The following is a 56,361-nucleotide window of genomic DNA, read 5'->3' as shown; positions in this document are numbered from 1 at the left end:
GCCAGCAACCTGTTTCACCGACGCGCCGCTCGCCAACCACTGCACCGAGAGGATAATGCTCAACTGCTGTCGCCAACGACCGAAGCTCATGCCCGTCTCGGCGGCGATTACGCGCTCGAGCGAGCGAACACTGAGTCCAGAACATTTTGCCCACGATTCGAGAGTTCCGCGGTCAGCTGGATCCGTTATCATGTCCTGGAAGATCGAACGAAGCCGAGGATCGGTTGGCATTGGCAGGTGAAGGTTGCCGAGCGGCGCTGTCGAAACCTCATGCAGCAGCAAGGCCGCAACTCCCGATTCTACTCCGTCCGCCTCATGATCTGCTGGGAACTGCGCGCTTCGGACAATCAACTCGCGCAACAGCGGACTGACGGTAATCGTGCAGCACGTCATGGGCAGCTTCGCGCCTGCCGCCGGCTGGACGAAGGCCGCATAGCTGTCGATGTTCCCGGAGGCTGCGATCCGATGCACCATCCCGCCCGGAACCCAAAGCGCGCTCTGCGGGGGCACGATCCAGATGCCGCCCTCGACTTCACAACGAAAGACGCCAGAGAGTCCCAACAGCAGCTCCGACTTCCGGTGGGAGTGATGGTCCAGCTCTAAGCCCTCGGTGACCATCTCGACGCCGACCGTGACGACGTCTCGGCGCGCCGCTTCGACCGTGGGCATGAGCTCAGCCAAGTCATTCCATTGACGCAGGATCGGCAAAGGGTCGCGCTCCAGGAAATTGGCACAATATCAATATATATTGGCCAAGTTTCGCGTTTCCGTCAACCTTACCCTCAGATAATGTCCGACGCGGTGGCGATGGATGCTGAAGGGGACGCTGAGATGAACGAAATGCCGTGAGCCCCTAGGCTCATCGACACACCTCTAGCCTGTTTGAAAGCAGGCTCGTCCCAGGCTCGCTCATCGTCGCGGACAACACGACTTACTGCCCGGATTGCGAAGCTTACGTTCGTGAACCAGCCAATGGCTACCTCTCGGTTCCGTTCGCCGACGACATCGAACTCTGATGCGGACCGGATAGAAAGCATCGCAGTCGCAAACGGCTGCTTTTGATCGTGCCTACACTAAACAAATAAAGCTTAGCTGAAAGATAACACATGACTTCAACTTCCGAAGAGACCACTGTTATCATTGTTGGAGCCGGTGTGTCCGGTCTGACGTTGGCGTCCTTCCTGCGGACCTCCGGCGTGGCCTGCGTTGTCCTGGAGCGGATCGATCGGGCCCGCGTCGAAGTCCGGCAGCGTGCCGGCGTCGTTGATGCACGCGCCGTGCGCATGTTCGAGCAATGGGGATTAGCGGACAAGCTCCTCGCCGGCCCGCTTGCCCAGACCATTGATTATCGCGTCAACGGCGTTGGTCGCATTTTCGAGACCATCGAAGACGACGGCAGCCCGGGTCGATTCTGCACCCAGCAAATGCTCGTCAATAACCTGTTGCGCGAACTGATCGATGTGATGGCGGGTGACATCCGCTTCAGCGTCACCGACGTGTCGATCCAAAATGACGAGGACCGGCGTCCACGGGTCAGCTATTCAGATGCCGCGGGCGCTCACGAGTTCGTCTGCGATTACATCATTGGGTGCGACGCCGAGCACGGTGTCAGCCGGGCATCGATCCCAGATGGTGTCTTGACGAAGTACAGCCATGACTTCGGTTATGCGTGGTTGGCGGCGCTCGTTGAGGCGCCTGTTACCGGCCATCCGATCATGGGCGTCAGCGACCACGGCTTTGTCGCGCAGCTTCCTCGCGGCCCCCACCGGAGCCGGTATTACCTGCAATGCGCGTTTAGCGATGGTCCGGCAGACTGGCCGGATACGCGGATCTGGGATGAAATCCGGCTGCGTCTCTGCGACAACACGATCGAAAATGCCGTGGTCCATGACAAGGACTTCGTACCTATGCGATCGGTGGTCTATGCGCCGATGCAATATCGGAATCTTTTCCTCGTCGGCGATGCCGCCCACCTCTTGCCGCCCACGGGCGCCAAGGGAATGAATCTGGCTCTATACGATGTGGATGTGCTCGCCCAGGCGCTGGTGCGCGCGGCGCGCGATCACGACAGAGCGGCGCTGGACGCCTACTCAAGCACGGTCCTGCCGCACATCTGGAAGTACCAGGAGTTCAGTGCCTGGATGACCGATACGATGCATGACGCTGGTGATCCAACGCAAAACGGTACGTTTCGCCAGATGGCCGCACGCGCTCGTCTCGATAACTTGTTCGACTCCCCGACCGCAGCTCGTTTGCACAGCGAATACCAGCGGGGGCTGAACTAATGCCAGCTATGACGAAGAAAGTGGCTCTGGTGATGGGCGGCGCGAGTGGCATCGGCCTGGCCATCGCCGAACGGTTGGCGAAGGAGGGCGCCTTGGTCTTCCTGACCGGCCGTCGCGTTGTTGATGTCGAAGCCGCAGTCGCCCAAATTGGCCCCGCCGTGCGCAGCGTGGTGGCCGACGCGAGCAACCCCGCGGATATTGAACGGGTCATCGCGACAGTCGGCGCGCAGGGCGGTCAAATCGATGCGCTGGTCTACAACGCCGGCATCATGGAACCGGCGGACCTGGAAGAGAGCATACCGGAGCATTTCGACCGCCACTTCGCGGTGAACGTGCGCGGCGCCCTTCTCACCATGCGGGCAGCGGCGCCGCGCATGGCTGCCGGGGGCCCGGCGCTGTTCTTGGGGTCGGTCGCCGACGTGAAAGGGGCGACGCCCTATGGAACATATGCCGCAACCAAGGCGGCTCTGCGCTCCTATGTGCGCAGCTGGACTGGCGAACTCGCGCCGCGCGGCGTACGCGTGAACATCCTGAGCCCCGGCCCAACGGACACCGCCATGATGGCATCGATCCCAGACGAAATGCGCGACGGGATCGTCAGCCAGATACCGCTGGCCCGCATGGGCCGCGTGGAAGAAGCCGCGGCGGCGGCGTGGTTCCTACTCAGCGACGAAGCAAGCTTCATAACCGGCGCCGAGCTATACGTCGACGGCGGCATGGCTCAAGTGTGACGGGTGCGGGGCGAAGCAGCCGGCAACCGACGAGCGCCTGATGATCCGCCTTTGCCCCCGGATGAGTTGGCTGGCTTAGTTCTGCCCATGTAGGAAGAACTCGATCGGCACCACCAGTTCGAGACGGTCGCCAGGCACCTCTGCAGGCGTTTGGGCAGGGGCTGGGCGCGCTGGATCAACGCCAAAGTCTCTTCGTCGAGGAGGTCATGGCCGGAGGTCTTCTCGATCCTCGCCACGAGCACCTACCGCTGCGATCCATCGTGAAGCGAACATAGGATACGCCTTGCTGGCGGCGGTACTGTGCAAGTGCCGGATAACGCTTGAACTCCTCCAATCGGTCGAGAACGAGCCCCTGCCACGTCGGCATCGCGTTCGACAGCGAGGCAGAAGACGCCTGTGGCGCGGGAGCGGTCGGTACCGAGGACGACAGGGCGGGAACAGCCGGCGGGGCGGTTGTGGCGGTCGCGGGCGGACGATCGACCGGCAGAGCCTCCTGCCGCTGCGCAACCTGACGACGTGGCACGATGCGGATCCTCGGGACAAGCCCGAGGATGACGGCGTTGCGTTGGTCGTCGCGATAAGCCCATACGCGATTGCCCCTGTGTAGTGACCGGAAGAAGGACCTAGCCGTTGACGCTTCATTTCTGATACGGTATTGAACAGGATTATACAGGTTCATTGAACAGGTATCGATATGGCCCGTCGCGCGATGCAGCTCTCTCCCGGCACGGGCAAGCCCGAGCAGATCGCGACGGTTCTGGAGCATGAGATACGCTCCGGCGTGCTCGGCTTCGGCGACCGCCTGCAGAGCGAGAACGAGCTCGTCCAGCGCTTCTCCGTCAGCCGCAACACGGTCCGCAAGGGGCTTGAGGAACTGTCGAGCCGCGGGCTGATCACCACCAAAGTGGGCATCGGCTCCTTCGTCACCTTCGACGGCATGCCGGTCGACGACGCGATCGGCTGGTCGCGCGCGCTGGCCAATGCCGGCGCCAATGCCGAGACCCGCACCTTGCGGCTCGAGATCATCGAGGACGCGGAACTGGCGGCCAGGCTCGGCGTCGAGAGCCCATCCTTCATCGCCGTCGACCGCGCACGCACCAATGCCGATGACGGCCATGCCATCTCGATCGAGCGCAGCCGGCTGCCGCTGTCGCCCGAGTTGGAAGACATACCCCTGCGGGGCTTGCGCGAAGGCACGCTGCACCAGACGCTGCGTGGCGCAGGGCTCGTGCCCGACCATGGCGAGGAATGGGTCGACATCGAGATGCTGAGCGCTGCCGACGCCGCCATTCTCGCCTGCGCGCCCGGCACGCCGTTCCTGCGCACGCGCCGGCTGACGCGCGCCGCCGACGGGCGCGCCATCGAATTCGTCACCAGCCTGCTCAACCCCGCGCATTTCGCGCTGCATCTGGAGTTCTGAGCATGGCAGGGGAGGCGATCGATCGGGCGCTGGGCGCGCTGATCGGCGGGGCGCTGGGCGACGCGCTGGGCATGCCGACGCAGCTTCTGTCGCCGGGCCGCATCGCCGAGCTTTACGGCCATGTCGAGGATTTCGTCGCGCCCGCCGCCGATCACCCGGTGTCGAAAGGGCTGCCGGCCGGCGCGATCACCGACGACACCGAGCAGGCACTGCTGCTTGGCCACATTCTGGTCGAGTCCGGCGAGCGTTTCGACCATGCGCGCTGGGTGAACGCGCTGCTCGGCTGGGAACGCGACGTCAAGGCGCGCGGCAGCTACGACCTGCTCGGACCATCGACCAAGCGCGCCATCGACGCCATCAACAGCGGCGTGCCGGCCGAAGAGGCCGGGCGCGCCGGCGACACCAATGGCGCGGCGATGCGCATCGCGCCGGTCGGCATCATGATGCCGTCGGAGCCGCTTGGCGCGCTGGTCGCCAAGGTGGCCGAAACCTGCCGGGCCACGCACAACACATCCATCGCAATAGCTTCCGCCAGTGCCGTTGCCGCTGCAGTCAGCCTTGGCATTTCGGGCGGCGATTGGCGCGCCGCTTCCGGCCATGCGGTCGCGGCAGCAAGGCTTGGTGCTACGCTTGGCCATTGGGTCACCGGCGGCGACATCGCCGTGCGCATTGTCTGGGCGCAGGAGCTTGTCCGCGGCAAGGCGGAGAAGGAAGCCATCAAGCAGATCGTCGACCTGATCGGTACCGGCGTTGCCTGCCAGGAATCGGTGCCGGCCGCCTTCGCGGTGCTGGAGGTCGCCCAAGGCGACGCCTGGCGGGCTGCCGTGATCGCCGCCAATCTCGGCGGCGACACCGACACGATCGGGGCGATTGCCGCCGGCATGGCCGGCGCCTGCGCCGGTCTGTCGAAGCTGCCGCAGGACCGCATCGCCGAACTGCATGGCATCGACATCGCGGAGGTCCGCGCGCTGGCTGCGGATCTGGTCGCGGCCCGGACGGCCAAGACCGGTCCAGGCAAGGAGGACGCGGCGTGAGCGGTCGGCTCGTCCATGTCGGCAGCGCGGTGGTGGACTACGTCTACCGCATCGACGCGTTGCCGGCGGCCGGCACGGAAAAGACCGCGTCAGCTTACGCCCGCGTCGCCGGCGGCGGTTTCAACATGATGGTCGCCGCAAGCCGCACCGGCATGAAGGTGGTGTTCGGCGGCCAGCTCGGCACCGGGCCGGACGGAGACTTCCTGCGCGCCGCCTTCGCCGCCGAAGGCATCGAGACGCTGACGCCGCCGTCGACCTCGATGGACAGCGGCAATTGCGTGGCCATGATCAGCGGCGATGCGGAGCGCACTTTCGTCTCCTGGCCGGGCGCCGAGAGCCGGCTGACGTTCGACATGATGAAGCCGGTCCAAGTCCTTTCGGGCGACTGGGTTTTCACCTCGGGCTACACACTGAGCTATCCCGGCAGCCGCGATGCGCTTGTCGACTGGATCGAGGCGCTGCCGGCCGGCGTTCCTTTCGTCTTCGATCCGACGCCGGTGATCGCCGATATTCCGCGCCCGATCCTGGACAGGGTGCTGGCGCGCGCGACCTGGCTGAGCTGCAACACCAATGAGGCCGCCGAGATTGCCGGCGCCGGCGATGCGCAGACCGTCGCCATCCGGTTGCTCGCCGAGCATTGCCCCAGCGCCGAGGGTGTCGTCATCCGCGCCGGCGCGCATGGCTGCCTGGTGCGCATGGCCGATGGCGGCACCCGCGCGGTGCCGGGTTTCGAGGTGGAAGCCGTCGACACGAACGGGGCCGGCGACACGCATATCGGCGCCTTCGTCAGTGGCCTTTCGCGCGGCATGTCGCCTTGCGAGGCGGCTCGCTACGCGAATGCCGCCGCCGCGCTTTCGGTCACCCGCCATGGCGGGTCCTCGGCGCCGACCGACATGGAGATCCAGGAGTTCCTGACCGAGCGCGGCGAAGCGATGACCGCGCCTGGCCGGGCGGAAGCGACTGCAACTTAACAAACCGTCAACCGGGCAAACAATGAGAGGAAAAGAACATGCGCATGCCCAGACTGACCGCTTTTCTGACGGCCACCGCCGTCTTCGTCTCCGCTTTCACGCTGGCAGCACAGGCCGCTGAGGAAGTGCATGTGCTCAACTGGAAAGGTTACGGCGCCGACGAGCCGTGGGCGGTCGCCAATTTCGAGAAGGCGACCGGCTTCAAGGTGGTCAATGACTTCTTCAACTCCGAACAGGAGATGCTGACCAAGATCCGCACCAATCCCGGCCTCTATGACGTCGTCATGATCAACGCCGCCTTCAACGACCAGGCGATGGCCGGCAAGCTGATCCAGCCGATCGACGTCTCGAAACTCTCCAACTATGCCGACATCGCCAAGGACAAGGCCGGCTCGCCGATGCTCAACCATGACGGCAAGGTCTATGGCGTGCCGTGGGTGTGGGGCCTGACGGCTCTGGCCATCAACGAAAAGTCCTTCGAAAAGCCGCCGACAAGCATCGCCGAAATGTGGGACCCGGCGCATAAGGGCCGCGTCATCATCCGCGACGACGCCGTCGAGGCGGTGCAGTTCGGCGCGATCGCGTCGGGTCAGAACATCAACGACATCAAGGATATGGACGCGGTCAAGGCGAAGCTCACCTCGCTGATGCCCCAAATCAAGACGTTCTGGAGCTCGGAGAACGACTGGAACCAGATGGTCGCCTCCAACCAGATCGACATCGGCACCTATTGGAGCGGCTCGGCCGACCGTGCCAAGACGCATTTCAAGCTGCCGGTCTCCCTTGTCATCCCGCAAGAGGGCGCCGTCGCCTGGCTCGACGCCTTCTCGATTCCCGTCGGCTCGAAAAACGTCGCCGGCGCCGAGGCCTTCATCAACTACATGATCGATCCGAAGTTCTACGTCGAATGGGTCACCAAGGTCGGCGCGCCGGTTTCGGCCAACACCAAGGCGGTCGACGCGCTGCCGGAGGATGCGTTCAACCGCAAGGTCATGGGCAGCCCGGATGTCGCCAAGCGCATCCAGTTCCAGGCGCCGGTCACCGACGAGCAGCGCGAGAAGTATCTGGCGCTGTGGCAGGAGCTGAAGGTCAACGTGAAGTAAGGCGTCATTCGGGGAGGAGAGGCAATGGCTGACCAGCTTGCGATCGGTTCGCGCCGCGGACTGAAGCCGGCGCTGCCGCTTCTCCTACCCGCCTATCTGTGGCTGACGGTGGCGATCTTCCTGCCGCTGTCGGCCATGGTCTTCTTCTCCTTCATGACCGACCTGCCGCTGGCCGGAAAGGAATGGTCGTTCACGCTCGGCAATTACGCCGCCTTCTTCTCGCAGAGCCTCTACTCGACGCTTCTGTTCGCCTCGCTGCGGCTCGGGCTCGAAGTCACGCTGTGGTGCGTGGTCATCGGCTATCCGGCGGCCTATGTGCTGGCCAAGGTGCTCAAAGGGCGCAGCCGCGAAGCGATCTTCCTGCTCGTCATCCTGCCCTTCTGGTCGAACGGGCTGGTGCGCATCTTCTCCTGGGCCATGGTGCTGCGCGAAGGCGGCATTCTCGACACGGCGCTCAACGCGGTGCTGCCGTTCAAGATCAACATCGATCTCATGTATTCCTATCCGGCCGTCATCATCGGCCTGGTGCACTCTTATGTGCCCTACATGGTGCTGACCTGCTATCTCACGCTGCAGGCGATCGACGACTCGCTGATCGAGGCCGGCCGCTCGCTCGGCGCGTCGCGGCGGCAGGTGCTGTGGCGGGTGATCATCCCGCTGTCGATGCCTGGGCTGATCGCGGGAGCGGCGCTGATCTTCGTGCCGGTGGTCGGCTCCTTCATGGAGCCGCGCATCCTCGGTGGGCGCACCGGCACCTTCTACGGCACGGTCATCGAGGATCAGTTCGTCGCCGTGTTCAACTGGCCGCTGGGCGCCGCGCTCTCCTTCATCCTGCTCGCGGTCGTGCTGATCATCCTGGCGCTGGCCGCGCCCGTCCTGCGGAGGGCCGGCTGATGGCGACGACGCGCATCCTCGAATGGCTCGGGCGTTTCTACATCGTGCTTTTGCTCGGCTTCCTCTATCTGCCGATCATCATCATGGCGGCGATGTCCTTCAACGCCTCGCCCTTCTACCAATTGCCGTTCGAGTGGACGACGGACTGGTACGCCTCGCTCTGGCAGAACGACCAGCTGATCGCGGCGACCTGGAACAGCATCGAGATCGCAATCATCACCACTTTGATCTCGACGGTGCTCGGCTCGATGGCTTCGCTCGCGCTCTATCGCTACGACTTCCGTGGCAAGAAAGTCCTGCAGGCGCTGCTCTTCCCGCCGATCGCCATTCCATGGCTGATCACCGGCACGGCGATGCTGATCTTCTTCTTCGGCGTGGGAATCGGCCGCGGGCTCATCGCCATCCTGCTCGGCCATGTCGCGCTGGCGCTGCCCTATGTGATCGTCGTTGTGTCGGCCCGGCTGCAGACCTTCGCGCCGGAACTGGAGGAGGCGGCGCGCTCGCTCGGCGCCAATCAATGGCAGGTGACCATGCGCGTGACCTTGCCCTGGATCATGCCGGGCGTGATCGCCGGCGGGCTGTTCGCTTTCGCCGTGTCGTTCGACCAGTTCGTCGTCTCCTACTTCCTGTCGACGCCCGGCCAAACGACGCTGCCGGTCGAGATCTACGCCGCAATCCGCAAGGGTTTCACGCCCGAGATCAATGCGGTCTCGACGATCATCATCGTCGTGTCGATGGCGCTGATGCTGCTTACGGCGCGCTTCTTCAAATTCGGCGGAGAGAAATAATGGCTGGCGTCCAGGTCGCGAACGTCTCCCGCAGTTTCGGCGCGCACAAGGCGTTGGATAACGTCTCGATCGATTTCGCTGATGGCGGCTTCTATGCGCTGCTCGGACCGTCCGGCAGCGGCAAGACCACGCTGCTGCGCCAGATCGCCGGCTTCGATTTTCCCGATAGCGGCCGCATCGCCATCGGCGGCGAAAGCGTCGAGCGCGTGCCGGTCGAGAAACGCCGCATCGGCATGGTGTTCCAAAACTATGCGCTGTTCCCGAATATGAGCGTCGCCGACAATGTCGCCTTCGGCCTCTCGGTGCGCGGCGAGCCGAAGGCGACGATCGCTAAGGAAGTGCAGCGCGCGCTCGATCTCGTGCAGCTCGGCAAGCTCGGCGGGCGCAAGCCGCACCAGCTTTCCGGCGGCCAGCGCCAACGCGTGGCGCTGGCGCGCGCCATCGTCACCAAGCCGCGCGTGCTCCTGCTCGACGAGCCGCTCGGCGCGTTGGACAAGGCGCTGCGCGTCGACATGCAGATCGAGCTGAAGCGCATTCAGCGCGAGATCGGCATCACCACCATCTTCGTCACCCACGACCAGGAAGAGGCGCTGACGATGAGCGACCGCATCGGCATATTGCGTGACGGCCGGCTGGTGCAGGAAGGACCGCCGGAAGAGATCTACGACAGGCCGCAAAGCGAGTTCGCCGCGACCTTCCTCGGCGACGCCAACATCTTTCGCGGCAATGCCACCGGCTCCGGGATCAAGCTGCCCGACGGCACGACGATCGCGGCTTCGACAGGCGCCTCGGTGCCGGCCGGCGCCAAGGCGAGCTGCGCGGTCCGGCCGGAACGCATCCGGATTTCGACCGGTGCGGCAAAGCCCGATCCAGTCGGTGCCAACATGCTCACTGGGCAGGTCTCGAAGCGCATCTTCGCCGGCAACAACAGCACCTATTTCGTCGACCGCGATGGCCAGACGCTGAAGGTGATCGTCCAGAACACCGGCGCCGAAAGGTTGGCTGAAGGTCAGCCGGTCGTGCTTAGCTGGTCGCCGGACAGCACGGTGCTGATCGCGGCCGCTTGATAGCGCTGATGGGAAATGATGGCGCTGGCCTTGGCTGACGCCCGGACCATCGCGTTATATCCAGTCCTCGATGGGAGGAATGGATGGCGAGCACGGGTTTCGAGCCGGACGTAAAGGTCCGGGTCAAGGACTACCGGATCGGCTGCATCGGCGCCGGCATGATCATGGCCGAATGCCATCTCGCCGCCTATGCGCAGGCCGGCTTTCCGGTGGTGGCGATCGCTTCCCGGACCAAGGCGAATGCCGCGAAGGTGGCGGATCGCTGGCATATCCCGACCGTCCACGACACGCCGGAGCAATTGATCGAGGACAGCCAAGTCGAGATCGTCGACCTCGCTTTTCCTCCCGACCAGCAGCCGGCGCTGATCCGCCATGCGCTCAAGCAGCCGCATATCAAGGCGATCCTGGCGCAGAAGCCGCTGGCGCTTTCGGTCGAGGAAGCGGTGAGGCTGCACGACGAGGCGGTTGCCTCCGGCAAGATCCTCTCGGTCAACCAGAACATGCGCTACGACCAGTCGATGCGCGTTCTGAAGCAGATCATCGACAGCGGCGCGCTTGGCGAGATCGTCTTTGCCGAGATCGACATGCACGCGATCCCGCATTGGCAGACCTTCCTGGCCGGTTACGACCGGCTGACGCTCGCCAATATGAGCGTGCATCATCTCGACGTGCTGCGTTTCCTGTTTGGCGATCCGGACGAGATCACCACGCTGACGCGCAAGGACCCGCGCACGAAATTCGACCATTCCGACGGGATCACGGTGTCGACGTTGCGCTTTCCTTCCGGCGTGCTCGCTGTATCGCTGGAGGATGTCTGGTCCGGTCCGCGCCAGGAAGGCTACGACGACGACCAGCACATCGCCTGGCGCGTCGACGGCACCAAGGGCGTTGCCAAGGGCACGATCGGCTGGCCGAAGGGCGTCGCCTCGACGCTGACCTATGCCTCGACCGAGACGACGGGCGGGAAATGGGTCAGCCCAAGCTGGGAGACGATGTGGTTCCCGCACGCCTTCATTGGCGTCATGGAGCAACTGGAATATGCCTTGAAGACCGGCACGTCGCCGGCGCTGTCGGTTGCCGACAACGTCAGAACCATGGCGCTGGTCGAGGCCGGCTACCGGTCCATGGCCGAGGGCCGTACCGTCAAGCTGTCCGAAATCCGCGTCGACTGAGGCAGCCGAAAGACGCGGCAACTGAATCGCTTACCCGGAGGACTTCACCACATGATGCAGGCAGGTATCTTCACAGGCTATTTTCCCTACGAGTTGGAGGAATCGGCAAGGCGCATCCGGGCGCTCGGTTTCAACACCGTGCAGCTCGACCTGCATTTCAAGGATATCGACCTGTCGGCCGGGCAGATCACCAAGGACAAGGCGAGGACGGTGCGCGACACGTTTCGCGACCATAACCTGCCGGTCTGCTGCGTGTCCGGCTACACCAACATCATCCATCCGGAGAAGGGAGAACGGGAAAGGCGGCTTGCCTATCTCAAGGAGATCATCCGCAACGCGCGCGACTTCGGTTCTCCCTATGTGATTTCGGAGACCGGCACCTACAACACCGAGTCCGACTGGGTGCATCACCCCAGGAACAAGACCGAAGAAGGCTTCGAGGAATGCCGCAAGGTGATCTCCGACCTCGCCCGGACGGCTTACGACCACGGCGCGGTGTTCCTGCTCGAGACCTATGTCAACAATGTCGTCGGCTCGGTCGAGGAGACGGTGAAAATGTTCGCGCAGGTCGATCATCCCGGACTTGGCCTGCTGATGGATCCGACCAACTATTTCGAGGCGCACAACATCGACCGCATGGACCAGGTGCTGAACCAGGTGTTCAACACGCTGACCGACAAGATCAAAATCGCGCATGCCAAGGACGTGAAGCGTTCGGGCGGCGACAAGAGCGAAAAGCATGCCGATATCGGCGACGCGGACGCGCATGAGGGACTGACCTTCCGCGGCGTCGGCGAGATCGAGCTACCGGCGCCGGGGCTGGGCGCGCTGAACTACGATCTCTATCTCAAGCGGCTCAGCGAGAAGCATCCGAACATCCCGGTGATCATCGAGCATCTGACCGAGGATGACGTGCCGCGCGCAAAGACATTCCTCGACGGCAAATTCCGTGCGAACGGGCTTTGATTGCGGGGAGGGATGATGACGACGGCGTCCAGCACCAAGCGCGACTACAGCCTTGTCGGCGAAAGCACGCGCCGGGCGATCGAGACCGGGCTCGCCTCGGCCGAGTGGTACCACACGGATGTACCGCGCAAGACCATGAAGGAATTGATGCAGCGCTCGGACGGGCCGGCGATCCGCGATACCATCATCTGGATCGCCGCGATCCTGGGCTCGGCAGTCGGCATCGTCTGGTTCTGGGGCACGTGGTGGGTCGTGCCGTTCCTGTTCGTCTATGGCGTGCTCTACGGCTCGTCGAGCGACTCGCGCTGGCACGAATGCGGCCACGGCACCGCCTTCCGCACGCGCTGGATGAACGATGTCGTCTACCACATCGCTTCCTTCATGCTGATGCGCAATCCGGTGCAGTGGCGCTGGAGCCATGCGCGCCATCACACCGACACCATCATCGTCGGCCGCGATGCCGAGATCGCGGTGATGCGGCCGCCGGACCTCATCAAGGCGGCTTTGGCCTTCACCGGCATCCTCGACTTCCGCTATTCGCTGCCGACGCTGGTGCGCCAAGCCTTCGCCATATTGTCGGGGGACGAGAAGAGCTACATCCCGCAGATGGAGCAGCACAAGGCGGTGACCGCGGCGCGATGGCACATATTGGTTTACGCAGCGACGATCGCTGTCGCCATCGCGCTTGGTTCATGGATACCGCTGGTGCTGATCGGGCTGTCGCGCCTCTACGGCACCTGGCACATGGTGCTGACGGGGCTGCTGCAGCATATTGGGCTAGCCGACAACGTCACCGACCATCGGCTCAACACGCGCACCGTCTACATGAACCCGATCAGCCGGTTCATCTACTGGAACATGAACTACCATGTGGAGCATCATATGTTCCCGATGGTGCCCTACCACGCGCTGCCGAGGCTGCATGAGCTGATCAAGCACGATCTGCCGGTAACGAACCCTTCGATGTGGCACGCCTATCGCGAGGTCTGGCCGGTGCTACTCCGCCAGCTGAAATACGAGGACTTTTACCTCAGGCGCGAATTGCCGCCGACGGCCAAGTCCTATCGCGGCGAGTTCCATGATCTCGACATAACGGCCGCGGCCGCCGAATAGGCGCTGCGGCAACTCGGAGATAGACGATGGCGGACTGGGTCGAAGCATGCGCTGTGGACGACGTGGACGAGGAGGATGTGATCCGCTTCGACCATGGCGGCCGCAGCTTCGCGATCTACCGCTCGCCGGAGGACACTTTCTTCGCAACCGACGGGTTCTGCACTCATGAGAAAGCGCATCTCGCCGACGGGCTGGTGATGGACGACATCATCGAATGCCCCAAGCACAATGGCCGCTTCAACTACAAGACCGGCCAGGCCAAGGGCGCGCCGGTCTGCGTCAACCTCAGAACCTATCCGGTCAAGGTCGAGGCCGGTAAGGTGATGATCGATATCGGCTGACAGCAACGCGCCGCAACACATAGAGGGAACCGAAGTCCGATGAGCCGAAAGAGACCGACTGTCGCCGATCTGCGCGCCATGAAGGGCAAGCGGCAATTGACCATGCTGCGCGTTCTGACGCTGGACGAGGCCGAGGCTGCCGAGCGGGCAGGGGTGGACATCGTCTCGGTGACGCCAGAACTGGTGCTCAATCCGCAATATCGCGACGCGGCGCCCAGCCTCTTCACCATGCCCGGCGAGAATTTCTTCGAGATCGGCACGGCGGACGATTTCCTGCGTTGGGCTTTCAGGCTCTACAAGGCCGGCGCCGACGCGGTCTATTGCAGCGCCGGCTATGCCACGATCAAGCGTATGGCCGACGACGCCATCCCCGTTATCGGCCATGTCGGCCTCATTCCCTCCCGCGCGACCTGGACCGGCGGCTTCAAGGCTGTCGGCAAGACCGCCGATACGGCCATGCAGGTGTTCGAGGCGGTGAAGCAGCTGGAAGCCGCCGGGGCGATCGGCGCCGAAATCGAGGTCGTGCCGGTGGAAGTGGCGAAGGCGATCTCCGAGCGCACCGCGCTGATCATGCTGTCGATGGGCGCGGGCACGGGCTGCGATGCCCAATACGTGTTCGCCGAGGATATCCTTGGCGCCAATCGCGGTCACATGCCGCGCCACTCGAAAGTCTACCGGAACTTCGCAGCCGAATATGACCGGCTGCAGCAGGAGCGCATCGCGGCGTTTTCCGAATATGTCGCCGACGTCAACAGCGGCGCCTATCCGGAAGACAGGCACATCGTGCACATGGATCCGGACGAGCTCACCCTCTTCATGAAGAAGGTTGAGGCAAAACCCTGAACGGGCGGCGATAGGTGCTGCTTTAAGTTTCCAATTTTAAGCATATCTTTATCCCGAAACCGGGCCCACTTGTCGGGAGACATGCTTTAGGCTCGCCATGTTCCGTCGGCGAGCGCAGCGTAGAGTGTGTTGGCACTGGTCCCCAGCGACTGGTCTTCCTTGAGCGTCGCGACATGAGAGCGGACCGCTGCGTGGACCACCCCGGTTGCCGGCGCCAGCACCAACCCTTCGCGCAGATCCACGGCCTGGGCCGCCGCCATCAGCTCCAACGCGATCAGACGCCGCCACAGCACGATCATCTCGGCACATTTGGCGATGGTGAGCGGTGTCTGGGTGGCGTGATCCTCGACGCCCTCTGACACCGGCAGGAAGTCGAGCATTGCTGGATTGGCCTTCTGGCGGATGCCGGCGAGGATTGCCGTGACCGTTTTCTGCAACGGCACGAAGCCGGCTGATGCGCCGCCGATCGGCGACAGATATTTTGGCAGGCCGTGGCGGCTGGAGCCGGTGAGCTGGATGAAACGGGCGGCGCAGGCTGCCGCGCATTGCGCAATCGCAAGGCCAAGCGTCTCGAAAGCGAGCGCCAGCGACGAGGTATGGAAATTGCCGGTCGACAGCACGAGCGCGTCCTCCGCAAGCACCAGCGGGTTGTCGGCGGCCGCGTTCAACTCGATCTCGACCGCCAGCCTGGCGTGATCGATCGCCTGGATCAGCGCGCCGTGAATCGAGGGCATGCAGCGGATCGAGAGCGGATCCTGAATGGTGGTCGGCGCCGGTTCATGGTCGCGCGCGAGCAGCTCGCGCAGCGTCTTTGCGGCCAGCGCCTGGCATGCCGCAGGGCGGGCCACATGCAGGCGCGGGTCCAGAATGGTGCGGTTCGCGCCGAGCGCCTCCATGGTCAGCGCGCCGGCCTGTTGCTGCTGTTCCATCGCCGACAGGACGTCGACAAGCGCCAGCGCGCCGGCGCCAGCCGAGACCGCCGAGGCATTGATCAGCGACAGACCGTCCTTCGGCGCCAGACTGACCGGCGCCAGACGCGCCATCATCAGCGCCTTGGCAGAGGGCATGCGACGGCTCTGGTAGTCGGCGTCGCCTTCACCGATCAGCGTGTGCGCGATCGCCGTCATCATCACCAGGTCGCCGGCGCCGATCGAGCCCAGCGACGGCATGACCGGATGGACGCCGGCATTGAGGGCTTCGACGAGTGCCGTGAACACGTGCGGCGAGAGACCGGAGCCGCCTGCGGAAAGCATAGCGATGCGGGCAAACATCACCGCTCGCACGGTCTGAATCGGCAAGGCTTCCCCGACTGCGGCGCCACGCCCATCGAGAAGCTGACGCTGGAAGGCGCTGGCATCACCTTCCACCGCTGTGCCGAGATTGGCGCCGAGCCCAGTGTTCAGACCATAGATCTGCTGCCCGCTGGCGGCGGCCTCGTCGAGGACTTTCCGCGCCTTGCCGAGCTTCTCGATGACCGGCGGCGTGACCTCGACCTTGCAGGCATTGCGCGCGGCGGCAACCACATCCTCAATGCTGACGCCGGCGCCGGTGAGAACGAGCGGGCTCATGCGAAGCGCAGCCTCTGGCCGATGCCGTTTTCGCCGGCCTTGGCGAGCATCGCTTTGCCGAGCGCGATGTCGGAGAGCGAGAGGCCGCGATGCCAGAACAGTATCGTCTCGCCATCGCTTTGCCGGCCCGGCTTCAGGCCGGCCGCGATCTGGCCGAGTTCGGCGTGCAAAGTCGCCTCGCTCAGCCGTCCCGTCTCGACATGGGCGCGCAACGAGCCGAACTTGCCGCCCTTGCACTGGCCCCAGTCGTCGACGACGATCTTCTGCATGATGTCGGTGAGCGACAGCTCGACCGCGCTCATCGTGCCATAAGGCACGACCAGCGCGCCGCGCTTGATCCATTCGGTCTTGAGCAGCGGCTGCGGCTCCGGCAGCCGCGAGGCCTCGACGACGATGTCGGCGCCTTCGACGCAGCTTTTCCAGTTGGCCACGGCCAGGACCGGCTTGCCGAGGTCGGCGGCGAGCTTCGCGGCGAAGGCGTCACGGCTTTCGGGCCGGCGCGAATGGACGCGGATCTCGTCGAAGTCGAAAAGGTGGTCGAGCAGCCGTACGTTCCAATAGGCGGTGCCGCGCGCGCCGATATGGGCGAGCACTTTTGCCGACTTCTTCGCCAGATGCTTGGCGCCGATGGCGGTGACCGCGCCCGTGCGCATGTCGGTGATGACGGTGGCGTCGAGAATGGCGCGCGGCGTGCCGGTGCGCGGATCGAAAAGATTGAGGATGCCGAATTCCGACGGCAGGCCGTGCATGTAATTGTCGACATAGTCGCCGACGATCTTCACGCCGGCGGTGTCGAGCGGCGCCACATAGCCGCGCAGCACGTTGAAGTGGCCGTGGAAGGAGGGATCCGGCTCGAGATGGACGCGCGGCTCGATAACGATCTGGCCCTTGCCCTGCGCGACGAGCCCGGCTTCGACGGCGCCGATGATCTCGGCGTCGGTCATGGCAAGCGCTTCGATGTCGAGAGCATTGAGGTAGTCGATGTAGATAGGCTTCATGCGTTTCCCTCGGCCGGCCCGCGCTCTTCCATAACAGGCAGAGACGCGACACGAAAGTTTGTTGGATAAGCTCTGGACTGGACCGGGCTTATGCTGTTCAACCAGCGCGTCATGACCAGCATCCCCGACAACGCAGCCGTGTCCCCGTCCGGAGATTCCGCGGGCCAGGCGCGTCGTGTCGCGCTGATCGTGGCGGTCGCCTTCTTCATGCAGCTGCTCGATTCGACGATCATCTCGACGTCGCTGCCGCAGATGGGCCATTCCTTCGGCGTGCCGGCGGTGGCGATGAGCATCGGCATCACCGCCTATATGCTGACCATGGCGGTGTTCGTGCCGCTGTCGGCCTGGCTTGCCGACCGTTTTGGCGCGCGCAATATTTTCCTCCTGGCGATCGCGCTGTTCACGCTGGCTTCGGTTGCCTGTGGCTTTTCGCAGAGCTTGACGGAGTTCGTCGCCGCTCGCATCGTGCAGGGCCTGGGCAGCGCGCTGATGACGCCGGTCGGCCGCATCCTGGTGCTGCGCAACGCCGAGAAATCCGAGCTGATCGCCGCGACGGCGTTGATCACCTGGCCGGCTTTGTTCGCGCCGGTGGTCGGGCCGGTGCTTGGCGGCTTCATCACCACCTATCTCTCCTGGCACTGGAATTTCTTCATCAACGCGCCGCTGGGGCTGGCCGGACTTGCCCTGGTTGCCCGCTTCGTGCCGGGCGACCGCGATTCCGAGGCGAAGCCATTCGATTGGCCTGGCTTTTTCCTCACCTCGCTCGGCCTTGCGGTGATGCTTTACGGGCTCGAACGCCTGGCGCATCCCGAGGACGGCCTGCTGCCGATGATAGGCTCCATCGGCATTGGCATCGTGGTCGGCTGGTTCGCCGTTCGCCATCTCTTGCAGGCCCGGCATCCGCTGCTCGACCTTTCGGCCTTCAAGGTGCTGACCTTCGCCATCTCGACACTTGCCGCGGGCACGGTCTTCCGTGTCGCCATCAACGCCACGCCCTTCCTTTTGCCGCTGCTCTTCCAGGTCGGCTTCGGCCTGCGTCCGGTCGATGCCGGCCTGCTGGTGCTGGCCTATTTCCTCGGCAATCTCGGCATGAAGACGGTCACGACGCCGACGCTCAGGCGCTTCGGCTTTCGCACCGTCATGGTGGTGAACGGGGCGATCGCATCGCTGGCGATCATGGCCTGCGGCGCGATCTCGCCACAGACGCCGCAGGTGCTGGTGGTGTCGCTGATGCTGGTCGCCGGTCTGACGCGCTCGATGCAGTTCACGGCGCTGAACACGCTCGCCTTCGCCGATATCGGCGCGCCGCAGCGAAGCTCGGCGGCCGCGCTCTCGAGCATGCTGCAGCAGATCTCGATGCTGTTCGGCGTGGCGATCGCGGCGGCGATCCTCAACCTGTCGCAGATCGTCAGGGGCGAAGCCTTGCCCGACCTCGTCGACTTCAGAATCACCTTCGTCGCGATCGGTCTGCTTGGTCTTGCCGCGGCGATGCGCTTCCTGGTTCTGCCGCCCAATGCCGGCGCCGAGGTTTCGGGGCATTCGACGAACAATTGAGGTCGCGCCGGGGGGATTTCGCGGACTCAAATTCCGCCGGCCGCGTCGCCCTCGAACGGGTTCTTCCGCGAGCCGCGTGATCGGGGCAACGAGCCGCCAAAAAGCCCAAGAGTTTCCGCCTATTGCGCCAGTTACGGCAATCGATGCGTCCACTCGGAAAATAGTCGGAGGGGCCCGGTTCTTGGACGCGGATTCATTTGACGAGCCGCTGTTGAGCCGATTAGCTTTCGTGCGGGATGGCGGCTTGCAGGACTTGCCATCGGGGCGAAAGACAAAAGCGATGAACGCGATCGGCTGGCCGAACTGGAGGCGCCTTAATCAGGAAGGCATTGTCTTTGCCATCGCCATCCTTCTGTTCGCTGCTGCAGCGCTCAGCCTGCCCGGGTTCCTGACCGCCGACAATCTGGTGGCAATCGTCCGGTCGGTGTCCGTGCTCGGCATCCTTGCGCTCGGCATGGCGGTCGTCATCATCGGCCGCGGCATCGATTTGTCGGCGGTGGCGATCATGGCGATGTCGGTCGCCTGGTACCTGCAACTGCTCAACACCGGCGCCTCCGACGGGCTGGCTTTCGCCTATGTGCTGGCGGGCGTTTTAGCCATCGGCCTGCTCAACGGCTTTCTCGTCGCCTATGCCGACGTGCCGGCGATCTTCGTCACTTTGGCCACCGGCTCCTTCGTCTTCGGCTATGTGCGCTCGCAACTGATCACGCAGGATGCCGTTCCGGTGCCGCAGGGCCATTGGGTGGAGCTGCTCGGCGGCGTGCGCTTCCTCGACATCCCGGTCGAGGTCTTCGTCTTTGCCGGACTGGCGTTCCTGGTCTTCCTGTTCCTGCGCTACACCAAATGGGGCCGCTTCATCTATTTCGCCGGCGACAACCCGGTCGCGGCGCGCAACATCGGCATTCCGGTGCGCCCCATGCTGGTGCTGCGCTACGCGCTTTCGGCGGTGGTGGCGCTGATCGCCGGCCTGCTCACAGCGGCCAGCCTGCATTCGATCAACACGCGCGTCGTCAATTCGACCCTGCTCTACGACATCGTGCTGGTGGCGGTGATCGGCGGCATCGGCCTATCCGGCGGCAGGGGCGGGGTGCGCAACGTGCTGGTGGGGGCGGCGCTGATCGGCATCCTGCTCAACGCCATGACCATCATCGACATTCCGCTGCTCTACCAGAACCTGATCAAGGCGGCGATCCTGCTCGGAGCCATCATCGTCGACGGCATCATCAACCCGCGCGACGAGCAGACCGCGCAACAGGGCGATATTTAGAGCAGATGGGCCAGCCCATCCTGCTCTGGGGTACCCGGAGCGATCGTGACGATCGCCCGGCAATGAAAACCGAACCAGAGGTGTGACATGAGACTACTGAGAACATTGATGGCCGCCGCCACGGCGCTCGCCGTTACCGCCTTCGCGGCGCCGAGTTTCGCCGCCGACGATCCAGGTCCCGCCGCCTATGCCAAGGCGCTCAACGGCAAGCGCGTCATGCTGGTGCCGCTGGCGATGGGTTTCGACCTGGCGCAAGGCTGGGCGCATTACCTGAAGAAGGAAGTCGAGGCCTGGGGTGGCACCTTCGAGACCCGCGATCCGAACTGGGTGGTCGATGCCGGCGCGCAGGCGATCACCGACGCCATCGCTTCCGACACAAGGCCGGATGTTCTGATCATCCACGCGCCGGACCTCAACTCCTATTCGAAGCTGATGAAGAAGGCGCAGGCCGCCGGCACCTATGTGATCCTGGTCGACAATCCGGCCAACTTCCCGGCCGATGCCTTCGTCGGCAGCGACTGGGACAAGCTCGGCCAGCTCGAAGCGGGAGCGGCCATCAAGGGCTGCGGCGAGAATTCGTCCAAGAAGATCGGTCTTGTGCAGGGCGACCAGGCGAACTCGTCCAGCCTCTACCAGTATGCCGGCATCATGAAGGTGCTGGAGAAGCATCCCGACTTCCAGGTCGTCGCCAAGCCGGATTCCAATTGGGACGCGACCACCTCGCGCAACGTGACGACGACGATGCTGCAGCAGCACCCCGACATCTGCTCGATCATCGATTTCTGGGATGGCGACGCGACCGGGGCATCCGCCGCGATCCGCGACGCCAAGCTCGACGGCAAGGTGTTCCTGGTCACCACCGGCGGCGGCGAGAAGGCGGCCGACTGCGACAAGCTGAACGACGGCACCTACGGCGCCGTGGTGATGACCGATCTTGCCCGCCAGTCGGGCGACATGAACGCCATCATCAAGTTTTTGCTGCAGAGCGGCCAGCCGGCCGGCACATCGCACACCTACATCTACACGCTGGAGAAGGCGACGACCAAGGCGGATCTCAAGCCCGACAGCTGTTGGGACCTGAAGGCGCTGCAGGCCGAAGCCGCGGCGAAATAAGGCGCGCCGCCCGAACGCATCCACGAGGTAACCGGATCGTTCCGGCCACCTCTTTTCCCGTTGATGACAGCAGCCGCCGATGACTTTTCGTGAACGCCTCCAGGCCTGGCGCTACAATCTCGTGCCCGACCATCTGGTCGGGGAGATCCTGACCAAGCGCTGGACCGACAACGCCATACCTTTCCTGGCGCTGGTGGCGACGCTCGGCGTGTTCGGCTCGATCATTCCGGGTTTCTTCAAGCTCACTTCGCTGCAGGAATCGACGCGCCAGCTCGGCGAATTCTCGCTGGTGGTCATCGGCATGACGGTGGTGATGCTGGGCGGCGGCATCGACCTCTCGGTCGGCTCGATCTTCGCGCTGTCCTGCTTTTCCGCCGTCTATGTCTTCTTCATCCTCGAACAGTCGATCTGGCTGGCCCTGGCCGCGGCGCTGGCCACCGGGCTGGTCTTCGGCGCCATCAACGGCTACCTCGTCGGCTATCTGAGGCTGCGCGCGTTTCTCACCACGCTGGTCACCTTCATCTTCGGGCGGGCGCTGTTCGACATACTGGTCAGCACCTATGCCGCCGACGTGCAGCTTTCCCAGGCCTCGTCCGACGTGCTCGATTTCATCGGCGACGGGACATTCTGGGGCCTGTCGGTTTCGGTCTGGCTGGCCGTCATCCTCGCCATCGTCACGCATATCGCGCTGACGCGCTCGCGGCCGGGCTGGCACGTGCTGGCGGTGGGCGGCTCGCGGCGCTCGGCGCACAATGCCGGCATCCGCGTGCGCCGCACCGTCTTCATGACCTATGTCTTTTCCGGCTTCTGCTCATCGATCGGCGGGTTCCTCATCGCCTGCCGTCTGAGCGGGGCGGGCCCGGGCACCGGCCTCAACCTGGAAATCATGGCGCTGACGGCGGCGGTGGTCGGGGGCGTCAGCCTCGGCGGCGGGCGAGGCTCTGTGGTCAAGGGCCTGATGGGCGCCATCATCGTGCTCACCATGACCAACGGCCTGATCCGGCTCGGCTACGGCACCGGCACCAACCAGATGGTGCTCGGCATCCTGCTCGCGGTCGCCGTCACCATCGACATCCGCTGGCTGAAGAACCGACACAAGGTGCTGAACGAGGTCTATGTCGCGCCGGTCTATCTCAAGATGGGCGAGACGCAATCGGCCGCGCCCGGCTCCGGCACGCCCTACGAGCTCGACAACCGGCTGTCGGCAGCGGACCATATCGGGCTCGGCGAGCTGGAGGGACCGGAAGATGTTATCGTCGATCGTGACGACCATCTCTATTGCGGCACACGCCACGGCGAGATCGTTCGCTTCTTCGCGCCGGACTATGTGAAGTCGGAAGTGTTTGCCCATATCGGCGGCTTTCCGCTGGGCCTTGCTTTCGACAGAGAAGGCAATCTGATCAGCTGCGTCGGCGCCATGGGGCTCTATTCGGTCTCGCCGGAGCGCGAGGTGAAGCGCCTTTCGGCCGAAACGTCGCGCTCCTGGACCTCGATCGTCGATGATGCGCGCCTGCGCGACCCGAACGACTGCGACATCGCGCCGGACGGCCGCATCTATTTCACGGATTCCACCAAGCGCTATGACGCGCATGACTGGGCGCTGGACTCGATCGAGAACCGCGCCACCGGACGCCTGCTGGTCTATGATCCGAAGGACGGCTCGACGCAGACGCTGCTCGACGGTTATCGCTACACCAACGGGGTCTGCATGGCGCATGACGGCAAGTCGCTGTTCTTCGCCGAAAGCTGGGCCTGCCGCGTGCATCGCTACTGGCTGGAAGGGCCGAAGGCCGGCACCGCCGAATGCGTCATCCGCGACATGCCAGGCTATCCCGATAACATCAATCGCGCGTCGGACGGCAATTACTGGATGGCCTGGCTCGGCATGCGCACGCCGAGCTTCGACCTGTCGCTACGCCACCCAGATATGCGCAAGCGCATGACGCGGCGCCTGCCGCAGGACGAATGGCTGTTTCCCAACATCAACACCGGCGGCGTGGTGAAGTTCAACGAGAAGGGCGGCATCGTCGAGACGCTCGGCGATCTTTCCGGCAACGCGCATCCGATGGTGACGTCGATGCGCGAGCACAAGGGCTATCTGTTCGTCGGCGGCATCCTCAACAACCGCATTGGCCGCTACAAGATTTCGGGCGCCGACCCGAACTGGACCAGCCCCGCTTCCTATTGGGGAGCAAGACCATGATCCTCGATCCGATCCTGGATGTCTTTCGCGGCAAGGCGGTCACCATTCCGCCACTCGACGGCGCCTTCCGCCCCAACACGCGGCTGGATGACCTGCCGGCCTTCGCCGAATTGAGCGAGCCGGACAATCTGCTGTCGGCGGTCGGCCGGCTGCTCGTCTCCAGCGGCAATGCCGTCCTTGCGATCGCGGCCGGTGCCGAGGCTGTCGTGGTCGAGACATTTCAGTCGCCAGTCACCGCGCTGGCACTGTCGCCAGAGGGGGACCTGACTGCCGGATTGGAAAACGGCAAGCTGCTGATTGCCGGCAAGGAGGTTTCGCTGCCGGCCGAATTAAGGTGCATCACCGCGCTTGCCTATGCCGATGACGGCACGCTGTGGCTGGCCAATGGTTCGGCCCAGCACCTGCCTTCGCAATGGGCGGCCGACCTGATGAAGAAGGGCGCGTCCGGCTCGCTGTGGCGGCGCGGGGCAGGCGGTATCAGTTTCCAGAGGATCGCCGGTGACATCGCCTTTCCCTATGGGCTGCATCCGATCGGCGCCGACGTGCTGGTCAGCGAAAGCTGGCGTCACCAGCTTGTTCGCTTCGACGGATCGAACGGCAACCGCTCGACGGTGCTGACGCATCTGCCCGGCTATCCCGCGCGGCTTTCGCCGGCCGGCGATGGTGGCGCCTGGCTGACCCTGTTTGCGCCACGCAACCGGCTGATCGAATTCGTGCTGCAGGAAACGCATTATCGCCAGGACATGATCGATCAGGTGCCGCCGGCCTACTGGATCGCTCCCGCGCTCGCCTCCAGCCGCAGCTTCCTCGAGCCGCTGCAATGCGGCGGCATCCGCACCATGGGCATCCACAAGCCGTGGTCGCCCAGCCGCTCTTACGGGCTCGTCGTGAAGCTGGACCCGGCCCTGCAGCCGCAATTCAGCCTGCACAGCCGCGCCAATGGCACGCGCCACGGCGTCTGCAGCGTGGCCGAACGGGATGGCCGCCTGTACGTCGCCGCGAAAGGCGGCGATTGTGTGCTGGCGCTCGATACGGGAGGTTTCTGATGGAACCGATCGTCCGACTGGAAAACGTCACCAAGACCTATCGCGGCGTGCCGGCGGTGAAGAATGTCAGCTTCGATCTGAGGAAGGGCGAGATCCACGCGCTGCTCGGCGAGAACGGCGCCGGCAAGTCGACGCTGACCAAGATCATCGCCGGCGTCGTCGACGCCACGTCGGGCAAGATGTTCCACAAGGGCGTCGAGACGGCGTATGCCTCGCCACACGCCGCACTGGAAGCCGGCATCGCCATGGTGTTCCAGGAGACCAGCCTGGTGCCGTCGATGACGGTGGCGCAGAACCTCTATCTCGGTACCGAGAAATTCCTCAACCGGCTGCGCGGCACCTATATCTCGGCGCAGCAATTCCTGCAGTCGCTGAATTTTCCGGTCGACCCCAATGCCATGGTGGCGACGCTTGGCGCTGCCAAGCGTCAGATGGTCGAGATCGCGCGCGCCGTCCACCACAATGCCGAGATCATCATATTCGACGAGCCCACGGCGACGCTGACGCCCGAGGAGAAGCGCCATTTCTTCGCGCTGATCCGGAGGCTGAAGGCGCGCGGTGTCTCTATCGTCTTCATCAGCCACGCGCTGGAAGAAGCTCTGATGATCGCCGACCGCATCACCATTTTGCGCGACGGCGAACTGGTGATCACCGACGACACCTCCGCCTTCGACCGCGACAGGATCGTCGCCGCTATGGTCGGGCGCTCGCTGACGGGCCAGATCTACCGCCAGCGCGACGAGACGAAATTGCGCAAGGCCGGCAAGAAGGTGCTCTCGGTGCAGGACATCTCGATGAGCAACATCGTGCGCAACAATTCCTTCTCGATCTTCGAGGGCCAGATCACCGGCGTGTTCGGGCTGATCGGCTCCGGCCGCACCGAGACTTTCAAGATCGTCTCAGGCATCTACAAGCGCGACTTTTTGCGCGGTGGCGCGATTGAATTGGACGACAGACCGGTACGCTACCTCGTGCCGAGCGAGGCGGTGGCCGACGGCATCGTCTATGTCACCGAGGACCGCAAGAGCGAAGGCATCTTCGAGACGATGGGCATTGCGGAGAACCTGTTCGGCGGCCTGCTCGCCGCCGGCCGCGAAAAGGCCTGGGTGATCAACCAGCAGGAGATGCGCCAGCTCTCGGCCGAATGGACCAAGACGCTCAACATCAAGGCGATCAACGACAATGCGCGCGTGGTCGAGCTCTCCGGCGGCAACCAGCAGAAAGTGGTGATCGGCAAGGGGCTGGTGCAGCAGCCGCGCATCGTCATCTTCGACGAGCCGACGCGCGGCGTCGACGTCGGCGCCATCGCAGAGATCCACCAGATCATCAACCGGCTGGCCGACAAAGGTCTCGCCGTCGTCGTCATCTCGTCCTACCTGCCGGAGATTATAAACCTGTCGGACCGCATCCTTGTCTGCCGCCAGGGCCGCATCGTGGAGGAGTTCTCTCCGGCGGAGGCTACGGAGGAGAAGATTATGTATGCGGCGGTGCACTAGGGTGTGCCGATATTCAGGTGAGGTCGGCCGCAAATGGCGAGCTCCTCCGCTTCCGGTGCTCACGTACGAAAGTACGCTCCGCTCCGGTTCTCGGAGCCCACCATTTTCGACTCGGCCTGACCTGAATCTCGACACACCCCACCGGTGCCGCCTGCCACGCCGAAAGGCGCAAGTGCCAATCAAGTGAATGGACTATCGGAGGCTATTAAGCATCCGGATTCAATCCCAGCATCTAAAACTGAAAGGAAAACGCTCATGGCCACCACAAAGCTTTTTACCGACGCCGAGGTCGAAAAGATCCCGGCGGTGAAGGCCGTGTTCGACGATATCCGGGCGACGCGGAAATCCGATTTCGTCAACAATTTCTGGCGCGGGCTGGCCAATGATCCGGCGTCGCTGAAGCGGGTGTGGGAGCAGCTCAAGGCGGTGATGGTCGCCGACAGCGCCATCGATCCGCTGACCAAGGAAATGATCTATATCGCCGTCTCGACTGCGAACGGTTGCTCCTACTGCATCCATTCGCACACCGCCGCAGCGCGCGCCAAGGGCATGACCGACGCGCAGCATGGCGAGTTGGTGTCGATCATCGGGCTCGCCGGGCAGACGAACCATCTGGTGACGGCCATGCAGATACCGGTCGACCCGCAATTCGAGGTGAGGTGAGGCGCAGGATTTTCCTTCTCCCCTTGTGGGAGAAGGTGGCCGAGCGAAGCTCGGACGGATGAGGGGTGTTCCAGGGAACACCAGCGCCTCACTCCGCTGGAACACCCCTCATCCGTCTCGGCGCTGCGCGCCGATCCACCTTCTCCACAAGGGGAGAAGGGGGAGCCGCGCTACACCGGGCGGTACACCTTCTCGGCCGTATTCCAGAAGATGTCCGCCTCGGCCTTGGGGCCATGCTGCGTCACCGCAGCGCGGTGCGCCTTGATCAGCTCGGCATGGCTGGTCCAGAGCTTCTCGATCGGGAAGTTCGAGCCGAACATCAGCCGGTCGCTGCCGAGAATCTCGATCGCGTTGTCGACGATATAGGCGATAAGCTCTGGGTCGTTGCGGTGAACGAAGGTGCCAAGCCCCGACAGCTTGGCGTAGAAATTGGGCGCCGCCGAAAGCGTGCGCAGGCCGGCCTTCCACGCTTCGGTGGTTTCCGGCTCCATGCCGGTCAGCATGCCGGCATGGGTGAGGATGAAATTCGTCTCAGGGTTCTCGCCGACCAATGCCAGGCCATCCTTCATCTGCGCGGGAAAAAGCTGCAGGTCGAAGGAGAGGCCGTAATTCTTCAGCCGCGCCACGTTCTTCCGCACTTTCGGGTCGATCACCTGATAGGCCGAGGCGGCGAAGCGGAAGGCGGGAGTCTCGTGCCAGTGCAGCTGCATGCGCACGCCGCGCAGCAGCTTGTATTTCATCAATCGGTCGATCTGCGGGCGCACGTCATCGACCGTCATATCGGCATAGCCGACGATGGCGTGTGGCCAACCGGTTTCTTGCGCCGTCTTCTGCAGGAAGGCGACTTCCTTCTCGAAATCCTCCTTGGCCCAGTTGGTCTGGACATAGACTGCCTTCTCGACGCCCGAGCCTTTCTGGTCCTCGAGGAACTCCGTGATCGCGTAATCGCGGCGGATCGGCTCGTAGGGGCCGAAGATGCGCGGCACCATCGGGCCGACCAGCCAGGGCTGGTCCTTTTGGCGCCAGATGTGAAAATGCGCGTCGACGGCTTTCTGCATCACGATACCCTTTTCCAGATGGTCTCGGCCGCCGAGGCGGGGCGGGCGAGCGACAGGATGAAATCGGTGAGACTCCCGAGCGACGAGCCGTCGACCAGATCATCGAGCACCGGCAGGATTGCCCGCAGCGCCGATGTCGCCGGGCGAAAGCGCGGGTCGCCGGCGAGCGGAGTCGCCAGCGACAGGCGGAAGGCGCGGGCGCTGAAGCGGCGCATGGCGATCTCCAGTTCGGCATGGCTGCCGCGTTCCAGCCCATCGGACAGCACGACGACGCAGGCGCCGCGCGCGAAGGCGGAAAAGCGCGGCACCGACAGGAAAGCGAGCAGCGTCGGGCCCATGCGAGTGCCGCCGTCCCAATCGTCGACAAGCGCCGCGGCGCGGGCGAGCGCCTGCCCGCGGTCGCGGATGCGCAGCGCCGAGGTGATACGGGTGAGCCGCGTGCCAATGGTGAAGACTTCGGCGCGGTCCGCGCCCTGCACGGCGGCGTGCGCGAGCTTGAGGTAATCGGCCGTGTGCAGCTTCATCGAGCCGGAGACATCGATGAGCAGGAGCAGTTTGCGCGGCACGGCCTGCCGGCGGCGCAGCAGCGGCGAGGGTATGTCGCCATCGGCGCTGACGATTTCGCTGAGCGAACGCCTGAGGTCGAGCGTGCCGCGCGAGCGGGTGCGGATCGTGCGGAAGGAGCGGCGCGCGGGCAGGGCGGATACGAGCTTGCGGCGGAACGGGCCGAGGCCATCGTCGTCGCGCTGGAAATCGCGGCTGCTCAGCTGCTCGAGCGCCGAGGACAGCTCGCCGCCTTTTTCCCGGCGAATGGTTTGTCTTTCTTCCTCGCGCGCGCCGCGATCGTCCTTGACGCGGGTCTCGTCGTCCTCCTCGCCTTCGATCGAAGGCTTGGCGTCGCCGTAGAAATAGCTGCGGAAATGCGCCTCGAATTCGCCGCGGCGATCGGGCGAGGGCGCGAGTGTCGCAAGGGCTGCCTCGCGGATATCGTTCATCGAGCGGGGGCCGAGCAGGGTAACCGCTTGCATGAAGCTGGTGGTTTGTTCGGGGGCGATGGGGAAGGCGTGGCGGCGCAGCAGGCGGGCGAAGCCGAGGAAAGGCGCGGCGGCAGGGCGCAGGTTTTGCGGACGCCTCATTCCTTCGCGCCCCCTTCTGTCCTGCCGGACATCTCCCCCACAAGGGGGGAGATTGGCAGCTTGGGCGCGCCGCTCGATCCTGCGACGTTGGAAACTAGCGAAAGCCGGCGTGCCGTCCGATCTCCCCCCTTGTGGGGGAGATGTCCGGCAGGACAGAGGGGGGCGCTGTCCCGCCAGCGCGGCTCATTGGCCCCGGAAGACAGCGCTAGCGCGTTGCGATTGCCCATCACGCCAGCGCCTCCTCGACAATCCTCCCCAGTTCCGGCGCGATCGCCGACAAATCCTCCTCGTCCTTGATCAGCACGCCGATGGCCCGACGGAAAGCCTCCGGCCACGGGCTGCCGCCCTTTTCGAGGATGGTCGCGGCATTCGCCCATTCGACCGCTTCAGCGATGCCCGGCGGCTTGGCCAGCGGGCGAGCGCGGATTTCCTGCACGGCATTCGCCACTGCGCGCGCCGTCGCCTCGGCAACGTCGCCCGAGCGCAGCATGATGATCTCGGCCTCGCGCCGGGCGTCGGGATAGCCGATCCAGTGGTAGACGCAGCGCCGGCGCAGCGCCTCGGCCAGCTCGCGGGTGCGGTTCGAAGTCAGGATGACGATCGGCTGCGTTGCGGCGCGGATGGTGCCGCGCTCGGGGATGCTGATCTGAAAGTCGGAGAGGAATTCCAGAAGCAGTGCTTCGAACTCGTGGTCCGAGCGGTCGATCTCGTCGACAAGCAATACACGCTCGACCGGCGCGCGCAGCACCTGCAGCAGCGGCCGGGCGATCAGGAAACGGTCGTCATAGATGTCGATCTCGTGCTCGCCGGCATGGCGGATGGCGAGCAGCTGGCGCTGATAGTTCCATTCGTAAAGCGCATGCCCGGCGTCGATGCCTTCATAGCATTGCAGCCGCACCAGTTTGCGGCCGAGCAATTCGGCGACCGCCTTAGCGGCCTCGGTCTTGCCGACGCCCGGCGCGCCTTCGAGCAGTAGCGGCTTGCCGAGCCGGACCGCCAGGAAGATAGCGGTGGCGAGGCTGTCGTCGGCCAGATAGCGCGAGGCGGCAAGGCGCGCGGCGATCGCCTCCGGCGAAGCCGCGATCTCAACGACGTCGGCGCTGGGCATTGTCCCCTCAGCTCGCGGCCCGCGCCTTCAGCGCGCGCAGGATGCGTTCGGGCGTGATCGGCAGCGTGTCGATGCGCACGCCGACAGCGTCGAAGACGGCGTTGGCGACGGCCGGGATCTGCGGGTTGGCGCACATCTCGCCTGGACCCTTGGCGCCGAACGGTCCGTCGGCGGAAGGTCGCTCCAGCACGATAATCTCTGTCTCGGCGAGGTCGCCCGGCCCCGGCATCAGATACTGGTTGAAGTCGGTGCCGCCATGGTCGCGGTTCGGATAATAAGGCTCGGTCGTCTCGTAGAGCGCATGGCTGATGCCCATCCAGGAGCCGCCGACCAGCTGCTGCTCGACCATCTTCGGGTTGAGCGCGCGGCCGATCTCGAAGACATTTTTCACGGTGAGGACCGTCACTTCGCCGGTCTCGTCGTCGACCTCGACCTCGGCCACGGTGCAGGCATGGGCATAGCAGGTCGACGGCTTCATCGCGCCGGTCTCCTTCTCCGGATAGGAGCGCGGGATCAGGAACATGCCGCGGCCCGAGATCGAGCGGCCGCGCTTGAAATGCGCCGACAGCGCGACATCGAAGATCGAGATCGATTTCTGCGGCGCACCCTTCACCTGGATGTTGCCCTGGCCGTCGGTATCGAGGTCAGAGGCGTTCACCTCGAGTTCTTCGGCCGCGACTTCCAGCATCACCTGGCGGGCTTCCTTGGCTGCCTGGATGACGGCGTTGCCGGCGCGGTGCGTGCCGCGCGAGGCGAAGGTACCCATGCAGTGCGGGCCGGTGTCGGTGTCGGCGGTGTCGACGACAACGCGGTCGGTCGGCACGCCGATCGTCTCGGCGCAGATCTGCGCCATGATCTGCTTCATGCCCTGGCCGAGATCGACGCTGGAGAGCGTGACCATGAAATTGCCGGTCGGCGTCGAATGGACCAGCGCCTGGGTCGGGTCGCCGCCGAGGTTCATGCCGGTCGGATAGTTGATCGCGGCGACGCCGCGTCCACGCCGGATCGCCATCTCAGGCTCCCTTCCTGTAGGAGGACATCGCCATGTATTTCTCCGCCACCGGCCAGTTGGCGGCGCGCGCGGCTTCCTGCATGCATTCGATCAGCGCCGCACCCTCGGTCGGCTGGCGATGCGCCTTCATGTCGCCGTCGCGATAGGCGTTGATGAAGCGGAATTCGAGCGGGTCCATGCCGATCAGCCGCGCCAGCTTGTCCATCTGCACTTCCAGCGCGAAGTCGCCGATGGTGACGCCGAAGCCGCGCATGGCGGAGGAGGGGGTGCGGTTGGTGTAGACGCAATAGGTGTCGATCCAGACATTCGGGATCGTATAGGGCCCGGGATAGTGCGCGGCGCCCTTCTGCGCGCCGTAGGGCGAGTGGCGCGAATAGGCGCCGGCGTCGGTGTAGCCGGTCACCTTGCGCGCGACGATACGGCCGTCCTTCATCACACCGTCCTTGATGACGACTTTCTCGGCCGCGCGCGGCGAGGAGATCTGCATCTCCTCCTCGCGGCTGTAGACGAAGGAAACCGGGCGTCCGGTGAGCTTGGCGCCGAGAATGGCGATCGGCTCGACGATGACATCGACCTTGCCGCCGAAGCCGCCGCCGACCGTTCCGCCGACGAAATGCAGCTTCGAGCCCGGCATCTGCAGGATGATCGAGGCGTTATCGAGGGTGAAGAACATCGCCTGCGTGTTGGTGTAGCAGGTGAAGCGGTCATTGCCTTCGGGCGCCACAACGCAGCCCGTCGTCTCGGTCGGCGCGTGCTCGATCGGCGAGGACTGATAGGACTGTTCGAGGATGTGGTCGGCCTGGGCAAAGCCCGCTTCGACATCGCCGAAGCGCACCTTGCGGCATTCGCCGCTGTCATAGAGATAATAGTTCTGGCCGTGATACTCGTTGACCAAGGGGGCGCCGGGCTTCAACGCCTCCTCCATGTCGAAGACCGCCGGGAGCACCTCGTAGTCGACCTTGACCTTGGCGGCGGCTTCCTGCGCCGCGCGCTCGGTCTCGGCCAGCACTGCCACCACGGCCTCGCCCTTCCAGCGCACCTTGCCGTCGGCAAGCACTGTCTCGTCCTCGGGACCCACCTGGATCAGGATCAGGATGGTGTAGACATTGTGCGGCACGTCCCTGGCGGTCAGCACGCGCACGACGCCCGGATGCTTCTCCGCTTCCGACGTATCGATCGAGCGGATGCGGGCATGGTGATGCGGGCTGCGCACCATCTTCAGATGCAGCATGCCCGGGAAGGTCCGGTCGGCGAAATAGGCAGTCTTGCCGGTGACGTGTCCGGGCGAATCGAGCCGTGGCCGCGGCTGGCCGATCTCGTTGAGACCGTCCTTGCGAACGTCGGCGAAATAATCCTTGCGCAGTTCCATGGCTCGTTCCCTCAGGCGGCATTTTGCGAGTTGGCGCGGGCGGCTACCAGCACCGCCTGGATGATCGGCTCGTAGCCGGTGCAGCGGCAGATGTTGCCGGACAGCGCCTCGACCACGTCGTCGCGGCTGGGGTTCGGCGTGCGGTCGAGAAGCACTTTTGCCGCCATGATCATGCCCGGCGTGCAGAAACCGCATTGCGTGGCGAAGGCATCGAGGAAGGCGCGCTGCAGCGGATGCAGCACGCCACCCTCGGCAAGGCCGGCCGTCGTCTTGATGTCTGCGCCGTTGCAAGTCTCGGCCAGCGTCAGGCAGGATAGCCTCAGCTCGCCGTCGATGATGACGGAGCAGGCGCCGCAGGTGCCCTGATGACAGCCGCCCTTAGGCGAGGTGTCGCCGATCTTGTCCCTGAGCGCGTTGAGGAGCGTCGTGCCGCTCTCGATGAATTCGGCCTTTTCGGAGCCGTTCAGCGTGAATTGAACCGGGACTTTCGCCATTTTTCCTCCCTGCGCGCCTGCCCGGATGAACCGAACAGACGCGCGTCCCCCACGGATTAATTCGACAACAGCCGGCCGAGATGGACCGGCAGGACCTCGGCGCGATACCAGGCACTGGCGATCGGGTCGGTGATCGGCGCGATGCCTTCGCCCGCGGCGGCAAGCGCCGGCGCGATTTCCCGCGGCGTGAGCTTGCAGCCGAGCAGCGCCTTCTCCGCCGCCGTGGCGCGGATTGGGCGATCGGCCATGCAGCCCAGCGCGATCCGCGCCGAGACCACCGTGCCGGCGGCCGCAAGTTCCAGAAGCGCGGCGATGCTCAGCACCGACACACCCTTGGGCTTGACGCGCGACACTTTCAGGAAGCGGAAGCTCTCCGCCGCGGGCAATGCAAAGCCGACAGCGGTGACGATGGCGCGGCTGGTATCGCGGCCGGCCAGGAAGATCTCGATCGGCGTCTCGCCGTCCTCAGTGACGACGGTCGCGTCCAGCGCCAGCAGCGCCACGGCGAAATCGCCGTAAGGGGCAGGGGCGAACAGATTGCCGCCGACGGTCGCCATGTTGCGGATCGCCGGCCCGCCGACGGCACGCGCGGCCGGCGCGAGCGCGGCAAGCTCGGGATGGCTGGCAATCGCCGCCATGGTGACGGAGGCGCCGAGCCTGACCTTGCCGCCGGCAACAGCGATTTGCGAGAAGCCAGGATCGGTGACGCGGACCAGGCTGGATGTGGACACGTCGCCTTCATTGGCCGCGCGGACGACAAGCGTACCGCCGCCGAGATAGCGCGTGCCGGGGGCCTGCAACGCGGTGTTGGCGCCTTTCACGCTCGAAAAAGTCTGCAGCGCAAGCGACATGGCGCGCTCCCCGGTTCAACTGTTGCCGGCAAAATGGGCCTTCAGGGCGTTGAAGCCGCCCTGGAAGACGTTGGCGCCCATGCCCTCGGCCAGCTTGTCGGCGTCCTCCGGCGCTGCGTCGAAGCTCGCCGTCCATTCCGCATAGGTGCGGTTGCCGTCGGTGACGCGCCGCAATTGCAGCGTCGCCTTGTGATTGGTGAGCGGCTGCGGCGTTTCGAGGATGGAATAGCTGACAAGGAAGTTGTCGTCGGAGAAGTCGAGCAGTTTTTCACGCAGGGTCGCGCCGCTGACCAGTTTGAAATTGCGCACACAGCCGATCGTGGTGGCGTCCTTGCCGTCCTCGATGAGGCTTTCCACCATGCGCGGATGCCAACTGGGCAAACCGTTGAAGTCGCGGATGCGCTCCCAGACCTGCTCGACCGGCGCGTCGATGACGCTTGAAATGGTGACTTTCGCCATAGACTCGTTCCCCTGCAAAGATCGAGCGAAGGCTAAGGCCGTCGGTCAGCTTGTGCTTATCAATGCGTCTTGAGTGCCTATCAACCAGTCGGAAAAACAGGCGCCTCAGGCCGTCGCCCGAGCGGCTTCACGATAGAGCGTCGGCGGCACGCCGACATGGTCGCGGAAGAAGCGTGAGAAATTGCCCTGGGTGGTGAAGCCGAGATTGCAGGCGACGGAGATCAGCGGTTCCTGCGACCACTGCAACTGGCGCACGGCTTCCTCCATGCGCAGCGTGTTCCAGTAGACGTTCGGGGTCAGGTTGGTCTGTTCCTTGAAGAGCGCAAAGAAATGCGGCCGGGAGAGCCCGACCGAACGGGCGACATCGTCGAAGGAGATGCGCTCGCAGACATTGGCCTTCATCAGCTGGATCGCCTTGCGGACACGGAAGTCGAGCATCGTGTTGATGCGTGCGCGGGCCATCTGCGGCGCCGAGGCATCCGCTGCGTCGAGCACTGAGTCGATGAAACGCTCGATCTCGTAATTGGCGACGTCGTCGATGCTCTCATTGTCGGTCAGGTGATCGAGCAGGTTGGCCGCCGCCTGGTGCAGCCAAGGCTCCAGCGCGATTGCGGCCTGCGTGAACAGCGGCGCCGATGAGGGCAGGTCGCGGCGCCGGCGCGCCCAGTCCGGGTCGATGTAAAAAGCCAGGAACAGGCCTGGCCTGCCGTCATGCGACAGCGCGTGGCTGTGCGGCTGGAACGAGTTGATGCCGGCTGCCGTGCACGGTCCAAGCCGCACCGTTTCCCGGCCGATGGTCATTTCGCCTGCCGTGCCTTCCAGCCAGATGATGAGATGTGCCTCGCCATGGGCATGGGTGACGAAGTCGTTGGCGACATTCAGCACGGAAACATGCCCGAACCGGCCCCAATAGAGCCTGATCGCGTCCGTCATGGGTATCGTTCCTCCCGCAGGCGACTGGCCTCCCTTCGCCTGCCGGAGGATAGTGCGGCCGGGGTGCGGTCGCGTCAAGGCGGGCGGGAATGATGGCCGCCTCGCATCGCCCGTCCGGACCGATTTTCAGACTGGGCGATAGGAGCTAATCGCTGCGCCTGAAATTGCGGATACGGTCGAACAGCACCGCCAGGATGATCGCGCCGCCGATGAAGGTGCCTTGCCAGAAAGCGTTGATGCCAAGCAGGCCAAGGCTGTTGCGGATCACCTCGATCAAGGCAGCACCGACGATGGCGCCGAGCGCGGTGCCGACGCCGCCGGCAAGATTGGCGCCGCCGATGACGGTGGCGGCGATGACCTGCAACTCCATGCCGGTGCCGAGATTGGTGGTGACCGCACCCAGCCAGCCGGTCTGGATGATGCCGGCGAGCCCGGCGGACAGAGCCGAGATCATGTAGACGGCGACCTTGATCTGCTTGACCGGAACGCCTGTCAGCGTCGCCGCGTGCTCATTGCCGCCGATGGCGAAGATGTGCCGGCCGAACTTGGTCCAGCGCAGGATGAAGCCGGTGATCAGCGCCAGGATGATCATGTAGAGAACCGGATTGGCGATGCCGAAGACCCAGGCGCCGCCGCCCAACGCCAGGAGCTTCTGGTGGTCCGGCCCGAACTGGAAGACCACGGTGTTGTTGGAAGCGACCATGGCAAGGCTGCGCGCCACCGAGAGCATGCCGAGCGTCACCACGAAAGGCGGAAAGCCGACATAGGCGATGAGCACGCCGTTGAAGGCGCCGATGGCGAGCGCGGTGACGATCGTGGCCAGGATGCCGATCTCGATCGAATAGCCGGCATGCATGGTGACGGCGAGCACCATGGAGCACAGGCAAAGCACCGAGCCGACCGACAGGTCGATGCCGCCGGTGATGATGACGAAAGTCATGCCCAGCGCGACGATGGCGACGAAGGTGACGTTGCGGGTGATGTTGAAGAGGTTCTTCGAGGTGGCGAAGGAATCGGTCGCAAAGGACAGGAACAGGCAGGCGAGAATGACCGCGATCACCACCCAGAATGTCTGGTTGGCGAGGAGCCGCGACAGGAAGGTGTGCTGCTTCTGCGCGATCGTCTGGTCAAGGGTGACTGCCATTGTCGACCTTTCCTGGGGTGGGACGCGGAACACCGTGCGTCACGCCACCCGTTCAAATCCGTGAGTCATGCCACCTGTTCGATGGCGCCGGTGATCAGCCCGGTGACTTCCTCGGGCGAGCTCGAAGCGATCTTCTTGTCGGCCACCTTGCGGCCGCGCCGCATGACGATGACGCGGTCGGCGACGTCGAACACGTCTGGCATGCGGTGGCTGATCAGCACAACCGCGATGCCCTGGTCGCGCAGATGGCGGATGAGGTTCAGCACCTCGGCCACCTGCCGGACCGAGATCGCCGCCGTCGGCTCATCCATCAGCACGATCTTGGCCTGCGACAGCATGGTGCGGGCGATCGCCACCGCCTGGCGCTGGCCGCCCGACATCTGCTTGACCAAGTCGCGCGGCCGCGTCTCGGATTTCAGCTCGGCAAAGAGCTGGCCGGCGCGCCTGTACATCGCCGCATAGTCGAGGATGCGGAAGGGGCCGATGCCGCGGCGCAGCTCGCGGCCGAGATAGACGTTTGCCGCGGCCGTCAGATTGTTGCACAGCGCAAGGTCCTGGTGGACGATCTCGATGCCGTGCTGGCGGGCCTCCGCCGGCTTGTGCATGACAATCTCCTTGCCCTCCAGATGCATGGTGCCGTGGCTTGGGCGGAAATTGCCGGCGATCATCTTGACCAGCGTCGACTTGCCGGCGCCGTTGTCGCCCATCAGGCCGACGACCTCGCCGGCCTCCAGCGAGAACGAGACGTCGTTGACCGCCTGGATGGCGCCGAAATGTTTCGAGATGTTGGCGAGTTCGAGAACCGACACCAGCCTTAAGCCTCCCCATTGTTGACGCAGCAGTTTGCCGGCTTGCCAGCAGCGCTTGCGTTCCGCCCGTCCATCTCCTCACGAACGGCGCGATACGTGCATTTAGGCAAAAGCCGGCAAAGCCGTCAATCAATTGTCTGACGATTAATTTCGAGACTCGACAAAAAATCGGTTTTGTAGGACAAATAGGAATTGACCGTTGGCGAAAAGCCGATATTAGCTAGCCTCGGAGGAATAATTTGCCCATCGAGCGCGCATAGGGCTGAACGGGGCAAATGGCTTGACGATCAAGGATTCGGCTGCGCCAGTATTGGGGCAAACGGATCGGCAAATGCTTATCAGTCCGGCCCGGAACACGAGCATTGGGAAGATGCTCGGCATCGTTCTGTACATCCGGTCTGATCGGTGTGGCGGGCACGCGGTGTCCGTCTGTTTCAAGGGAGGACTGATATGAGGAAAACACTTTTGCTTGCCGCCGTCGCCGCCTTGGCGTTGGGCGCCGGGCCGGCTTTGGCCAAGAAACAGCTCGTCATCGTCGTGAAAGGTCTCGACAACCCGTTCTTCGAAGCCATCCATCAAGGCTGCGAGAAATGGAACAAGGAAAACGCCAGCTCGGAATATGAATGCTTCTATACCGGCCCGGCATCGACCTCGGACGAGGCGGGTGAAGCGCAGATCGTGCAGGACATGCTGAGCAAGCCCGACACGGTCGCGATGGCGATCTCGCCGTCCAACGCGCCGCTGATTGCGCAGACGATCAAGAGCGCCAATCCGTCGATCCCGATCATGACGGTCGACGCCGACCTTGCCAAGGAAGACGCCGCCCTTCGCAAGACCTATCTCGGCACCGACAACTACCTTATGGGCAAGAAGATCGGCGAGTACATCAAGAAGGCCAAGCCGAATGGCGGCACGGTCTGCACCATCGAGGGCAACCCGGCGGCCGACAACATCCTGCGCCGCGCGCAAGGCATGCGCGACGCGCTGACCGGCAAGGAAGGCCTGGCGGCACTTGCCGGCGAAGGCGGCTGGACCGAAGCCCCCGGCTGCCCGGTGTTCACCAACGACGACGGCGCCAAGGGCGTGCAGGCGATGACCGACATCCTCGCCGCCAATCCGAAGCTCGACGCCTTCGGCATCATGGGCGGCTGGCCGCTGTTCGGCGCTCCGCAGCCCTATCGCGACCTGTTCAAGCCGATGGCCGACAAGATCGCCAAGAACGAGTTCGTCATCGGCGCCGCCGACACGATCGGCGACGAGGTGGCGATCGCCAAGGAAGGTCTCGTCACCGCGCTGGTCGGCCAGCGGCCGTTCGAAATGGGCTACAAGGCGCCTTCCGTGATGCTCGACCTCATCGGCGGCAAGAAGGTCGACGATCCGGTCTTCACCGGCCTCGACGAATGCACCAAGGAAACGGCCGACACCTGTATCCAGAAGTAGGCTGCATCGAAACCGTCGAAAAAACGAGGGGGCGCCCACAAGGCGCCCCCGCACTTTTCCTGGAATTGCTCTTAGATCTTCTGCTTCACGCCGTCCCTCGAAGGCATCAGGTCGACGCCGTTGAGCTTGCCGATATGGGTGGCGAGCATCGGTACATATTGTTCGGCGGGGCCGGCGGCATGCGCCGTCGCAAAGGAATTCTTGGTTGCGTTGCCGAGCGGGTTGGCGATGCCGGCCGCGCCAGCCATCGATTCCAGATAGGTCAGGTCCTTGAAGGCGTTGGCGATGGTGAACTTGTGCGCGTCGCGGTCGCCCTCCAAGGTCCAGCGCATGAAGGTCTGGTAGAAGCCGCAATCCATGCGGCCGTTGCGGATGACGCTGTCGAAGCGCGCTGGCGAGATGCCGACCTTCTGCGCCAGCGCCAGGGCCTCGGAATAGATCGCCGCATAGCCCAGCGAGACGAAGTTGTTGAGCAGCTTCATGCGATGGCCGTCGCCGGTGTCGCCGATATGGACGATGCGGCCGGCCCAGGTCTCGATCACCGGCTTCAGCCTGGCGAACACCGCGTCCGGCGCGCCGACCATGGCGTCGAGCGTGCCTTCCCAGGCCTCCTTCGGTGTGCGGCTGAGCGGCGCATCGACATAATCGACGCCGAGCGCCTTGAGCTCGGCGGCGAGCGCCACGGTTGAGACCGGGTCGGAGGTCGAGCAGTCGACGACCACCGAGCCTTGCTTCAGGCCTTCCTTCAGCCCGCCGGGGCCGCGGATGATCGCCTCCACCTCGCGCGAGCCGGTGACGCAGATGAAGACGATGTCGGAAGCCGCCGCCACCTCCTTGGAGGTGGCCACTTCCCTGGCGCCGCGTCCCAAAAGGTCTTCCGCGGGCTTGCGGTTCTTGCGGCCAAGGAAGGTCAGCGGATAGCCCTTGTCGACGATGTTCTTAGCGATGCCGTGCCCCATCAGGCCTAGGCCGATGAAACCGATATTCTCGCGGGCAGCGGTGGTGCTCATGTCGTCTCTTCCCTGTCTTTCGTGGTGATGGGCGCCCGCGCGGCGGGCGTTTGTCGAGAAGGTTTCCGCGGATCGCGGTTGGCAAGCGATTGCGGAATACCTTATTGTCTGACAATACACATAATTACTGAGCCTTGTGGAGAGCAAAATGACGAAGCGGATCATGTTCACCGGCGGCAGCGGCAAGGCCGGCCGGCATGTCGTTCAGTATCTAGTCGAACATGGCTGCCAGGTGCTCAATATCGACACCAGGCCGCTCGACAATCCGAAGGTGCGCACGCTTATTACCGACATCACCGACAGCGGGCAGGTCTTCAACGCGCTGTCGAGCTATATGGGCCTGCACGAATTCGATCCGTCGCTGCGAGCCCAACCAGTCGACGCCGTGGTGCATTTCGCGGCGATCCCGCGCATCATGATCACGCCGGACAACGAGGTGTTCCGCATCAACGCGATGGGCACCTACAACGTCATCGAAGCGGCGGTGAAGCTCGGCATCCGCAAGGTCGTCATCGCCTCTTCGGAGACCACCTACGGGCTGGTCTTTGCCAACGAGCCGCGCAATCCCACGCATTTTCCGCTCGACGAGGACTATGACGTCGACCCGATGGACTCCTACGCGCTGTCGAAGATCGTCAACGAGAAGACGGCGCGAGCTTTCGCGCTGCGCAGCGGCGCCGACATCTATGCGCTGCGCATCGGCAACGTCATCGAGCCGCATGAATATTCGCTCTTCCCGAAATGGTTCGCCGATCCCGGCTTCCGCAAGCGCATCGCCTGGAGCTACATCGACGCGCGCGACCTCGGCCAGATCACCCTGCGCGCCATCGAGAAGGACGGCCTGGGCTACCAGGTGTTCAACGCGGCCAATGACGATACCTCGTCGGACCTGCCGACGGCGGAATTGTTGAAGCGCTTTTATCCAGGCGTGCCGGTCAACGCTGAACTCGGCGAATATGAGACGCTGCTATCCAACCGGAAGGCGCGCGACGTGCTCGGCTTCCGGCCTGAGCACAGCTGGCGCAAATACGTCAAAACCGCCTGAGGCGAGGCCAAATGCCGGTTGATCTGTGCACATCTCAGCAGGTTGTAGCTAGGCGGGCCTGCCGTGCTTGACAGCCCCTGAAAACGGGATTTTCTGGACCTATGCGGGACGCGAAGCCGAACAACGAAAAAAAGCCGATGAAGACGGCCGCCGCGGAGCGTCCAGCCGGCTTCCGCCGGGCCGACGCGCCACGCATCCCCGGCGCCAGCGTGCACACCTCTCTGGCCAGCGAGATCGGGCTTCGCATCGTGCGCGGCGATTATCCGCCGGGCACCATCCTGCCCAATGAAGCGAAATGGTCGGAGACCTTCGACGTCAGCCGCTCGGCGGTGCGCGAGGCGATCAAGATGCTGATGGCGAAGAGCCTCCTGGCGTCGCGACCCAAGATCGGCAGTTGGGTCGAGCCGAAGGAACGCTGGAACCTTCTCGACCGCGACGTGCTCGCTTGGTACGCGACGTCGCCGGATCGCGAGGTGTTCCTGAGGACAGTGCAGGAATTCCGCCACATCATAGAGCCGGAGGCGACGGCCTTCGCGGCGATGCGGCGCACTGACGAGCAGATGGCCGAGATCAGCCAGGCCTGCCGCGAGATGGGCGAGGCCACCAACCTGCAGGAGCGAACCCGCGCCGACACGCGCTTCCATCTCGCAATCCTCAGGGCCTCGGGCAACGACCTCCTGGTGCCGCTGGGCGTGCTGATCGAATCCGCCTTCGACCATCTTTTCGCATACACGACGCGCGAGTTGGACGATCTGCAGCATGTCCAGAAGCTGCATGAGGCGATTGAGAGGAATATCCGCCTGAAGAGACCGGACGCGGCGCGCAACGCGGTCCGCAAGTTGTTGGCCAACACCGACGAAGTGATCCAATCGCGTTAGGGTCTGCCCCGACCTGGCAGATTTAATGCTGATCCTGCTTCTCGCGGCCGAAGGCGACGCGCAACTCATCCTTCGCCTTTTCCAGCACCTTCTTGCGCTCATCAGGCAGGTTCTTGCCGGCGCGGTTGATGTAGAAATTCAACATCGACATGGCGGATTGGAACGGCTCCGCCTTGCGGCGGTCGCTGTGCTCGGCCGAGCGCTTCAGCGAGGCGGCGATCTTCCTGGCGTCGTCGGATTCAAAGACGTGCTCCTCGAGATCCAGCGCATCGCTGTGCTCGGTCACGTCGGCTGACCATTTCTTCTTTGCGGTCATGGCGAAACTCCTTGCCAGAGCGGTTCACCGGTTTGCCACTGAACCGCTCCATCTCTTTGTTTCCAGCAATTCCGGACGGAAAACCGTTAGACACTTTTCCTGGAATTGCTGAGGCAAAACTCCAGGAAATGAGAGGGGTTCCCGGTTCTGGTGCCACGGATTGGCCGGTCGTGGCGCTGCTCGGCCCGGCAAATGCGCCGATAGTGGAGGCGAACCGCCGACTTCGAGAACAGCGGACAGGAACGCCTTGACGACGATCTCCAGCAATGCAGCGCCCCCGGGCATAGACAGTGCTTATGCCTGGACGAGGCTGGCCATTTCCGTATTGCTGGCGACCATTGGGGGTGTCGGCATGTGGGCGGTGGTCGTCGTTCTGCCGGCGGTCCAGGCCGAGTTTGGCGTCGATCGCGCGGCGGCGTCGATGCCTTACACCGCGACCATGGTTGGCTTCGCTGCCGGCAATGTGCTGGTCGGGCGCGCCATCGATCGTGTCGGTTACTGGATCCCGGCGCTTGTTTCCTCAACGGCGCTGGCTGCCGGCTTCCTGCTGGCGTCGCTCTCCGGTTCAATCCTGCAGTTCACCTTCGCCCAAGGCTTGTTGATCGGGTTGGGGACATCGGCGATTTTCGGACCGCTGATCGCCGACATCTCGCACTGGTTCAATCGCCGGCGCGGCGTTGCGGTGGCTGCGGCTGCGTCCGGCAGCTATCTCGCCGGAACGGTCTGGCCGGCGATCATACCGCCGCTGATGCGGGCGGAGGGCTGGCGCTTCACCTATCTGGCGATCGGCATCGCGTGCCTGGCGACGATGGTGCCGCTGGTTCTGATGTTGCGCCGGCGTGCTCCGGTGGTCGTCGCAGGCTCGCCAGGCACGCGCCTGGTCCAGCCGATCGCATTGTCGCCGGCTGCACTTCAGATGCTGCTGGTGATAGCTGGTCTCGGCTGCTGCGTGGCGATGTCGATGCCGCAGGTGCATATCGTCGCCTATTGCCTGGACCTCGGCTATGGCGTCGCGCATGGCGCCGACATGCTCTCGATCATGATGGCCGCCGGCGTCGTCAGCCGCCTCGCTTCCGGCTTCGTCGCCGATCGGATCGGCGGGGTGAGGACCTTGCTGATCGGTTCGGTTCTGCAATGCCTGTCGCTGTTCTTTTACATTCCCTTCGACGGGCTCGCCTCGCTCTACATCGTCTCGCTGGTGTTCGGTTTGTCGCAAGGCGGCATCGTGCCTTGCTACGCGATCATCGTGCGGGAATACATGCCCGCCAAGGAGGCTGGCCAACGCGTGGGCATCGTCATCATGGCGACCATTTTCGGCATGGCCATCGGTGGCTGGATATCGGGTTGGATCTATGACCTCACCGGTTCCTATTCGGCCGCCTTCCTGAACGGGATTGCCTGGAACCTGCTCAATATCCTGGTGATGCTTCTGGTGTTCTGGAAGGCAAGACGCAGCGTCATCGTCGTGGCCTGACGGCTCCTGCCGGCGCTTTTCCTGGAAGACGCCTCGGCTTGACAACAAATCGCGGCTGCGCGACGCCAAGCCAAATGAACGCGGTACGGGCCTGCGAGATGGCGACACCAGGGTCAATGGCATTGCGGGCGCGCAGCGGGCGGGATTTGCCGCACGGGGCTTGCCCTTGAGCAAGCCGCGCTCCCGCCGCGGCGGCGGCCGTCCGACCATTGCCGATGTCGCGCGCAAGGCGGGTGTCGGCGCGATCACGGTGTCGCGCGCGCTGCGCGAGCCCGGACGGGTGTCGGAGGACCTTCGCCGGCAGATACAGGCAGCGGTCGACGAACTCGGCTACGTGCCCGACCCGAACGCGCGCGCGCTTGCCTCGGCGCGCGCCGAGGTGTTCGGCGTACTGGTGCCTTCGCTCACCAACAACGTCTTCGCCGAAGTCGTGCGCGGCATCTATGACAGTCTCTCCGACAGCCCGTTCCGCATCCAGATCGGCAACACGCATTATTCCGGCCTGGAGGAAGAGCGGCTGCTGCAGGTCTTCGGATCGCAACGTCCGGCGGCGCTGATCGTGGCCGGCATCGACCAGACCCCCGGCGCGCGACGACTGCTGGAGAATGCCGGCTGCCCTGTGGTGCAGGTGATGGAGACCGGGCCGGACCCGGTCGACATGATGGTCGGCTTCTCGCATCTCGACGGCGGCAGGACGGCCACCGAGCACCTTCTGCAGGCCGGCTATCGCAAGATCGGCTTCATCGGCGCCAGGATGGATCCGCGTTCGCAGCGGCGCCTTGCCGGCTACCGCGCCGCCATGGAGGCTGCCGGGCTGTTCGATCCGCGGCTGGTCACCACGACGCCGGTGCCGTCAAGCGTGAGCCTCGGGCGCGAGCTGTTCCGTGACGCACTGGCCAAGATGCCGACGCTGGACGGCGTGTTCTGCAACAATGACGATATCGCGCTCGGCGTTCTGTTCGAATGCCGTCGGGCTTCTATCGACGTGCCAAAACAGATCGGCATTGTCGGCTTCAATGATCTCGACATGATGCAGGTTTCGTTTCCCTCGATCACCAGCGTGCGCACGCACCGCTATGAAATCGGCACACGATCCGTCGCCATGGCGCTTGCGGCGATCGCCGGAAACCGGCCGCAACAGCGGATCGTCGATCTCGGTTTCGAGCTCATGCGGCGCGAGAGCACCGCGCGTTGAAGAGCCTGGAAAAATGTTGAAGGCATCGCTTTACAGCCAATCATGGTAGCGCTACCATTTGTCTGTAAAATCGACATTTGGCGGGATTGGAGGCTGTTTATTATACATAAGCAACAGTCCTTGCTTGTTTATTATGTATAATATGATAGTTTTCTAAATTGCCAGGAACACTGAGGGGGAGAGGAGGATCAGGGCGACGTGGGTCGTCCCTGTGGGCGTGTTTGGTGGGCGGAGGGTGCCGACCGTGAGCGCCAGGATTCATCACAAGCAGAACTGCAACTGGGAGGAATATCGATGATCAAGTCACTCGTTGGCGGCGTCATTGCCGCCACTGCATTCGTCATGCTGGGTTCGTCGGCGATCGCCGGACCTGAAGTGGTCAAGGGACCCGCGGCAGAGCCGGACTGCTTTGCGCCATGGGCGGCCGACACGCAGTTTTTCAAATTTCCGAAAAAAGACGGTCCTTACCGCATCGCGCTTGCCAACGGCTACATCGCCAACACCTGGCGCATCCAGATGATCCAGACGGCCAAGGCCTATGCGGCGCAGCCGGATGTCGCCAAGAAGCTCAAGGAATTCAAGGTCGTGTCGACCGGCGAGGATGTGCCGGCGCAGATTTCGGCGATCAACAACTTCATCGATTCCGGCTTCGACGCGATCGTCGTCAACGCACAGAATCCGACCGCCTTCGGGCCAGTCATCAAGCGTGCCAAGGAAGCCGGCGTCGTGCTCGTTGCCTTCGACAACATCCTCGACACCAAGGATGCCATCAACGTCAATGTCGACCAGAAGGGCCTGGGCGAGCTCTGGGGCAAATGGCTGGTCGCGCATGTGCCGAATGGCGGCAAGGTGCTCGAAGTGCGCGGCGTTGCCGGCACCTCGGTCGACACCGATCGCCACAACGGCATCCACGAGGTGCTCGATGGGTCGGGCAAGAAGTGGGACGTCACCGAGGTCGTCGGCAAGTGGGATGACGGCGTGGCGCAAAAGGCCACGGCCGATGCCATCGCCACCAGCGGGCCGTTCGACGGCGTCACCGGGCAAGGCGGCGACACCGGCATCGTGCAGGCGATGATCGACGCCAAGCATCCCTTCGTGCCCTTCGGCGGCGAGACGGAAAACGGCTTCCGCAAATTCTGCGCCGCGCACGCTGCCGATGGACTGAAATGCTCGTCCGCCGGCACCGGCCCCGCACAGGTGGCGGTTGCCATCAAGACCGCGATCTCGGCGCTCGAAGGCAATGTCGTGCCGCAATCGGTCAAGTTGCCTTTGGCTATCGTGGAGGACCCGAACTTCAAGGCCGGCCAGGACTACTTCCCGGACCAGTCCGACAATTTCTTCGTCGGCAATTCCTTCCCGACCTGCGGCATCAATTTCACCGCGCAGGAAATCATGGGCCAGACCAAGGAAAACAAATAGTCTGACCGGACGGTGCCGCGGCGAGCTCGCGGCACCGTCCTCCTGTTCTCAACTCGAAACGGCCAGGGAGGGCTGATGGACGGCGCGGCTCCGCTCTTCCGCATGGAAGGCATCTCCAAGCGTTATGGCGGCGTGCGGGCCCTTGAAAAGGCCGACCTGACGGTCACTGCCGGCGGCATCCACGCCATTCTGGGCGAGAACGGCGCCGGCAAATCGACGCTGATCAAGGTCATGGCCGGCGTCGTGGCGCCCGACGAAGGCACGATGACGCTCGATGGCCGCGAAGTGAGCTTCGCCTCGCCGGCAGCAGCCAATCAGGCCGGCATCGTCTGCATCTTCCAGGAACTGTCGCTCATCCCAGAATTGAGCGTCGCCGACAACATCGTCATTTTCGATCCGCCGAAACGCTTCGGCATGATCGACCGCAAGGCGCAGCGGCGCATCGCGGAGGAAGCGCTGGCACGCGCCGGAGCTTCCGACATCCATCCCTGTGCCCTGGTCAAGGATCTGCCGCTGTCGCGCCGGCAGATGGTGGAGATCGCCAAGGCGCTGGCCCGGAAACCGCGCATCTTGATCCTCGACGAGGCGACCTCGGCGCTGACGGCGGCCGATGTAGCCAAGGTGTTCGAAGTGCTGAAGCGGCTGCGCTCGGAAGGACTGGCGCTGCTCTATATCTCGCACCGCATGAACGAGATCGCCGAGCTCGCCGACCACTGCACGGTGTTCCGCAACGGCCGCAACGTCGCCAGCTACCCCGCCGGCTCGAAGAGCGACAATGAAGTGGTCGAGCTGATGATCGGCCGCGAATACAGCCATATCTTCCCGCCGAAACCCGGTCCAACTGCGGCCGCGACGACGGTTCTCGAAGCGCGCAGCCTCTCCTGGGCCGACCGGCTGGACAATATCTCGTTGAGCGTCAGGGCAGGGGAAGTCGTGGGTCTCGGCGGTCTCGATGGACAGGGGCAGCGCGAATTGCTGCTTGCCTTTTTCGGCGTGCTGCGTGGCCTTTCGGGTGAGATCCTGATCGACGGCAAGCCCGTTACGATCGCCAGCCCGACCGCGGCCAGCCACGGCCGCATCGGCATGGCGCTGATCCCCGAGGATCGCAAGACCGAAGGGCTGATGCTGCCGATGACGGTGCGCGAGAACCTGTCCTTCGCGGCGCTCGACAGGCTGTCGAAAGGCGGCATCATCGATCGCGTCGCCGAGCAGCGGCTGATCGACGACATGGTCGGGCTCTTGGCCATCAAGACGGCTGGCCTCGACATCCCTGTCGGCGCGCTCTCCGGCGGCAACCAGCAGAAGGTGGTGATCGCCAAATGGCTGATGCGGCAACCGCGCATCATCCTGCTCAACGATCCGACGCGCGGCATCGATGTCGGCACCAAGCAGGAGCTCTACCAGCTGATGCGCAAGCTGGCCGACGCGGGCGCCGCGATTCTGTTCTATTCGACCGACTATGACGAGCTGATCGGCTGCTGCGACCGCGTGCTGGTGCTCTATGACGGCGCGGTCAAGCGCGAGCTGGTCGGCGCCGAGATCACCGAGCACGCGCTGATCGCCAGCGCGCTCAACATCCATGGCGAAGGTGCCGGGCCGAGGCAGGGAGTGGGCGCGTGAAGGACTGGCGTTACTGGCTGGCCGAGCAGCGCGGAACGCTGCTGGCATTCGGCATCTTCATCGTCATGTTCGCCATCTACAGCGGCAACCATCCGGCCGGCTTCACCGCCAATGTCGTGCAGACGGCGGCCAACAAGGGCGTGCTGCTGGCCTTCGTCGCCATGGCTCAGACATTGGTGGTGATCACCGCAGGCATCGACCTGTCGGTCGGCATGATCTTCACGCTCACCAACTGCATGGCTTCGTGGCTGGTGATCGGCACCGGCCTGGAGACGGCGTTTGGCGTGCTGGCGGTGCTCGGCACCGGGCTCATCTGCGGCGCCGTCAACGGCGCGATCGTCATCTACGGTCGGCTGCAGCCGATCGTCGCCACCATAGCCACGGGCGCCGTCTTTTTCGGCCTGGCGCTGCTTTTGCGACCGGTTCCCGGCGGTTCGGTCAACGAGGACCTTGCGGATTTCCTGACCGGGCGTTTCTTCGGCGTCGTGCCGGCGAGCCTCGTGGCGCTGCTGGTCATCGTGCTCGTCGTCTGGGTGCCGTTCAGCCGCTCCGAATTCGGGCGCGCCGCTTATGCGGCCGGTTCATCGGAGACGGCGGCTTACATGTCGGGCGTGCCGATCCGCAGGGGCAAGTTCCTGGCATACACGCTTGCCGGCCTGCTTGCGGCCATCGGCGGCCTGTTCCTGACCTTCTTCACCTATACGGGCGAGGCGGCCTATGCGAGCGGCAACGCCTACACGCTGTTCTCGATCGCCGCCGTCGTGCTCGGTGGCGTTTCGCTGTTCGGCGGCAAGGGCAGCGCCATCGGCGCGATCTTCGGCGCGCTCGCCTTCCGCACCATCGGCGACCTCTTGTTCGTCTTCGACTTCGATCCGCTCTGGCAGCCGCTGTTCCAGGGCGTTATCCTGTTGATCGCGGTCAGCCTCGGCGCTTTCGCGCTGTTTCGGGTGCGCAACCGGCTGGAGTGGTTCCTGTGAGCGAAACGACCATCGGCGGCATCGCCGGCCGCATGCCCAAATTTCTGCGACGCGCCGATCCGGCTGTTGTCACCTCCTTCGCCTGCATTGTGATCCTGCTCCTGCTCGGCAGCCTCTATTCGCGCAGCTTCCTTTCGCCGGAATATCTGCTGCAACAGTTGAAGGTCGCGTCCTTCCTCGGTGTCATCGCCACCGGCATGATGCTGGTCATCCTGCTCGGCCAGATCGATCTGTCCGTGCCGTGGTCCGTGGCCACAGGCGCGATGATGGCCTGCGCGGCCGCCGCCTACGGATCGCTCGGCGTCGCGTTGGCCATTCCTTTCGGGGTCCTGTGCGGGGTCGCGATCGGCCTCGTCAACGGCATCGGCGTCGCCTATCTGCGCATTCCCTCGATGATCATCACCTTGGCCACCAATGCCGTGGCGCAAGGGCTGATGGTTGTCTATACGGGCGGTTTCTCGCCACAGGATTCGGCGACGGCGGCGATGCGCTATCTGGCAACCGGTTTCACCATCCCGGGCGTTCCCAACGCCGTCATCATCTGGGCGCTGATCGGCGCCGCGATGGTCTTCGTGCTGACCCGCACCAGCTTCGGCCGCGCCGTCTACGGCATCGGCAATCGCGAGCGCGCCGCCTATCTTTCCGGCATCGACACGCGCCGTATCGTGCTGATCGCCTTCGCCGTCTCCGGCGGCCTATCGGCTTTTGGCGGCGTGCTTCTGGCCGGCTATGCTTCAAAGGCGGCGCAGTCGATGGGCGACGCCTATCTGCTGCCGTCGATCGCCGCCGTCGTGCTGGGCGGCACGTCGATCCTCGGCGGGCGCGGCTCCTATCTGGGCACGGTTGCGGGCGTGATCCTGATCACGCTCCTGCAATCCATCCTCTCGGTTATGCAGATGCCCGAGGCGGGGCGGCAGATCATCTATGGCGTCGTCATCGTCGCCATGCTTCTGCTCTACGGGCGCGCGCCGGCAAGCCGCTGACCGTGGATGAGGCAAGCGCAAGACCGCAGCTTCGCATGACCGATCTTCGGACGGTGCCGGCCATCGTCGTGATGGGCGTTGCCGGTTGCGGCAAGACGGCCGTCGGCGAAGCGCTTGCCGGGGCTCTTGGCGCCGACTTCATCGAAGGCGACCGGCTGCATCCGCCGGAGAATGTGGCGCGCATGGCGCGCGGCGAGCCGCTGACGGATGCGCTGCGCGAGGGCTGGCTCGACGCCATCGGCGCGCGCATCGCGAGTTCCGTTGCCGAAGGGCGGAATGCGGTGGCGGCGTGCTCGGCGCTGAAGCGGACGTATCGCGACAGGCTGAGCCGCTTTTGTCCGGAGGTCGTCTTCCTTTACCTCAAGATCGATCGCGAGACCGCCTGGCGACGGGTCGCCAATCGCAAGGGCCATTTCATGCCCGCAAGCCTGGTCGACAGCCAGTTCGCCACGCTGGAAGAGCCTGCCGCGGACGAGCGGGCGGTGACGGCCGACGGAACGCGAAGTGTTGGCGATATCTTGAAAGAGATTGCTGGTTAGAACAGTTCGGGGGATTCAGGCGCCGTCATTGCCGATTGCGGCCTCGGTTGGCCGCTCGGTCAGCCGCGTGGCGCTCGACCAGGCCATCATCTGCTCCGGACAGAGTTTGAGCGTTTCCAGCATATGGTCGCGCTTCGACAGGATGTATCCCGCCTGGACCGCAAGGTTCTTCGCCGCTGTGGTGTCCCCCGCCGGCAATGCGGGCGCTTGCGTGCCTGCGCTCAGCTCGCTGACGATAGCCCGGTACTGGCGGAAAGGGATCGTCTCGATCGTCGCCATATGAAACAGCGCAGCACCCGCGCGTGCGGCGAAGTTTGCCGGCGCCGAGGCGAGGTGGGTCCAGCCACGTTCGCCCATGGCGGCCTCGGCGAAGGCGGAGCCGGCATAGATGGTGTTGGTCATCAGCACCACGCCATTTGCTTTCAGGACCTTCTGGATGCGCGTGGTGACCTGATATGCGTCGGTGCGCTCAAAGACGATCCGGCTTTTCAGGAAACGGTTCTCGACCTCGACCAATGGCGGATTGATGACGCGCAAGCCGAATTCGCTTGGCGAAAGACCGTGGTACCGCGCGCTTACCTGATGGGCATCGACGCCGGCCTCATGCAAGGCGCGCTTGCCCATGATCGTCTGCGCCGTGAACTGGTCGCACCATATGATGACGCCGCGCCCGTTGTGCAGGGCTTGGTGGAGAGCCTCGAGGCCTTCGAGGCGGATCGCCGGCGACCAGCGCCAGTCGGCGACGAGATGCGCAGCAAGCGTCAGCCGCCGGCGGTGAACGGCGGCAAGCTGCGCTTCGAATATTCTTCGCGTGTCGACAGTGTCGCCGAGCACCGCCTTCACCGCGATGTCGTAGCGGGCGAACTCCTTGCGGAAATGGCGCTTGCGCCGGAGCCCCGACACCCAGCCGCAGATGGGTTCCCACCAGGAGACCGGCAGAACAGCCGCGACGCCGAGATAGAAGCAGGACAGCAGGCTCTCGCGCAGGTCCCGATTAGCGAAGCGTCGCAGTTTTCCGGGGCGGATTACCTTGCGGCTGAAGAAGCGAACGGTTTCATTGCGCTCCGGCACCGGCACATCGGCGATGATCTCGGTGCGATAGATGTCGTTCGACGTTGGCTGCCGGCTGGCCCTGCGGGAATTGCCAAGCCAAGGCAGCCTCATGCGTCAGAGCCCCGTTCCACTTTTTAGATGGAGAATGATCTTGTCCGAAAACCGGTACCCACTTTTCCGGATCGTGCTCTGCCGCTTTACTGCGTCGAAAGCAGACAAGCAACCAAGGGGCCTCTGTCGAGGGCGAGCCGTTTCAGATCTGCGAAGTGAGCTCTGCCGGGAAATCGTCGTTGTCGGCGTCGCGCATGGCAGCGAGGCTGCGGTTGTCCAGCACCTCGGCGATTGCCTGGCGCACTTCCAGCATCATGTGGCGGACCTGGCATGTCGCCTCGTCGCAGTCCTCGCAACGCTGATATTGCGTGCGGCTGGCGCAAGGGATTGGCGCCAGCGGTCCGTCGAGCACGCGCACGACATGGCCGATCTTGATCTCGGAAGCGGGCCGGGCGAGGCGATAACCGCCTTCCTTGCCCTTGCGGCTCTGGACGAAGCCGGCATTGCGCAGCTCGCCCAGGATCGCATCCAGGAATTTCTTCGGGATGTTGTTGGCGACCGCAATGTCGTTGACGAATGCAAGCTGGCCAGCCGGCAGGCTGGCAAGATGCACAAGGGCCTTGAGGCCGTATTTGCCTTTTTTGGTCAGCATGCCCGATTCAATTCATCAAACCCCAATCGCCCTGCATCTGGCGGTTGTTTGTGTGCAAATCATGACAGTTTGACCGTCGAACGCCCTCTGGCCAACAATTTGCCGGTGCAGCTTAGGCACAAACGCGTTGATTCTTCGTAACGTTTTTTCACGTTGGGGCCGGGATTTCCTCTGCGAACTCATGCGACCCAGCTTACAAGAAGAAAGCCGGCAAAGCCGGCCTCCTTGCGCTTCCTGATTGTGGAGCCCTTTCAGCGGGTGCCATAGGCCTGATCGAGCAGTCCGCCTGCGGCGAAATGCTCTTTCTGAACCTTGTCCCAACCACCGAATACCTCCTCCACCGTCAGCAGGCGAACGTCCGGGAAGTCGGCCTTGTGCTTGGCGGCGACCGTCGCATCGCGAGCCCGCAAGCCGTTCTCGGCGGCAATCTCCTGGCCATCCGGCGTGTAGAGGAAGTCGAGATAGGACTTGGCGAGATCGCGGCTGCCATGATCGTCGGCGACCTTGTCGACGATCGCCACCGGGAACTCGGCCAGCAGGCTGACCGAAGGGGTGACCTGCTCGAACTTGTCGTCGCCATATTCCTTGCGGATGCCGCGCGTCTCGGACTCGAAGGTGATCAGCACGTCGCCGATCTCACGCTGGACGAAGGTGGTGGTGGCGGCGCGGCCGCCGGTGTCGAAGATCGGAACGTTGTTGAAGAGCTTGGTGATGAACTCCTTCACCTTGGCATCGTCACCCTTGAAGGCCTCCTTGGCGTAAGCGGTGGCGGCGAGATAGGTGTAGCGCGCATTGCCCGATGTCTTCGGGTTCGGGAAGATCACCTGCACGTCGTCACGCACCAGGTCGTTCCAGTCCTTAATGTGTTTCGGGTTGCCGGCACGCACCAGGAAGGACGGCAGGGAATAGAAGGGCGACGCGTTGTCCGGAAAATCCTTTTGCCAATCGGCCGAGACGAGGCCCTTCTTGACCAGGAAGTCGACGTCGGTGACCTGGTTGAAGGTGACGACATCGGCGGCAAGACCTTCGGCGATGGCGCGCGCCTGCGCCGAGGTGCCGGCATGCGACTGATCGATGGTGACGCCGGGATGCTTGGCGACGAAGGCCTTGTTGATGTCGACGAACAACTCGCGGCCGACGTCATAGGATGCATTCAAGAGTTTGTCGGCCGACCAGGCTTGGGAGGATGCGAGGACGAGACCGGCAACAGCCGCGATGCCGAGCAATAGACGCTTCATGAAAACAGGCTCCTTGGAAATGAATGAAGCTATAGCGAGACCATAGTCGGGAATGCCTGAAGCGACGAGGCACGCGCTCCGACAGGCCGGGAAGGGTCTAGAAAATATCTCGCCGAAACAGCTCTTTGCTAGGATTTTCTTCCAAGCTGACTCTTGAACAGCGCCAGACTGGGGCACTGGAGCAGGAGCAGGGCCAAAGGTAGCTCAGGCGGTGGGGAAAAGCTTCCAGCGCCGCGGCCTGAAGGCGACGCGGCTCTTCTGCGCGGCGGGATGGTCGACCGGAAGCTCGATCTCGACGCGCTGGCGCTCGCCGCCGATCTCCAGTTCGACGCGCCTTGTGCCTGCGACGCGGCGGCTGGCGGCGACCGTGCCGGCTATGCAGCCGCTGCCGCCGTCGAGCAGATCGACATCATGTGGGCGGAAGTAGAGGATTGCATCGCCGGAGGGCGCATGCGGCGCCTCAAGGCCGATCGGCCGGTCGGCGATCCAGACCTCGCCGTTCTCGACCTTGACCGGCAGCGAGCTGGATTCGCCGATGAAGGAGTAGACGAAGGGCGAGTTCGGCGTGTCATAGATGTCGTCGGCGGTGCCGACCTGCTCGATGCGTCCCTGGCTCATGACGACAACGCGGTCGGCGAGTTCCAGCGCCTCTTCCTGGTCGTGCGTGACGAAGACGGTGGTGTGGCCGGTGCGGTCGTGGATCTCGCGCAGCCAGCGGCGCAGCTCGCGGCGAACCTGCGCGTCGAGCGCGCCGAAGGGTTCGTCGAGCAGAAGCACCTTGGGCTCGATCGCCATGGCGCGCGCCAGAGCCACGCGCTGGCGTTGGCCGCCGGAAAGCTGCGCCGGATAGCGCTTTTCCAGGCCCGACAACTGGACGAGGTCGAGCAGTTCCAGCGCCCGGCGCCGGATTTCCTGGCCCGAGGGCCTTGCGGCGCCGTGCCGGACCTTCAGGCCGAAGCCGATATTGTCGGCAACCGTCATGTGACGGAACAGCGCGTAATGCTGGAAGACGAAGCCGACGTTGCGTTCCTGGATCGACTTCTGCGAAGCGTCTTCCTCGCCGAAGAAGATCGCCCCCTTGGTCGGCCGCTCCAGCCCGGCGATCAGGCGCAGCAGCGTCGTCTTGCCGGAGCCCGATGGGCCCAGCAGCGCGATGAGCTCGCCGGACTTGATGTCGAGCGACACGTCGTGGAGCGCCGGAAACCGCTCAAACTCCTTGCGCACGTTGGCGACGCGAACTTCCATAGAATGACCTCTGTTAGTTGATGCATGTCATTATCCCAAAACCGCTACACACTTTTGGGTGACATGCATCTAGTGTCCGCGTGTCGCGGCGATCTCGGCGCCGTAGCGCATCTCGAGAAGTGTTTTCAAGACCAGCGTCACCAGAGCCAGGCCGGCGAGCAGTGAAGCGACCGCAAAGGCGCCGACGGCGTTGTACTCATTGTACAGGATCTCGACATGCAGCGGCATGGTGTTGGTGAGGCCGCGTATGTGGCCGGACACCACGGAGACAGCGCCGAACTCGCCCATGGCGCGGGCATTGCAGAGCAGCACGCCGTAGAGCAGCCCCCATTTGATGTTCGGCAGCGTCACATACCAGAAGGCTTGCCAGCCGTTGGCGCCGAGCGAAAGAGCAGCCTCCTCGTCGCCATTGCCTTGTTCCTGCATCAGCGGGATCAGCTCGCGGGCGACGAAGGGGAAGGTGACGAAGACGGTGGCCAGAACGATGCCCGGCACGGCGAACAGGATCTGGATGCCATGCGCCTTCAGCCATTCGCCGAGCAAACCTTGAGCGCCGAACAAAAGCACATAGACCAGGCCGGAAATGACCGGCGAGACCGAGAAGGGCAGGTCGATCAGCGTGGTCAGGAACGCTTTGCCCTTGAACTCGAACTTGGCGATGGCCCAGGCGGCCGAAAGGCCGAAGACGAGATTGAGCGGCACCGAGATCGCCGCCACCAGCAATGTCAGCCGGATGGCGGAGCGCGTGTCGGCATCGCTGAGCGATAGGAAATAGGCGCCGACGCCCTTGGCGAAAGCCTCCTTGAACACGATGATCAGCGGCAACAGCAGGAAGATGCCGAGAAAGACCAGCGTGACGGTCGTCAGCGTGATGCGGACGGGACGGCTTTCCGTGACCGCGGCCGACTGGCTCTCGTGGTGCGGTTCATAGGACTTGATCTCGGGATCAGCCATAGCGCTTGCGGCTCCATGTCTGCACGAGGTTGATGAGGAGCAGCATGGCGAAGGACAGCGCCAGCATGATCGCGGCGATCGCGGTCGCGGCCGGATAATTGTACTCCTCCAGCCGGATGACGATCAGAAGCGGCGCGATCTCGGATTTGTAGGGCAGGTTGCCGGCGATGAAGATGACCGAGCCGTATTCGCCGACACCGCGCGCGAACGCGAGCGAGAAGCCGGTGATGACGGCTGGCGCCAGCGCCGGAAATAGGACGCGGGTAATGATCTGGAAGCGGCTGGCGCCGAGCGTGGCGGCGGCCTCCTCGACCTCCTTGTCGAGCTCTTCCATGATCGGCTGTACAGTGCGCACGACGAAGGGCAGGCCGATGAAGACCAGCGCCACGATGATGCCGAGCGGGGTGTAGGCGACCTTGAGGCCGAGCGGCATCAGCAATTTGCCGAGCCAGCCGGTCGGTGCATAGAGCGTGGTCAGCGCGATACCGGCGACCGCGGTGGGCAGCGCGAAGGGCAGGTCGACCATGGCGTCGACGACGCGGCGGCCGGGGAAACGGTAGCGGACCAGCACCCAGGCCACGAGCGTGCCGAACACGACATTGACGGCGGCCGCGATGAAGGCCGTGCCGAAGCTGATTTCGAGCGCCTTGAGGGTGCGCCGGTCGGTGGCCAAGGCCCAGAAATCGGTCCAGCCGAGCGCGGCCGAACGCCAGATCAGCCCCGAGAGCGGGATGAGGATGATGAGCGTGAGGTAGGCAAGCGAGAAGCCGAGCGTCAGTCCGAAACCCGGAATGACACTCGGCTGTCTGAATCGCCACCCCGCGTGAGCGGGTGCTGTGGTCATGCTGTTCTGGATCGTCCCTTCTTACTCAACCAGATTGCAGTCGCCAGTTTTCGAGGCCCGGCCTCTCACTGCGCCGGCTTGTAGATCTGGTCGAATATACCACCCTCCCCGAAATGGTAAGGCTGCGCCTTCTTCCAGCCGCCGAATTGCGGGTCGTCGATGGTGACGAGCTTGATAGCAGGCAGTTTGGCGAGGTCCTCGGCCGGAACCAGTTCGGGCTTGGACGGACGATAGTGGTTCTTGGCGATGATGGTCTGGCCTTCCTTCGAATAGAGCCAGGAAAGATAGGCCTCGGCCACCTTGCGCGTGCCTTTGGCGTCGACATTGGCGTCGACGACGGCGACGGGCGGCTCGGCCAGGATCGAGGTCGGCGGGTAGACGATGTCGAAATTGTCGGCGCCGAATTCGTCGAGCGCCAG

Annotated in this window: 54 protein-coding genes and 1 pseudogene (2 of these 55 running past the window's edge); 32 read left to right on the top strand and 23 right to left on the bottom strand. The window is 64.0% G+C overall.

Translation table 11 applies throughout. The features are described from left to right. Positions 1–708, bottom strand: the 5' portion of a protein-coding gene (locus EJ068_RS04780) for a helix-turn-helix transcriptional regulator (RefSeq protein WP_245463337.1). Its footprint begins 102 nt before the window's first position; the window shows 708 of its 810 coding nt (coding positions 1–708); the start codon lies at positions 706–708; its stop codon lies off the left edge, out of view. A gap of 170 nt (positions 709–878) precedes the next feature. Here EJ068_RS04780 and EJ068_RS33090 point away from each other — a divergent pair. The 15 genes and pseudogenes from EJ068_RS33090 to EJ068_RS04700 all read left to right on the top strand — a co-directional run. Beyond that, a pseudogene (locus EJ068_RS33090) lies at positions 879–1,016 on the top strand (O-methyltransferase); the annotation flags it as partial. 90 nt (positions 1,017–1,106) lie between these two features. After that, positions 1,107–2,285, top strand: coding sequence for a 4-hydroxybenzoate 3-monooxygenase (locus tag EJ068_RS04770; RefSeq protein WP_127251430.1), 1,179 nt, complete (start codon positions 1,107–1,109; stop codon positions 2,283–2,285). Continuing rightward, entirely contained in the window at positions 2,285–3,016 is a 732-nt protein-coding gene (locus tag EJ068_RS04765) for an SDR family oxidoreductase (RefSeq protein ID WP_127251431.1), read from the top strand. Before EJ068_RS04770 ends, EJ068_RS04765 begins: the two co-directional genes overlap by 1 nt. A 694-nt stretch (positions 3,017–3,710) precedes the next feature. Continuing rightward, positions 3,711–4,436 (top strand): GntR family transcriptional regulator, encoded by a 726-nt coding sequence (locus EJ068_RS04755; RefSeq protein WP_042647561.1) that lies wholly within the window; start codon positions 3,711–3,713, stop codon positions 4,434–4,436. 2 nt (positions 4,437–4,438) lie between these two features. Continuing rightward, positions 4,439–5,470, top strand: coding sequence for an ADP-ribosylglycohydrolase family protein (locus EJ068_RS04750; RefSeq protein WP_127251432.1), 1,032 nt, complete (start codon positions 4,439–4,441; stop codon positions 5,468–5,470). Beyond that, positions 5,467–6,441 (top strand): PfkB family carbohydrate kinase, encoded by a 975-nt coding sequence (locus tag EJ068_RS04745; RefSeq protein WP_127251433.1) that lies wholly within the window; start codon positions 5,467–5,469, stop codon positions 6,439–6,441. Before EJ068_RS04750 ends, EJ068_RS04745 begins: the two co-directional genes overlap by 4 nt. 38 nt (positions 6,442–6,479) lie before the next feature. Continuing rightward, the gene (locus EJ068_RS04740) at positions 6,480–7,544 is read left to right on the top strand and encodes an ABC transporter substrate-binding protein (protein WP_126081886.1); all 1,065 of its coding nucleotides are present in this window, start codon (positions 6,480–6,482) and stop codon (positions 7,542–7,544) included. 24 nt (positions 7,545–7,568) lie between these two features. Then, positions 7,569–8,438 (top strand): ABC transporter permease, encoded by an 870-nt coding sequence (locus tag EJ068_RS04735; RefSeq protein ID WP_127251434.1) that lies wholly within the window; start codon positions 7,569–7,571, stop codon positions 8,436–8,438. Next, positions 8,438–9,226: an ABC transporter permease gene (locus EJ068_RS04730; protein ID WP_127251435.1), complete on the top strand. Its 789-nt coding sequence runs from the start codon at positions 8,438–8,440 to the stop codon at positions 9,224–9,226. The genes EJ068_RS04735 and EJ068_RS04730 overlap by 1 nt, the downstream gene beginning before the upstream one ends. Continuing rightward, positions 9,226–10,293 carry an ABC transporter ATP-binding protein gene (locus tag EJ068_RS04725; protein ID WP_127251436.1) on the top strand — a complete coding sequence of 356 codons (1,068 nt, stop codon included), beginning with the start codon at positions 9,226–9,228 and terminating at the stop codon, positions 10,291–10,293. Before EJ068_RS04730 ends, EJ068_RS04725 begins: the two co-directional genes overlap by 1 nt. An 83-nt stretch (positions 10,294–10,376) precedes the next feature. Continuing rightward, positions 10,377–11,465 carry a Gfo/Idh/MocA family oxidoreductase gene (locus tag EJ068_RS04720; protein ID WP_127251437.1) on the top strand — a complete coding sequence of 363 codons (1,089 nt, stop codon included), beginning with the start codon at positions 10,377–10,379 and terminating at the stop codon, positions 11,463–11,465. A gap of 51 nt (positions 11,466–11,516) precedes the next feature. Further along, positions 11,517–12,431, top strand: a complete 915-nt coding sequence (locus EJ068_RS04715; protein ID WP_126081891.1) for a sugar phosphate isomerase/epimerase — start codon at positions 11,517–11,519, stop codon at positions 12,429–12,431. A 15-nt stretch (positions 12,432–12,446) separates the two neighbouring features. Beyond that, on the top strand, positions 12,447–13,544 hold the full coding sequence (locus EJ068_RS04710; RefSeq protein ID WP_129554988.1) for a fatty acid desaturase family protein: 1,098 nt from the start codon (positions 12,447–12,449) through the stop codon (positions 13,542–13,544). 26 nt (positions 13,545–13,570) lie between these two features. Next, positions 13,571–13,885 (top strand): MocE family 2Fe-2S type ferredoxin, encoded by a 315-nt coding sequence (locus tag EJ068_RS04705; protein ID WP_127251439.1) that lies wholly within the window; start codon positions 13,571–13,573, stop codon positions 13,883–13,885. A 39-nt stretch (positions 13,886–13,924) separates the two neighbouring features. Then, complete coding sequence (locus EJ068_RS04700; protein ID WP_129554483.1) at positions 13,925–14,728, top strand: 3-methyl-2-oxobutanoate hydroxymethyltransferase; 804 nt, start codon at positions 13,925–13,927, stop codon at positions 14,726–14,728. Between the two features lie 86 nt (positions 14,729–14,814). On the opposite strand, the gene hutH is transcribed toward EJ068_RS04700, so the two are convergent. Together hutH and EJ068_RS04690 are read right to left on the bottom strand one after the other, a co-directional pair. Next, the gene (gene hutH / locus EJ068_RS04695; RefSeq protein WP_127251441.1) at positions 14,815–16,296 is read right to left on the bottom strand and encodes a histidine ammonia-lyase; all 1,482 of its coding nucleotides are present in this window, start codon (positions 16,294–16,296) and stop codon (positions 14,815–14,817) included. Continuing rightward, complete coding sequence (locus EJ068_RS04690; protein ID WP_127251442.1) at positions 16,293–17,294, bottom strand: ornithine cyclodeaminase family protein; 1,002 nt, start codon at positions 17,292–17,294, stop codon at positions 16,293–16,295. The genes hutH and EJ068_RS04690 overlap by 4 nt, the downstream gene beginning before the upstream one ends. A 111-nt stretch (positions 17,295–17,405) precedes the next feature. On the opposite strand from EJ068_RS04690, the gene EJ068_RS04685 reads away from it, so the two are divergent. The 7 genes from EJ068_RS04685 to EJ068_RS04655 all read left to right on the top strand — a co-directional run bounded on the left by EJ068_RS04685 (position 17,406) and on the right by EJ068_RS04655 (position 26,636). After that, positions 17,406–18,848 (top strand): DHA2 family efflux MFS transporter permease subunit, encoded by a 1,443-nt coding sequence (locus EJ068_RS04685; RefSeq protein WP_127386262.1) that lies wholly within the window; start codon positions 17,406–17,408, stop codon positions 18,846–18,848. 280 nt (positions 18,849–19,128) lie between these two features. Beyond that, positions 19,129–20,115 carry an ABC transporter permease gene (locus tag EJ068_RS04680; RefSeq protein WP_127253847.1) on the top strand — a complete coding sequence of 329 codons (987 nt, stop codon included), beginning with the start codon at positions 19,129–19,131 and terminating at the stop codon, positions 20,113–20,115. 87 nt (positions 20,116–20,202) lie between these two features. Next, the gene (locus tag EJ068_RS04675) at positions 20,203–21,228 is read left to right on the top strand and encodes a sugar ABC transporter substrate-binding protein (RefSeq protein WP_127253846.1); all 1,026 of its coding nucleotides are present in this window, start codon (positions 20,203–20,205) and stop codon (positions 21,226–21,228) included. A gap of 79 nt (positions 21,229–21,307) precedes the next feature. Beyond that, positions 21,308–23,431, top strand: a complete 2,124-nt coding sequence (locus EJ068_RS04670; protein WP_128298243.1) for an SMP-30/gluconolactonase/LRE family protein — start codon at positions 21,308–21,310, stop codon at positions 23,429–23,431. Beyond that, positions 23,428–24,477: a hypothetical protein gene (locus tag EJ068_RS04665; RefSeq protein WP_127253029.1), complete on the top strand. Its 1,050-nt coding sequence runs from the start codon at positions 23,428–23,430 to the stop codon at positions 24,475–24,477. The genes EJ068_RS04670 and EJ068_RS04665 overlap by 4 nt, the downstream gene beginning before the upstream one ends. Then, positions 24,477–25,973, top strand: coding sequence for a sugar ABC transporter ATP-binding protein (locus EJ068_RS04660; RefSeq protein ID WP_127253027.1), 1,497 nt, complete (start codon positions 24,477–24,479; stop codon positions 25,971–25,973). Before EJ068_RS04665 ends, EJ068_RS04660 begins: the two co-directional genes overlap by 1 nt. Before the next feature lie 255 nt (positions 25,974–26,228). After that, entirely contained in the window at positions 26,229–26,636 is a 408-nt protein-coding gene (locus tag EJ068_RS04655; protein ID WP_127253025.1) for a carboxymuconolactone decarboxylase family protein, read from the top strand. Positions 26,637–26,806: 170 nt separating this feature from the next. Here EJ068_RS04655 and EJ068_RS04650 read toward each other — a convergent pair whose 3' ends face one another. From EJ068_RS04650 to EJ068_RS04595, 11 genes are all read right to left on the bottom strand, one after another. Further along, complete coding sequence (locus EJ068_RS04650; protein WP_189342026.1) at positions 26,807–27,694, bottom strand: amidohydrolase; 888 nt, start codon at positions 27,692–27,694, stop codon at positions 26,807–26,809. Next, entirely contained in the window at positions 27,694–28,830 is a 1,137-nt protein-coding gene (locus EJ068_RS04645; protein ID WP_127253021.1) for a VWA domain-containing protein, read from the bottom strand. The genes EJ068_RS04650 and EJ068_RS04645 overlap by 1 nt, the downstream gene beginning before the upstream one ends. A 226-nt stretch (positions 28,831–29,056) precedes the next feature. Next, positions 29,057–29,938 carry a MoxR family ATPase gene (locus EJ068_RS04635; protein WP_127253019.1) on the bottom strand — a complete coding sequence of 294 codons (882 nt, stop codon included), beginning with the start codon at positions 29,936–29,938 and terminating at the stop codon, positions 29,057–29,059. A 7-nt stretch (positions 29,939–29,945) separates the two neighbouring features. Beyond that, on the bottom strand, positions 29,946–30,950 hold the full coding sequence (locus EJ068_RS33610) for a molybdopterin cofactor-binding domain-containing protein (protein WP_126081905.1): 1,005 nt from the start codon (positions 30,948–30,950) through the stop codon (positions 29,946–29,948). Position 30,951: 1 nt separating this feature from the next. Next, entirely contained in the window at positions 30,952–32,319 is a 1,368-nt protein-coding gene (locus EJ068_RS33605; RefSeq protein ID WP_127253018.1) for a xanthine dehydrogenase family protein molybdopterin-binding subunit, read from the bottom strand. A gap of 11 nt (positions 32,320–32,330) precedes the next feature. Continuing rightward, complete coding sequence (locus EJ068_RS04620; protein ID WP_127386524.1) at positions 32,331–32,813, bottom strand: (2Fe-2S)-binding protein; 483 nt, start codon at positions 32,811–32,813, stop codon at positions 32,331–32,333. A 56-nt stretch (positions 32,814–32,869) separates the two neighbouring features. Continuing rightward, positions 32,870–33,664 (bottom strand): FAD binding domain-containing protein, encoded by a 795-nt coding sequence (locus EJ068_RS04615; protein ID WP_127252303.1) that lies wholly within the window; start codon positions 33,662–33,664, stop codon positions 32,870–32,872. A gap of 15 nt (positions 33,665–33,679) precedes the next feature. Then, the gene (locus EJ068_RS04610; RefSeq protein ID WP_127252304.1) at positions 33,680–34,123 is read right to left on the bottom strand and encodes an SRPBCC family protein; all 444 of its coding nucleotides are present in this window, start codon (positions 34,121–34,123) and stop codon (positions 33,680–33,682) included. A 105-nt stretch (positions 34,124–34,228) separates the two neighbouring features. After that, positions 34,229–35,056 carry an AraC family transcriptional regulator gene (locus EJ068_RS04605; protein WP_127252306.1) on the bottom strand — a complete coding sequence of 276 codons (828 nt, stop codon included), beginning with the start codon at positions 35,054–35,056 and terminating at the stop codon, positions 34,229–34,231. Positions 35,057–35,201: 145 nt separating this feature from the next. Beyond that, complete coding sequence (locus EJ068_RS04600) at positions 35,202–36,200, bottom strand: ABC transporter permease (protein ID WP_042637227.1); 999 nt, start codon at positions 36,198–36,200, stop codon at positions 35,202–35,204. 65 nt (positions 36,201–36,265) lie between these two features. Next, a complete protein-coding gene (locus EJ068_RS04595; RefSeq protein WP_042637228.1) occupies positions 36,266–37,009 on the bottom strand; it encodes an ATP-binding cassette domain-containing protein in 744 nt (247 codons plus the stop codon). Between the two features lie 450 nt (positions 37,010–37,459). Between EJ068_RS04595 and EJ068_RS04590 the strand changes: the two genes are divergently transcribed. Further along, positions 37,460–38,449, top strand: coding sequence for a sugar-binding protein (locus EJ068_RS04590; RefSeq protein ID WP_127252308.1), 990 nt, complete (start codon positions 37,460–37,462; stop codon positions 38,447–38,449). Positions 38,450–38,520: 71 nt separating this feature from the next. Here the strand turns inward: EJ068_RS04590 and EJ068_RS04585 are convergent, their stop codons facing one another. Then, entirely contained in the window at positions 38,521–39,624 is a 1,104-nt protein-coding gene (locus tag EJ068_RS04585; protein WP_281059013.1) for an NAD(P)-dependent oxidoreductase, read from the bottom strand. Between EJ068_RS04585 and EJ068_RS04580 the strand changes: the two genes are divergently transcribed. Together EJ068_RS04580 and EJ068_RS04575 are read left to right on the top strand one after the other, a co-directional pair. Then, a complete protein-coding gene (locus EJ068_RS04580) occupies positions 39,608–40,504 on the top strand; it encodes an NAD(P)-dependent oxidoreductase (protein WP_126081913.1) in 897 nt (298 codons plus the stop codon). The two genes, EJ068_RS04585 and EJ068_RS04580, sit on opposite strands and share 17 nt — an antisense overlap. A 137-nt stretch (positions 40,505–40,641) precedes the next feature. Beyond that, positions 40,642–41,382 (top strand): FadR/GntR family transcriptional regulator, encoded by a 741-nt coding sequence (locus EJ068_RS04575; protein ID WP_245463336.1) that lies wholly within the window; start codon positions 40,642–40,644, stop codon positions 41,380–41,382. Positions 41,383–41,404: 22 nt separating this feature from the next. Here the strand turns inward: EJ068_RS04575 and EJ068_RS04570 are convergent, their stop codons facing one another. Next, positions 41,405–41,698, bottom strand: a complete 294-nt coding sequence (locus EJ068_RS04570; RefSeq protein WP_126081915.1) for a DUF3175 domain-containing protein — start codon at positions 41,696–41,698, stop codon at positions 41,405–41,407. 247 nt (positions 41,699–41,945) lie between these two features. Between EJ068_RS04570 and EJ068_RS04565 the strand changes: the two genes are divergently transcribed. From EJ068_RS04565 to EJ068_RS04535, 7 genes are all read left to right on the top strand, one after another. Beyond that, positions 41,946–43,172 (top strand): MFS transporter, encoded by a 1,227-nt coding sequence (locus tag EJ068_RS04565; RefSeq protein WP_129554482.1) that lies wholly within the window; start codon positions 41,946–41,948, stop codon positions 43,170–43,172. A 166-nt stretch (positions 43,173–43,338) separates the two neighbouring features. Continuing rightward, positions 43,339–44,367, top strand: a complete 1,029-nt coding sequence (locus tag EJ068_RS04560) for a LacI family DNA-binding transcriptional regulator (protein ID WP_126081917.1) — start codon at positions 43,339–43,341, stop codon at positions 44,365–44,367. A gap of 294 nt (positions 44,368–44,661) precedes the next feature. Further along, positions 44,662–45,786 (top strand): sugar ABC transporter substrate-binding protein, encoded by a 1,125-nt coding sequence (locus EJ068_RS04555; protein ID WP_126081918.1) that lies wholly within the window; start codon positions 44,662–44,664, stop codon positions 45,784–45,786. Between the two features lie 75 nt (positions 45,787–45,861). Beyond that, the gene (locus EJ068_RS04550; protein ID WP_127252312.1) at positions 45,862–47,406 is read left to right on the top strand and encodes a sugar ABC transporter ATP-binding protein; all 1,545 of its coding nucleotides are present in this window, start codon (positions 45,862–45,864) and stop codon (positions 47,404–47,406) included. Beyond that, positions 47,403–48,383 (top strand): ABC transporter permease, encoded by a 981-nt coding sequence (locus EJ068_RS04545; protein WP_126060006.1) that lies wholly within the window; start codon positions 47,403–47,405, stop codon positions 48,381–48,383. Before EJ068_RS04550 ends, EJ068_RS04545 begins: the two co-directional genes overlap by 4 nt. After that, positions 48,380–49,366: an ABC transporter permease gene (locus tag EJ068_RS04540; protein ID WP_126081921.1), complete on the top strand. Its 987-nt coding sequence runs from the start codon at positions 48,380–48,382 to the stop codon at positions 49,364–49,366. The genes EJ068_RS04545 and EJ068_RS04540 overlap by 4 nt, the downstream gene beginning before the upstream one ends. A gap of 35 nt (positions 49,367–49,401) precedes the next feature. Continuing rightward, complete coding sequence (locus tag EJ068_RS04535) at positions 49,402–49,905, top strand: gluconokinase (protein WP_127253678.1); 504 nt, start codon at positions 49,402–49,404, stop codon at positions 49,903–49,905. 15 nt (positions 49,906–49,920) lie between these two features. On the opposite strand, the gene EJ068_RS04530 is transcribed toward EJ068_RS04535, so the two are convergent. The 7 genes from EJ068_RS04530 to EJ068_RS04500 all read right to left on the bottom strand — a co-directional run. Continuing rightward, positions 49,921–51,069 carry a hypothetical protein gene (locus EJ068_RS04530; protein ID WP_127253677.1) on the bottom strand — a complete coding sequence of 383 codons (1,149 nt, stop codon included), beginning with the start codon at positions 51,067–51,069 and terminating at the stop codon, positions 49,921–49,923. A gap of 142 nt (positions 51,070–51,211) precedes the next feature. Next, the gene (locus tag EJ068_RS04525) at positions 51,212–51,661 is read right to left on the bottom strand and encodes an Rrf2 family transcriptional regulator (protein ID WP_040970141.1); all 450 of its coding nucleotides are present in this window, start codon (positions 51,659–51,661) and stop codon (positions 51,212–51,214) included. Positions 51,662–51,912: 251 nt separating this feature from the next. Then, positions 51,913–52,899: a sulfate ABC transporter substrate-binding protein gene (locus EJ068_RS04520; RefSeq protein ID WP_127253676.1), complete on the bottom strand. Its 987-nt coding sequence runs from the start codon at positions 52,897–52,899 to the stop codon at positions 51,913–51,915. A gap of 204 nt (positions 52,900–53,103) precedes the next feature. Beyond that, positions 53,104–54,144: a sulfate/molybdate ABC transporter ATP-binding protein gene (locus EJ068_RS04515; RefSeq protein ID WP_127253675.1), complete on the bottom strand. Its 1,041-nt coding sequence runs from the start codon at positions 54,142–54,144 to the stop codon at positions 53,104–53,106. A 69-nt stretch (positions 54,145–54,213) separates the two neighbouring features. Further along, a complete protein-coding gene (cysW, locus tag EJ068_RS04510; RefSeq protein WP_127386051.1) occupies positions 54,214–55,098 on the bottom strand; it encodes a sulfate ABC transporter permease subunit CysW in 885 nt (294 codons plus the stop codon). Next, positions 55,091–55,942, bottom strand: coding sequence for a sulfate ABC transporter permease subunit CysT (gene cysT / locus EJ068_RS04505; protein ID WP_127252528.1), 852 nt, complete (start codon positions 55,940–55,942; stop codon positions 55,091–55,093). Before cysT ends, cysW begins: the two co-directional genes overlap by 8 nt. A gap of 65 nt (positions 55,943–56,007) precedes the next feature. Then, a protein-coding gene (locus EJ068_RS04500) for a sulfate ABC transporter substrate-binding protein (RefSeq protein ID WP_127252527.1) crosses the window boundary here: on the bottom strand, positions 56,008–56,361 show its final stretch. The gene runs 675 nt beyond the window's last position; only the last 354 of its 1,029 coding nucleotides appear in the window; the start codon falls outside the window, past its right edge — the gene reads right to left on this strand; its stop codon occupies positions 56,008–56,010.

The sequence above is a fragment of the Mesorhizobium sp. M2A.F.Ca.ET.043.02.1.1 genome, assembly GCF_003952405.1.
Classification (GTDB): domain Bacteria; phylum Pseudomonadota; class Alphaproteobacteria; order Rhizobiales; family Rhizobiaceae; genus Mesorhizobium.
The sequence above is the reverse complement of the archived record's forward strand: the minus strand, read 5'-3'. Positions and strand labels throughout refer to the sequence as shown.

What these genes read in the sequence shown, in the direction of transcription:
- EJ068_RS04770 (WP_127251430.1), top strand. Translation starts at nt 1,107, where the DNA reads ATGACTTCAACTTCCGAAGAGACCACTGTTATCATTGTTGGAGCCGGT.
- EJ068_RS04765 (WP_127251431.1), top strand. Translation starts at nt 2,285, where the DNA reads ATGCCAGCTATGACGAAGAAAGTGGCTCTGGTGATGGGCGGCGCGAGT.
- EJ068_RS04755 (WP_042647561.1), top strand. Translation starts at nt 3,711, where the DNA reads ATGGCCCGTCGCGCGATGCAGCTCTCTCCCGGCACGGGCAAGCCCGAG.
- EJ068_RS04750 (WP_127251432.1), top strand. Translation starts at nt 4,439, where the DNA reads ATGGCAGGGGAGGCGATCGATCGGGCGCTGGGCGCGCTGATCGGCGGG.
- EJ068_RS04740 (WP_126081886.1), top strand. Translation starts at nt 6,480, where the DNA reads ATGCGCATGCCCAGACTGACCGCTTTTCTGACGGCCACCGCCGTCTTC.
- EJ068_RS04735 (WP_127251434.1), top strand. Translation starts at nt 7,569, where the DNA reads ATGGCTGACCAGCTTGCGATCGGTTCGCGCCGCGGACTGAAGCCGGCG.
- EJ068_RS04730 (WP_127251435.1), top strand. Translation starts at nt 8,438, where the DNA reads ATGGCGACGACGCGCATCCTCGAATGGCTCGGGCGTTTCTACATCGTG.
- EJ068_RS04725 (WP_127251436.1), top strand. Translation starts at nt 9,226, where the DNA reads ATGGCTGGCGTCCAGGTCGCGAACGTCTCCCGCAGTTTCGGCGCGCAC.
- EJ068_RS04720 (WP_127251437.1), top strand. Translation starts at nt 10,377, where the DNA reads ATGGCGAGCACGGGTTTCGAGCCGGACGTAAAGGTCCGGGTCAAGGAC.
- EJ068_RS04715 (WP_126081891.1), top strand. Translation starts at nt 11,517, where the DNA reads ATGATGCAGGCAGGTATCTTCACAGGCTATTTTCCCTACGAGTTGGAG.
- EJ068_RS04710 (WP_129554988.1), top strand. Translation starts at nt 12,447, where the DNA reads ATGACGACGGCGTCCAGCACCAAGCGCGACTACAGCCTTGTCGGCGAA.
- EJ068_RS04705 (WP_127251439.1), top strand. Translation starts at nt 13,571, where the DNA reads ATGGCGGACTGGGTCGAAGCATGCGCTGTGGACGACGTGGACGAGGAG.
- EJ068_RS04700 (WP_129554483.1), top strand. Translation starts at nt 13,925, where the DNA reads ATGAGCCGAAAGAGACCGACTGTCGCCGATCTGCGCGCCATGAAGGGC.
- hutH (WP_127251441.1), bottom strand. Translation starts at nt 16,296, where the DNA reads ATGAGCCCGCTCGTTCTCACCGGCGCCGGCGTCAGCATTGAGGATGTG.
- EJ068_RS04690 (WP_127251442.1), bottom strand. Translation starts at nt 17,294, where the DNA reads ATGAAGCCTATCTACATCGACTACCTCAATGCTCTCGACATCGAAGCG.
- EJ068_RS04685 (WP_127386262.1), top strand. Translation starts at nt 17,406, where the DNA reads ATGACCAGCATCCCCGACAACGCAGCCGTGTCCCCGTCCGGAGATTCC.
- EJ068_RS04680 (WP_127253847.1), top strand. Translation starts at nt 19,129, where the DNA reads ATGAACGCGATCGGCTGGCCGAACTGGAGGCGCCTTAATCAGGAAGGC.
- EJ068_RS04675 (WP_127253846.1), top strand. Translation starts at nt 20,203, where the DNA reads ATGAGACTACTGAGAACATTGATGGCCGCCGCCACGGCGCTCGCCGTT.
- EJ068_RS04670 (WP_128298243.1), top strand. Translation starts at nt 21,308, where the DNA reads ATGACTTTTCGTGAACGCCTCCAGGCCTGGCGCTACAATCTCGTGCCC.
- EJ068_RS04665 (WP_127253029.1), top strand. Translation starts at nt 23,428, where the DNA reads ATGATCCTCGATCCGATCCTGGATGTCTTTCGCGGCAAGGCGGTCACC.
- EJ068_RS04660 (WP_127253027.1), top strand. Translation starts at nt 24,477, where the DNA reads ATGGAACCGATCGTCCGACTGGAAAACGTCACCAAGACCTATCGCGGC.
- EJ068_RS04655 (WP_127253025.1), top strand. Translation starts at nt 26,229, where the DNA reads ATGGCCACCACAAAGCTTTTTACCGACGCCGAGGTCGAAAAGATCCCG.
- EJ068_RS04650 (WP_189342026.1), bottom strand. Translation starts at nt 27,694, where the DNA reads ATGCAGAAAGCCGTCGACGCGCATTTTCACATCTGGCGCCAAAAGGAC.
- EJ068_RS04645 (WP_127253021.1), bottom strand. Translation starts at nt 28,830, where the DNA reads ATGAGGCGTCCGCAAAACCTGCGCCCTGCCGCCGCGCCTTTCCTCGGC.
- EJ068_RS04635 (WP_127253019.1), bottom strand. Translation starts at nt 29,938, where the DNA reads ATGCCCAGCGCCGACGTCGTTGAGATCGCGGCTTCGCCGGAGGCGATC.
- EJ068_RS33610 (WP_126081905.1), bottom strand. Translation starts at nt 30,950, where the DNA reads ATGGCGATCCGGCGTGGACGCGGCGTCGCCGCGATCAACTATCCGACC.
- EJ068_RS33605 (WP_127253018.1), bottom strand. Translation starts at nt 32,319, where the DNA reads ATGGAACTGCGCAAGGATTATTTCGCCGACGTTCGCAAGGACGGTCTC.
- EJ068_RS04620 (WP_127386524.1), bottom strand. Translation starts at nt 32,813, where the DNA reads ATGGCGAAAGTCCCGGTTCAATTCACGCTGAACGGCTCCGAAAAGGCC.
- EJ068_RS04615 (WP_127252303.1), bottom strand. Translation starts at nt 33,664, where the DNA reads ATGTCGCTTGCGCTGCAGACTTTTTCGAGCGTGAAAGGCGCCAACACC.
- EJ068_RS04610 (WP_127252304.1), bottom strand. Translation starts at nt 34,123, where the DNA reads ATGGCGAAAGTCACCATTTCAAGCGTCATCGACGCGCCGGTCGAGCAG.
- EJ068_RS04605 (WP_127252306.1), bottom strand. Translation starts at nt 35,056, where the DNA reads ATGACGGACGCGATCAGGCTCTATTGGGGCCGGTTCGGGCATGTTTCC.
- EJ068_RS04600 (WP_042637227.1), bottom strand. Translation starts at nt 36,200, where the DNA reads ATGGCAGTCACCCTTGACCAGACGATCGCGCAGAAGCAGCACACCTTC.
- EJ068_RS04590 (WP_127252308.1), top strand. Translation starts at nt 37,460, where the DNA reads ATGAGGAAAACACTTTTGCTTGCCGCCGTCGCCGCCTTGGCGTTGGGC.
- EJ068_RS04580 (WP_126081913.1), top strand. Translation starts at nt 39,608, where the DNA reads ATGACGAAGCGGATCATGTTCACCGGCGGCAGCGGCAAGGCCGGCCGG.
- EJ068_RS04585 (WP_281059013.1), bottom strand. Translation starts at nt 39,624, where the DNA reads ATGATCCGCTTCGTCATTTTGCTCTCCACAAGGCTCAGTAATTATGTG.
- EJ068_RS04575 (WP_245463336.1), top strand. Translation starts at nt 40,642, where the DNA reads ATGAAGACGGCCGCCGCGGAGCGTCCAGCCGGCTTCCGCCGGGCCGAC.
- EJ068_RS04570 (WP_126081915.1), bottom strand. Translation starts at nt 41,698, where the DNA reads ATGACCGCAAAGAAGAAATGGTCAGCCGACGTGACCGAGCACAGCGAT.
- EJ068_RS04555 (WP_126081918.1), top strand. Translation starts at nt 44,662, where the DNA reads ATGATCAAGTCACTCGTTGGCGGCGTCATTGCCGCCACTGCATTCGTC.
- EJ068_RS04550 (WP_127252312.1), top strand. Translation starts at nt 45,862, where the DNA reads ATGGACGGCGCGGCTCCGCTCTTCCGCATGGAAGGCATCTCCAAGCGT.
- EJ068_RS04535 (WP_127253678.1), top strand. Translation starts at nt 49,402, where the DNA reads ATGACCGATCTTCGGACGGTGCCGGCCATCGTCGTGATGGGCGTTGCC.
- EJ068_RS04530 (WP_127253677.1), bottom strand. Translation starts at nt 51,069, where the DNA reads ATGAGGCTGCCTTGGCTTGGCAATTCCCGCAGGGCCAGCCGGCAGCCA.
- EJ068_RS04525 (WP_040970141.1), bottom strand. Translation starts at nt 51,661, where the DNA reads ATGCTGACCAAAAAAGGCAAATACGGCCTCAAGGCCCTTGTGCATCTT.
- EJ068_RS04520 (WP_127253676.1), bottom strand. Translation starts at nt 52,899, where the DNA reads ATGAAGCGTCTATTGCTCGGCATCGCGGCTGTTGCCGGTCTCGTCCTC.
- EJ068_RS04515 (WP_127253675.1), bottom strand. Translation starts at nt 54,144, where the DNA reads ATGGAAGTTCGCGTCGCCAACGTGCGCAAGGAGTTTGAGCGGTTTCCG.
- cysW (WP_127386051.1), bottom strand. Translation starts at nt 55,098, where the DNA reads ATGGCTGATCCCGAGATCAAGTCCTATGAACCGCACCACGAGAGCCAG.
- cysT (WP_127252528.1), bottom strand. Translation starts at nt 55,942, where the DNA reads ATGACCACAGCACCCGCTCACGCGGGGTGGCGATTCAGACAGCCGAGT.